The organism is Campylobacter sp. BCW_6463, from assembly GCF_001762785.1.
Classification (GTDB): Bacteria; Campylobacterota; Campylobacteria; order Campylobacterales; family Campylobacteraceae; genus Campylobacter_D; species Campylobacter_D jejuni.
The window spans coordinates 1-57,671 of sequence record NZ_MJXL01000048.1; the positions used below are offsets into that span (position 1 = coordinate 1).

40 protein-coding genes, 2 rRNA genes, 1 other RNA gene and 5 pseudogenes (1 of these 48 running past the window's edge) are annotated in these 57,671 nt (G+C 31.5%); 21 read left to right on the plus strand and 27 right to left on the minus strand.

Annotation, left to right across the window (positions count from 1 at the left end; translation table 11 throughout):
* The first annotated feature begins 3 nt into the window (after positions 1–3).
* The 6 genes from AJ884_RS05060 to ccsA all read left to right on the plus strand — a co-directional run bounded on the left by AJ884_RS05060 (position 4) and on the right by ccsA (position 11,309).
* Positions 4–3,070 (plus strand): 23S ribosomal RNA (locus AJ884_RS05060).
* A gap of 295 nt (positions 3,071–3,365) precedes the next feature.
* Positions 3,366–3,482 (plus strand): 5S ribosomal RNA (rrf, locus tag AJ884_RS05065).
* A gap of 421 nt (positions 3,483–3,903) precedes the next feature.
* Positions 3,904–5,874, plus strand: coding sequence for a cytochrome c3 family protein (locus AJ884_RS05070; RefSeq protein WP_070286476.1), 1,971 nt, complete (start codon positions 3,904–3,906; stop codon positions 5,872–5,874).
* 40 nt (positions 5,875–5,914) lie between these two features.
* Positions 5,915–7,984: a rhodanese-like domain-containing protein gene (locus AJ884_RS05075; RefSeq protein ID WP_083267225.1), complete on the plus strand. Its 2,070-nt coding sequence runs from the start codon at positions 5,915–5,917 to the stop codon at positions 7,982–7,984.
* Between the two features lie 42 nt (positions 7,985–8,026).
* Positions 8,027–8,611, plus strand: a complete 585-nt coding sequence (locus AJ884_RS05080; protein WP_070243390.1) for a SoxW family protein — start codon at positions 8,027–8,029, stop codon at positions 8,609–8,611.
* Positions 8,604–11,309 (plus strand): cytochrome c biogenesis protein CcsA, encoded by a 2,706-nt coding sequence (ccsA, locus tag AJ884_RS05085; protein WP_070286478.1) that lies wholly within the window; start codon positions 8,604–8,606, stop codon positions 11,307–11,309. The genes AJ884_RS05080 and ccsA overlap by 8 nt, the downstream gene beginning before the upstream one ends.
* Before the next feature lie 34 nt (positions 11,310–11,343).
* On the opposite strand, the pseudogene ggt reads toward ccsA, so the two are convergent.
* Positions 11,344–13,012, minus strand: a pseudogene (gene ggt / locus AJ884_RS05090) (gamma-glutamyltransferase).
* A gap of 229 nt (positions 13,013–13,241) precedes the next feature.
* On the opposite strand from ggt, the pseudogene AJ884_RS05095 reads away from it, so the two are divergent.
* The 3 genes and pseudogenes from AJ884_RS05095 to AJ884_RS05105 all read left to right on the plus strand — a co-directional run bounded on the left by AJ884_RS05095 (position 13,242) and on the right by AJ884_RS05105 (position 21,044).
* Positions 13,242–17,007, plus strand: a pseudogene (locus AJ884_RS05095) (class I SAM-dependent DNA methyltransferase).
* Between the two features lies 1 nt (position 17,008).
* Positions 17,009–19,470: pseudogene (locus tag AJ884_RS05100) on the plus strand (pentapeptide repeat-containing protein).
* A 32-nt stretch (positions 19,471–19,502) separates the two neighbouring features.
* Positions 19,503–21,044, plus strand: coding sequence for a pentapeptide repeat-containing protein (locus tag AJ884_RS05105; protein WP_070276096.1), 1,542 nt, complete (start codon positions 19,503–19,505; stop codon positions 21,042–21,044).
* Between the two features lie 28 nt (positions 21,045–21,072).
* On the opposite strand, the gene AJ884_RS05110 is transcribed toward AJ884_RS05105, so the two are convergent.
* Entirely contained in the window at positions 21,073–21,774 is a 702-nt protein-coding gene (locus AJ884_RS05110) for an SIMPL domain-containing protein (RefSeq protein ID WP_002868973.1), read from the minus strand.
* Positions 21,761–22,966, minus strand: coding sequence for a multidrug effflux MFS transporter (locus AJ884_RS05115; RefSeq protein ID WP_070286479.1), 1,206 nt, complete (start codon positions 22,964–22,966; stop codon positions 21,761–21,763). Before AJ884_RS05115 ends, AJ884_RS05110 begins: the two co-directional genes overlap by 14 nt.
* A gap of 104 nt (positions 22,967–23,070) precedes the next feature.
* On the opposite strand from AJ884_RS05115, the gene AJ884_RS05120 reads away from it, so the two are divergent.
* Positions 23,071–24,420, plus strand: a complete 1,350-nt coding sequence (locus AJ884_RS05120) for a DUF2130 domain-containing protein (RefSeq protein WP_070276098.1) — start codon at positions 23,071–23,073, stop codon at positions 24,418–24,420.
* 23 nt (positions 24,421–24,443) lie between these two features.
* On the opposite strand, the gene AJ884_RS05125 is transcribed toward AJ884_RS05120, so the two are convergent.
* From AJ884_RS05125 to typA, 3 genes are all read right to left on the minus strand, one after another.
* Positions 24,444–25,487: a c-type cytochrome gene (locus AJ884_RS05125; RefSeq protein ID WP_070286480.1), complete on the minus strand. Its 1,044-nt coding sequence runs from the start codon at positions 25,485–25,487 to the stop codon at positions 24,444–24,446.
* Between the two features lie 178 nt (positions 25,488–25,665).
* Positions 25,666–26,313 carry a poly(A) polymerase gene (locus AJ884_RS05130; protein ID WP_070286481.1) on the minus strand — a complete coding sequence of 216 codons (648 nt, stop codon included), beginning with the start codon at positions 26,311–26,313 and terminating at the stop codon, positions 25,666–25,668.
* Positions 26,313–28,121, minus strand: a complete 1,809-nt coding sequence (gene typA, locus AJ884_RS05135; protein WP_070276100.1) for a translational GTPase TypA — start codon at positions 28,119–28,121, stop codon at positions 26,313–26,315. The genes AJ884_RS05130 and typA overlap by 1 nt, the downstream gene beginning before the upstream one ends.
* 134 nt (positions 28,122–28,255) lie before the next feature.
* Here typA and AJ884_RS05140 point away from each other — a divergent pair, with 134 nt between their 5' ends.
* Genes AJ884_RS05140 through AJ884_RS05155 form a run of 4 tightly spaced genes read left to right on the plus strand, consistent with a single transcriptional unit; the run spans position 28,256 to position 33,006 of the window.
* Complete coding sequence (locus AJ884_RS05140) at positions 28,256–28,579, plus strand: hypothetical protein (protein ID WP_002782892.1); 324 nt, start codon at positions 28,256–28,258, stop codon at positions 28,577–28,579.
* A gap of 16 nt (positions 28,580–28,595) precedes the next feature.
* Positions 28,596–30,428 carry a flagellar hook-length control protein FliK gene (locus AJ884_RS05145; protein WP_074470022.1) on the plus strand — a complete coding sequence of 611 codons (1,833 nt, stop codon included), beginning with the start codon at positions 28,596–28,598 and terminating at the stop codon, positions 30,426–30,428.
* 58 nt (positions 30,429–30,486) lie between these two features.
* Positions 30,487–31,365 carry a flagellar basal body rod modification protein gene (locus AJ884_RS05150; protein WP_096738025.1) on the plus strand — a complete coding sequence of 293 codons (879 nt, stop codon included), beginning with the start codon at positions 30,487–30,489 and terminating at the stop codon, positions 31,363–31,365.
* Between the two features lie 3 nt (positions 31,366–31,368).
* Complete coding sequence (locus AJ884_RS05155; protein WP_070286482.1) at positions 31,369–33,006, plus strand: flagellar hook-basal body complex protein; 1,638 nt, start codon at positions 31,369–31,371, stop codon at positions 33,004–33,006.
* Positions 33,007–33,009: 3 nt separating this feature from the next.
* Here AJ884_RS05155 and AJ884_RS05160 read toward each other — a convergent pair whose 3' ends face one another.
* Both AJ884_RS05160 and AJ884_RS05165 read right to left on the minus strand, forming a co-directional pair.
* A complete protein-coding gene (locus tag AJ884_RS05160) occupies positions 33,010–34,881 on the minus strand; it encodes a flagellar assembly protein A (RefSeq protein ID WP_070277809.1) in 1,872 nt (623 codons plus the stop codon).
* A gap of 2 nt (positions 34,882–34,883) precedes the next feature.
* Positions 34,884–35,561 (minus strand): hemerythrin family protein, encoded by a 678-nt coding sequence (locus tag AJ884_RS05165; RefSeq protein WP_002860894.1) that lies wholly within the window; start codon positions 35,559–35,561, stop codon positions 34,884–34,886.
* 192 nt (positions 35,562–35,753) lie between these two features.
* On the opposite strand from AJ884_RS05165, the gene ffs reads away from it, so the two are divergent.
* Together ffs and AJ884_RS05175 are read left to right on the plus strand one after the other, a co-directional pair.
* Positions 35,754–35,851: signal recognition particle sRNA small type (gene ffs / locus AJ884_RS05170), an RNA gene on the plus strand.
* 189 nt (positions 35,852–36,040) lie between these two features.
* On the plus strand, positions 36,041–37,849 hold the full coding sequence (locus AJ884_RS05175; protein ID WP_070286483.1) for a DASS family sodium-coupled anion symporter: 1,809 nt from the start codon (positions 36,041–36,043) through the stop codon (positions 37,847–37,849).
* A 27-nt stretch (positions 37,850–37,876) separates the two neighbouring features.
* Here AJ884_RS05175 and mnmA read toward each other — a convergent pair whose 3' ends face one another.
* From mnmA to aroQ, 10 genes are all read right to left on the minus strand, one after another.
* Positions 37,877–38,893: a tRNA 2-thiouridine(34) synthase MnmA gene (mnmA, locus tag AJ884_RS05180; protein ID WP_002860896.1), complete on the minus strand. Its 1,017-nt coding sequence runs from the start codon at positions 38,891–38,893 to the stop codon at positions 37,877–37,879.
* On the minus strand, positions 38,893–39,498 hold the full coding sequence (locus tag AJ884_RS05185; protein ID WP_044779358.1) for a TIGR00730 family Rossman fold protein: 606 nt from the start codon (positions 39,496–39,498) through the stop codon (positions 38,893–38,895). The genes mnmA and AJ884_RS05185 overlap by 1 nt, the downstream gene beginning before the upstream one ends.
* 68 nt (positions 39,499–39,566) lie before the next feature.
* Positions 39,567–40,409: a flagellar motor switch protein FliY gene (gene fliY, locus AJ884_RS05190; RefSeq protein ID WP_070210676.1), complete on the minus strand. Its 843-nt coding sequence runs from the start codon at positions 40,407–40,409 to the stop codon at positions 39,567–39,569.
* On the minus strand, positions 40,406–41,485 hold the full coding sequence (gene fliM, locus AJ884_RS05195; RefSeq protein WP_002851710.1) for a flagellar motor switch protein FliM: 1,080 nt from the start codon (positions 41,483–41,485) through the stop codon (positions 40,406–40,408). The genes fliY and fliM overlap by 4 nt, the downstream gene beginning before the upstream one ends.
* Positions 41,485–42,177: an RNA polymerase sigma factor FliA gene (locus AJ884_RS05200; RefSeq protein ID WP_032603269.1), complete on the minus strand. Its 693-nt coding sequence runs from the start codon at positions 42,175–42,177 to the stop codon at positions 41,485–41,487. Before AJ884_RS05200 ends, fliM begins: the two co-directional genes overlap by 1 nt.
* Positions 42,158–42,514, minus strand: a complete 357-nt coding sequence (locus tag AJ884_RS05205; RefSeq protein WP_002854547.1) for a hypothetical protein — start codon at positions 42,512–42,514, stop codon at positions 42,158–42,160. Before AJ884_RS05205 ends, AJ884_RS05200 begins: the two co-directional genes overlap by 20 nt.
* A gap of 18 nt (positions 42,515–42,532) precedes the next feature.
* Positions 42,533–43,399, minus strand: coding sequence for a flagella biosynthesis ATPase FlhG (flhG, locus tag AJ884_RS05210; RefSeq protein WP_002854691.1), 867 nt, complete (start codon positions 43,397–43,399; stop codon positions 42,533–42,535).
* Positions 43,392–44,846, minus strand: a complete 1,455-nt coding sequence (gene flhF, locus AJ884_RS05215) for a flagellar biosynthesis protein FlhF (protein ID WP_044779360.1) — start codon at positions 44,844–44,846, stop codon at positions 43,392–43,394. The genes flhG and flhF overlap by 8 nt, the downstream gene beginning before the upstream one ends.
* A 10-nt stretch (positions 44,847–44,856) precedes the next feature.
* Positions 44,857–45,330, minus strand: a complete 474-nt coding sequence (gene folK / locus AJ884_RS05220; RefSeq protein WP_002851803.1) for a 2-amino-4-hydroxy-6-hydroxymethyldihydropteridine diphosphokinase — start codon at positions 45,328–45,330, stop codon at positions 44,857–44,859.
* Positions 45,331–45,332: 2 nt separating this feature from the next.
* Complete coding sequence (gene aroQ / locus AJ884_RS05225) at positions 45,333–45,812, minus strand: type II 3-dehydroquinate dehydratase (protein ID WP_070233984.1); 480 nt, start codon at positions 45,810–45,812, stop codon at positions 45,333–45,335.
* 90 nt (positions 45,813–45,902) lie between these two features.
* On the opposite strand from aroQ, the gene AJ884_RS05230 reads away from it, so the two are divergent.
* The 3 genes from AJ884_RS05230 (at position 45,903) to AJ884_RS05240 (ending at position 49,126) form a co-directional block, all read left to right on the plus strand.
* Positions 45,903–47,132, plus strand: a complete 1,230-nt coding sequence (locus tag AJ884_RS05230; RefSeq protein ID WP_070233982.1) for a metal-dependent hydrolase — start codon at positions 45,903–45,905, stop codon at positions 47,130–47,132.
* Complete coding sequence (gene sppA / locus AJ884_RS05235) at positions 47,120–48,016, plus strand: signal peptide peptidase SppA (protein ID WP_070233980.1); 897 nt, start codon at positions 47,120–47,122, stop codon at positions 48,014–48,016. Before AJ884_RS05230 ends, sppA begins: the two co-directional genes overlap by 13 nt.
* Before the next feature lie 78 nt (positions 48,017–48,094).
* On the plus strand, positions 48,095–49,126 hold the full coding sequence (locus AJ884_RS05240; protein ID WP_002933934.1) for a Cj0069 family protein: 1,032 nt from the start codon (positions 48,095–48,097) through the stop codon (positions 49,124–49,126).
* Between the two features lie 431 nt (positions 49,127–49,557).
* Here AJ884_RS05240 and AJ884_RS10110 read toward each other — a convergent pair whose 3' ends face one another.
* The 9 genes and pseudogenes from AJ884_RS10110 to AJ884_RS05290 all read right to left on the minus strand — a co-directional run bounded on the left by AJ884_RS10110 (position 49,558) and on the right by AJ884_RS05290 (position 56,302).
* Positions 49,558–49,704 carry a hypothetical protein gene (locus tag AJ884_RS10110; protein WP_193551652.1) on the minus strand — a complete coding sequence of 49 codons (147 nt, stop codon included), beginning with the start codon at positions 49,702–49,704 and terminating at the stop codon, positions 49,558–49,560.
* Entirely contained in the window at positions 49,692–49,946 is a 255-nt protein-coding gene (locus AJ884_RS09935; protein WP_070286484.1) for a bacteriohemerythrin, read from the minus strand. Before AJ884_RS09935 ends, AJ884_RS10110 begins: the two co-directional genes overlap by 13 nt.
* Before the next feature lie 167 nt (positions 49,947–50,113).
* A complete protein-coding gene (locus AJ884_RS05260; RefSeq protein ID WP_070233976.1) occupies positions 50,114–50,770 on the minus strand; it encodes a lactate utilization protein C in 657 nt (218 codons plus the stop codon).
* A complete protein-coding gene (locus AJ884_RS05265) occupies positions 50,763–52,202 on the minus strand; it encodes a LutB/LldF family L-lactate oxidation iron-sulfur protein (RefSeq protein ID WP_070233974.1) in 1,440 nt (479 codons plus the stop codon). The genes AJ884_RS05260 and AJ884_RS05265 overlap by 8 nt, the downstream gene beginning before the upstream one ends.
* Entirely contained in the window at positions 52,199–52,939 is a 741-nt protein-coding gene (locus AJ884_RS05270; protein ID WP_074470023.1) for a (Fe-S)-binding protein, read from the minus strand. The genes AJ884_RS05265 and AJ884_RS05270 overlap by 4 nt, the downstream gene beginning before the upstream one ends.
* A 120-nt stretch (positions 52,940–53,059) precedes the next feature.
* Positions 53,060–54,742, minus strand: a complete 1,683-nt coding sequence (locus AJ884_RS05275) for an L-lactate permease (protein ID WP_070233972.1) — start codon at positions 54,740–54,742, stop codon at positions 53,060–53,062.
* 171 nt (positions 54,743–54,913) lie between these two features.
* Positions 54,914–55,479 (minus strand): annotated as a pseudogene (locus tag AJ884_RS05280) (cytolethal distending toxin subunit A/C).
* Between the two features lie 10 nt (positions 55,480–55,489).
* A pseudogene (locus tag AJ884_RS10030) lies at positions 55,490–56,097 on the minus strand (endonuclease/exonuclease/phosphatase family protein); the annotation flags it as partial.
* Positions 56,098–56,113: 16 nt separating this feature from the next.
* Positions 56,114–56,302: a hypothetical protein gene (locus AJ884_RS05290; RefSeq protein WP_002932941.1), complete on the minus strand. Its 189-nt coding sequence runs from the start codon at positions 56,300–56,302 to the stop codon at positions 56,114–56,116.
* Positions 56,303–56,461: 159 nt separating this feature from the next.
* On the opposite strand from AJ884_RS05290, the gene AJ884_RS05295 reads away from it, so the two are divergent.
* Both AJ884_RS05295 and AJ884_RS05300 read left to right on the plus strand, forming a co-directional pair.
* On the plus strand, positions 56,462–56,695 hold the full coding sequence (locus AJ884_RS05295; protein ID WP_002860921.1) for a DUF4492 domain-containing protein: 234 nt from the start codon (positions 56,462–56,464) through the stop codon (positions 56,693–56,695).
* Positions 56,696–57,671: the 5' portion of a cytochrome ubiquinol oxidase subunit I gene (locus tag AJ884_RS05300; RefSeq protein WP_070233969.1), read on the plus strand. It continues 587 nt past the right edge of the window; the window shows 976 of its 1,563 coding nt (coding positions 1–976); its start codon is at positions 56,696–56,698; its stop codon lies off the right edge, out of view. It begins immediately after the preceding gene.

The following is a 57,671-nucleotide window of genomic DNA, read 5'->3' on the forward strand; positions in this document are numbered from 1 at the left end:
AAAAGGTAAGCTACTAAGAGCGAATGGTGGATGCCTTGACTGGTAAAGGCGATGAAGGACGTACTAGACTGCGATAAGCTACGGGGAGCTGTCAAGAAGCTTTGATCCGTAGATTTCCGAATGGGGCAACCCAATGTATAGAGATATACATTACCTATATAGGAGCGAACGAGGGGAATTGAAACATCTTAGTACCCTCAGGAAAAGAAATCAATAGAGATTGCGTCAGTAGCGGCGAGCGAAAGCGCAAGAGGGCAAACCCAGTGCTTGCACTGGGGGTTGTAGGACTGCAATGTGCAAGAGCTGAGTTTAGCAGAACATTCTGGAAAGTATAGCCATAGAGGGTGATAGTCCCGTATGCGAAAAACAAAGCTTAGCTAGCAGTATCCTGAGTAGGGCGGGACACGAGGAATCCTGTCTGAATCCGGGTCGACCACGATCCAACCCTAAATACTAATACCAGATCGATAGTGCACAAGTACCGTGAGGGAAAGGTGAAAAGAACTGAGGTGATCAGAGTGAAATAGAACCTGAAACCATTTGCTTACAATCATTCAGAGCACTATGTAGCAATACAGTGTGATGGACTGCCTTTTGCATAATGAGCCTGCGAGTTGTGGTGTCTGGCAAGGTTAAGCAAACGCGAAGCCGTAGCGAAAGCGAGTCTGAATAGGGCGCTTAGTCAGATGCTGCAGACCCGAAACGAAGTGATCTATCCATGAGCAAGTTGAAGCTAGTGTAAGAACTAGTGGAGGACTGAACCCATAGGCGTTGAAAAGCCCCGGGATGACTTGTGGATAGGGGTGAAAGGCCAATCAAACTTCGTGATAGCTGGTTCTCTCCGAAATATATTTAGGTATAGCGTTGTGTCGTAATATAAGGGGGTAGAGCACTGAATGGGCTAGGGCATACACCAATGTACCAAACCCTATCAAACTCCGAATACCTTATATGTAATCACAGCAGTCAGGCGGCGAGTGATAAAATCCGTCGTCAAGAGGGAAACAACCCAGACTACCAGCTAAGGTCCCTAAATCTTACTTAAGTGGAAAACGATGTGAAGTTACTTAAACAACCAGGAGGTTGGCTTAGAAGCAGCCATCCTTTAAAGAAAGCGTAATAGCTCACTGGTCTAGTGATTTTGCGCGGAAAATATAACGGGGCTAAAGTAAGTACCGAAGCTGTAGACTTGCACACAACTTAGATTATTTAAGTTGAGAATATAAAAAACTAAGTTATATGTTTTAGTTATATTTTTACTGATTTTTATAGAGTAAAGATAGAAATAAAGCTTAGTAAAATCAGTAAAAATATTCTTGGTTTAAAGTTTAAGTAGTTTAAGTAGTTTAAGTTGTGTGCAAGTGGTAGGAGAGCGTTCTATTTGCGTCGAAGGTATACCGGTAAGGAGTGCTGGAGCGAATAGAAGTGAGCATGCAGGCATGAGTAGCGATAATTAATGTGAGAATCATTAACGCCGTAAACCCAAGGTTTCCTACGCGATGCTCGTCATCGTAGGGTTAGTCGGGTCCTAAGTCGAGTCCGAAAGGGGTAGACGATGGCAAATTGGTTAATATTCCAATACCAACATTAGTGTGCGATGGAAGGACGCTTAGGGCTAAGGGGGCTAGCGGATGGAAGTGCTAGTCTAAGGTCGTAGGAGCTTATACAGGCAAATCCGTATAAGAACACTCCGAGAACTGAAAGGCTTTTTGAAATCTTCGGATGGATAGAAGAACCCCTGATGCCGTCGAGCCAAGAAAAGTTTCTAAGTTTAGCTAATGTTGCCCGTACCGTAAACCGACACAGGTGGGTGGGATGAGTATTCTAAGGCGCGTGGAAGAACTCTCTTTAAGGAACTCTGCAAAATAGCACCGTATCTTCGGTATAAGGTGTGGTTAGCTTCGTACTAGGATTTACTTCGAAAGCGAAGAAACTTACAACAAAGAGTCCCTCCCGACTGTTTACCAAAAACACAGCACTCTGCTAACTCGTAAGAGGATGTATAGGGTGTGACGCCTGCCCGGTGCTCGAAGGTTAATTGATGGGGTTAGCATTAGCGAAGCTCTTGATCGAAGCCCGAGTAAACGGCGGCCGTAACTATAACGGTCCTAAGGTAGCGAAATTCCTTGTCGGTTAAATACCGACCTGCATGAATGGCGTAACGAGATGGGAGCTGTCTCAAAGAGGGATCCAGTGAAATTGTAGTGGAGGTGAAAATTCCTCCTACCCGCGGCAAGACGGAAAGACCCCGTGGACCTTTACTACAGCTTGACACTGCTACTTGGATAAGAATGTGCAGGATAGGTGGGAGGCTTTGAGTATATGACGCCAGTTGTATATGAGCCGTTGTTGAGATACCACTCTTTCTTATTTGGGTAGCTAACCAGCTTGAGTTATCCTCAAGTGGGACAATGTCTGGTGGGTAGTTTGACTGGGGCGGTCGCCTCCCAAATAATAACGGAGGCTTACAAAGGTTGGCTCAGAACGGTTGGAAATCGTTCGTAGAGTATAAAGGTATAAGCCAGCTTAACTGCAAGACATACAAGTCAAGCAGAGACGAAAGTCGGTCTTAGTGATCCGGTGGTTCTGTGTGGAAGGGCCATCGCTCAAAGGATAAAAGGTACCCCGGGGATAACAGGCTGATCTCCCCCAAGAGCTCACATCGACGGGGAGGTTTGGCACCTCGATGTCGGCTCATCGCATCCTGGGGCTGGAGCAGGTCCCAAGGGTATGGCTGTTCGCCATTTAAAGCGGTACGCGAGCTGGGTTCAGAACGTCGTGAGACAGTTCGGTCCCTATCTGCCGTGGGCGTAAGAAGATTGAAGAGATTTGACCCTAGTACGAGAGGACCGGGTTGAACAAACCACTGGTGTAGCTGTTGTTCTGCCAAGAGCATCGCAGCGTAGCTAAGTTTGGAAAGGATAAACGCTGAAAGCATCTAAGCGTGAAGCCAACTCTAAGATGAATCTTCTCTAAGCTCTCTAGAAGACTACTAGTTTGATAGGCTGGGTGTGTAATGGATGAAAGTCCTTTAGCTGACCAGTACTAATAGAGCGTTTGGCTTATCTTTAATAAAGCATCACTTCCTTGTTAAGGTTTTTATAAAGCTTTGAATGTTTTATATGAAATATTTATATAAACATTATGTTTTTAAGCTAATAAAATCTTTCAAGTAAAGTTTATATTAGAACTTGCTCTTAACATTGTTTTTTAAGTATTCTATATAAAAACTTATCAAAGATAAAAGATAAGTAAAGAAGAAAGAAAAACAAAAGAAGAAAGAGAATAAAGAAAAAAGTAAAGAAATAAAAAGATTAAGCTTTATTTTTTAAATTCAATCTTTCAAAGAATATTTAAATAACAATGTCCGTGATTATACAGATGTGGAAACGCCTTGCTCCATCCCGAACCAAGAAGCTAAGCACATCGTGGGTGATGATACTACGCCTTACTGGCAGGGGGAAAGTAGCTCATTGCGGACTTGTTAAATGTCTTCATTGCTTACTTTATATATAAATCCTATGTTTATTTTTATTGTTGTTTTAGATGGTGCTTAGAATCGTGTTTAAAAAAGAGTTTGTTGCTGGTTAAGGTTTTTAAGAGAATAGGGTGTTTTTAGGAGTTTGGAAGGTTTAGTATATTTGTATGGATTGTAAAAATTTAGTTCTTTTAAAAAAGTTGTTTGCGTGATCGGCTACTTGGTTTATTGATAGAATTTTAAATAAAAAATAGAAATTAATATATAAATTCACGATGAAATTGTTAATTTTATTAATTATTAAGTTTAATTAACATAAACTTTATATATAAAAGTTAATATAATTTAAATAAGATAATTTATATCTTAAACTATTTATTTCATAATTATATTATCTTAAAAATTTTATTTATAAGGTGTATCTTATGAAAAAGCTTATTTCTAAGGGAAAGGTTTTAACCCTATTACTTGGGGTGGGATTTGCTTTAAATGTGAGTAGTGCAGAAAATTCAAATGTTCTTATTCAAGGAGAAGCTGCACAAGATGGCGATACTAAACCAAGAACGCTTGAGGGTTATGTGCACCAAGAAGATGCGTTTTTTAAATATCTTAAAGAACATCATCCTATGTTTAAATATGAAAAAGAAGGTCGTATAGTAGGTAAATATGCTATTAGTGATAGGGAAGAAGAATATGTAGAATTTTCTAATGGTCCTACTTTTGCACAGCAAAACAATCTAGCTCATACTTCAGTGACTTATCGTTTAGGAATGGAATCTTTTTTAGATTTTCCAAATAAATTTGTAGGTCCAAAAAAATGTGGTGAATGTCATCCTGCTCAATATAAAGCTTGGGAAAGATCACGTCATGCAAAAACCGTTCGTTTTCCTGATGAGTTTGAAGAAGTAGGAAATGATTTAAAAAAACCTATGTATAACTCACAATCTACTATTTTACCAGATGGAATTTATCCTGATGATGTCTATGCTGTAATTGGAACACCTAGAACAAAATATGGTTTTATTGATAGATGGTTGGTTCGTGGAACTTATCATGTTGAAGATGGAAATCTTAGTAATATGACAGGAAAAATTGTAGCTGGCGGCAATCAATTCTCAAGGCTTTGGAGTGAGTTTTTAACACCTGAAATGACCAAAAAAATAGCAGAATTTTCTCCAGGTTTCCCTACTACTATGGAACAATTTGGAGGTAATGGCTCTCAAGTTTGGGGAACAAATTCTTATGCAGCACAATATCGTAAAAATATGCTTTTTCAGCCTGCAAGTTCTTATTGTGAAACCTGTCATAGTTTTAAATTTGATTTTAAAAGCAAAGAAGAATTTTATAAAGCTTTAGGAAATACTCAAGAGCTTAGAAAACATACAATTTCAAAAGGTATTTCTTGTGAAGAATGTCATGGTGCAGGTGCTCATCTTTATGGTGCTAGAGGTGCAGGTATGCCATCAAACTGCGAAAGATGTCATCAAAGATTTTCTTATAATGAAGAAGATGCTAAGAAAAATCCTAGAAAACCATTTAATGCCTTCTTCAAATCTAGCTGTCCAGCTTGTGGAACTGAAGGTGCGCAAATGTATAGTTCAGCTCACTATGATAAGGGTATGAGATGTTCTACTTGCCACGATCCTCATGAGGTTACTTTCAATGATTGGAAAGATGGATATACTAAAGTAGGGCTTAAAAAAACTTGTGCAGATTGTCATGACACACAAGCTAGCTTCTTTAAACAAGGAGGAATTCATTCAAAAGATAATTGTACAGCTTGTCACATGCCAAATATGATGAGTTGTGAAAACTTTGGAGCAGTTCAAAATCCCGATAAAGGTGGATTTGATAATGTTAGAGCTTCTCACATTTGGAAAATAAAAGTTGATAAAACTGCTAAAACTCTTAATCCGCCAGAAGGTAAAGAAAGATCTCCAAAAACTCCAGGATGGACCATCGCTAGAGATGATGATGGAAGATTTTTCCTTGATTTAATGTGGGCTTGTGGACGTACAAGTTTTAGTGATCCAAATTTAATGGGGCCAGGTGCAAGTGGATGTCACAGTGCGGTTCAATCAAATTTACCTAAAAAACTTCATTTTACAGATCAAGAGACTATCTATGACATTGTTGTAGGTTGGCAAAAACCTGTAAAAGATGGATATGAAAATATTCTTAAAGGCGTGAAAGAAATTGATAAAGCTATGGCTGAAAATCCTAAACTTTCTGTAGAGAAAAAATCTCGTGTTATTACTTTGGCAAATCAAGCAAGGGCTATTGCAGAAAAATTGCAAAAAGATGGTTCTTGGGGTGTGCATGGTCCTGTTTACTCCAAAAAAATAGTAGATGAGGCTTTGGTTTATATACAAGAAGCTAAAAATATTTTAAAATAAAATTTTCGCCCATTTTTTGGGCGAGTTTAAGGAGTAAATTTTGAAACAAAGTTTAATAAAATTTATATTGCTTGCTGTTTTTTGTTTTTCAACCCCTTTTTTACTTGCCGACGGAAAAATTCAAATAGGTATAGTTGAAGGTGTAACTCCTATCAGCATGAAAGATGCTGAAAAACTTTTAGGGCAAAAAAATGTATATTTTGTGGATGTTAATTCCAAGGAAGAAAGAGAAGTTGCAGGTAATATACCTAATGCTGTTTTAGTTGATGCGCAAAATTGGCAAAATTTATTACCTGATGATTTTAATACAACTTTAATTTTTTATGGGTCGAATCGTTTTACTTTTGATGCTTCTAATATTGCAAATTTAAGCCAAAAATTAGGCTATACCCATGTTTATGTTATGTTAGATGGTATAGAATCTTGGGTGCTTTCTGGAAGAAAAGTTCAAAAAGAACAAATAGAAAAATGGCAAAACGCTAAAAATTTAGATGATTTTAAAGATAGTATTCATTCAAGAATGTATTTTGGAGATGTTCCAAGTTGTAGGGATTGCCACGGAAAAGGCGAAGATAAAAAATCTATTCGCTACAATAATGCTGCAAATTTAGATCTTATCAATAAAAACTGTGCAAGTTGTCATAAAGATGTAGATAAAGAATTTAAACACAGCATTCATCAAAATATCAGCCAAATACAACTTGATAAAGATGGAAAAAAGAAAAAAATTCCAACTTGTACCACTTGTCATGATATCCACAACAACGATCCGTTAATGAATGCAATGACCTTAAAACAAAGAAGTGATTTTAAATGCGGTGAATGTCATCAAGATAAACAAGATCGCTATCATGATACTTTCCATGGTAAGGCTATGGTATTAAATAGTCCTGGTAGTGCTCCAAAAATCGCAGCCTGTTATGATTGTCACGGCAAACACAATATTTTAAAAGTTGAAGATTTAAACTCAACCCTATCGTCTTTAAATCGTGTTCAAACTTGTGCACAGTGTCATCCAAATTCTAATGAAAATTTTGCCAATTTTATTGCACATGCTGATCATAGTGATGGAGAAAACTATCCTTTACTTCACGGTGCTTATATCTTTATGACCGCTTTAGTGATAGGAGTTTTTGTATTCTTTGGTTTGCATACTTTACTTTGGAGTATAAGACTGATTTTAGCAAGATTTTCACATCCTATAGAATGGAAAAAAGCAAAAGAAAATGCACACAATGACAAGGTTTTAATCAAACGTTTTTCAACTTTCCATAAAATTCAGCATTTCTTTATGGCGGCAAGTTTCTTAGGACTTGCTTTCTCAGGTTTGCCACAAAAATTTTATACCGCTCCTTGGGCACAAACCATGATAGATCTTATGGGCGGACCAATCGGTGCAACCATAGTACATCATATTAGTGCTATTGTTATGTTTATAGTCTTTTTCTCTCATATTGGAGAAATCATACTTGTAAACTGGAAAAGAAGAGATTTAGTACGTGATCCACAAACAGGAAAACTTGATAAAATGAAAATTTTAAAAGCCCTTTTTGGACCTGATTCTTTAATGCCAAATTGGCAGGACTTTAAAGATATGAAAGCACATTTTAAATGGTTCTTTGGCATGGGTGAAAGACCACAATTTGACCGCTGGACTTATTGGGAAAAATTTGACTATCTAGCAGTATTTTGGGGTATGTTTGTTATAGGACTTTCAGGATTGGTTTTATGGTTCCCTACTTTCTTTAGTACCTTTTTACCAGGTTGGATGATCAATCTTTGTTCTTTAGTGCATTCTGATGAAGCTTTACTTGCAACAGGATTTATCTTTGCAATCCACTTCTTCAATACTCATTTTAGAGCAGATCGCTTCCCTATGGATATGGTAATTTTCTCAGGAACCCAAAGTGAAGCCGAGATTAAACAAGAAAGAAATGCGTATTATCAACGCCTAAAAGAAAGCGGAAGGCTTGAAAGTTTATATGAGAAAAACTCTAAATTTAATTCTTATAAAAGCATTGCTAAATTAGCAGGTTATTTGATGCTGATTACGGGAATGATCTTTTTATTCTTGATGATTTATGCTTTTATAGTGGATTTATTAAAATAATAATTGCCTAGGTTTTCTAGGCAATTTAAATGAAAGGATTTGATGTTAAAAAAACTGATTTTAGGATTTATAATATTGTTATTTTGTGCTTGTAATGATGAAAAAATAGATGAAAATATTCTTTCCAAAGGAACAAAAACTACAGAACAATACAAACAAGATACAAACAATCTTGATCTCAACTCTTACAAAGAAATCGCAGAATTTTTTAAAGACAATCAAAATATTGTTTTTTCTGACAAACCTGTGCTAATTATTTTTAGTGCAAATAATTGTGTTTATTGCGATAAATTAAAACACGAAATTCAAAACAACAAAGAAGTTCAAAATATCTTAAAAAACACGTATAATTCTTACTATATCAATACAAGTTATCATAAAATTCATAATTACGACAATAAAAAAACAAGCACAGAAGAACTTTCAAGAGAATTCAATATAGACGCTACGCCTACTTTGGTATTTTTTACTCCTAAACATAAAACTTTACTGATTTATCCTGGTTTTATGAGTGCTAAACGCCTTGTTTTGACTATGGAAATTTTAAAAGATGAAAAAAATCAAAAGCTTAATGAAGATGAGCTTTTTAAAACACTTTTTCTAGCATACAAGGAAAAAAATGTTTAAGAAAATCTTTTTTTCCTTTTGGATGAGTCTTATTTTGCTTTTTATCTATGCTCTTTCTTGTGCAGTAGCGACTTTTGTCGAAAATGATTTTGGTGCAAATACTGCTAAAGCCTTAGTTTATAATGCTTTATGGTTTGATATCTTACACTTTTTGCTTTTAATCAATCTTATAGGTATTATTTTTATACATAAACTTTTGCAAAGAAAAAAATACGCTTCCTTGCTCTTGCATAGTGCTTTTATAGTAATTTTACTTGGCGCTGCAATCACGCGTTATTTTGGCGTAGAAGGAGGTATGCACATTAGAGAAGGGCAAAGTTCTGATATCATTGTGACAAGAGATGAATTTATAGCCTTAATGCTTTATAATGATGAAGGTAAGGTTATAGAATATCAATCCTTTGGGGTGGCTTTTAATCCTTTACTCCATAATAGTTTTGAGAAAAAAGTTTCCATGCAACAAAATAAAACTATAAATTTAAAACTACTTGATTATGAAAAAGCCCCTAATGCAATGAGCAATCCTATCATCAAAATGCAAATTTCTTTTAATAATGAAAGCAAAGAAATTTTACTCACTCCAAATTACAACAATGAAAATGTTTTACCTTTTAGACTAGGAGGTGAAATTTTTGCACTCAACTGGGGTCCTGAAGAGATCAAATTGCCTTTTTCTTTGGCTTTAAAAGATTTTATCCTAGATCGCTACGCAGGTTCTATGAGTCCTTCTTCTTATGCTTCAGATATCGAAGTGATCGATCAAGATAAAAGTTTTGAGTATAAAATTTTTATGAATAATGTTTTAGATTATGGCGGATATAGATTTTTTCAAAGTTCTTATGATCAAGACGAACAAGGCACCATACTTTCAGTCAATAAAAATCCTGGAAAAATTCCAACCTATATAGGCTATACTTTGCTGACTTTAGGTTTTTTATGGATTTTATTTGCTAAAAACTCAAGATTTCAAAAATTATCAAACTATCTTAAAAATCAAAAAAATCTTTTATTAATTCTTTTTTGTCTTTTTGCTTTTAACATAAAAAGTTTTGCCGATGAAAATACCTTAAAGCTTATACAAAATATCAAAGAAAATTCTGCAAAACATTCTATGCTTTTTGGAAGCTTACTTGTGCAAGACTTTGATGGCAGGATAAAACCTATCGATACTTTAGCGATGAATTACATTCATAAGATTACCAAAAAAAATGATTTTTTAGGTTTAAACTATAATCAAATTTTTCTTGGTATGATGATGTATCCACAACATTTTAGACAAATAAAAATGATTAGCGTAAAAACTGCAAAGCTAAAAGAAATTTTAGGTGTAGATAAAAATGAAAAATATCTTGCTTATGATGATGTTTTTGATGGAGATTTTTACAAACTTTCAAACTATATAGAAGAAGTAAATCGCAAAAAACCTACTCTAAGAGATCAGTTTGATAAAGATATTTTAGCTCTTGATGAAAAAATCAACACTGCTTTTTATATCTATAGCGGAGAAATTTTTAGAATATTTCCTGATCCAAGCCAAAAAACCTATACTTGGTATTCTCCTGCTACACCTATGCCTTTTGATTTAAAGGATATAGAAAATATACAAAGCTTATTGGCAAAATATTTTTTTGATTTTGAACAAGCTTTTAGTACCAAAGATTTTTCTAAAGCCGATGAAAGTTTAGAAAGACTTAAAAATTTCCAAAATTTTTATAGATCAAATCTTATCCCTACACCTACTCAAATTTCTTTAGAGCTTTTTTTAAATCATTATAATATTTTTGACAATCTCACCCCTATTTATCTTTTACTAGGTAGTATGCTTTTTATCTTATTAGTCTATGAAATTTTAAGCCTTAAAAAAGCTCCAAAAATGCTTAAAAATGCCATTTTTATTCTCATTGCTTTAAGTGTTTTAGCTCATGCTTTAGCTTTAATCTTTCGTTGGTATGTAGGAGATCACGCTCCTTGGAGTAATGCTTATGAAAGTATGGTTTATATAGCTTTTGCTTGTGCTTTTGCGGGACTTGTTTTTTGTAAAAGATCTTCTTTAGCGCTTTGTACTGCAAGTATTATGGCTGGAATTTCTCTTTTTGTAGCACATCTTGGTTTTATGGATCCACAAATTACAAATCTTGTGCCCGTTTTAAAATCCTATTGGCTTAATATCCATGTTTCTATCATCACTGCAAGCTATGGATTTTTAGGACTTTGCTTTTTACTTGGAGTATTTAGCTTGATTTTATTTATGTTAAGAAATCCAAAAAAAGCTCAAATAGATCAAAGTATTTTAAACTTACATTGTATCAACGAAATGGCGATGATAATAGGACTTGCTTTACTCACTATAGGAAATTTCTTAGGTGGAGTTTGGGCAAATGAAAGCTGGGGAAGATACTGGGGCTGGGATTCTAAAGAAACTTGGGCTTTAATTTCTATTATTGTTTATACTATGATTTTACATCTTAGATTTATCTCAAAATTTAACAATCCTTACGCCTTTGCAAGTGCGAGTGTTATAGGATTTTATTCTATTTTGATGACTTATTTTGGGGTAAATTTCTATCTTTCAGGATTGCATTCTTATGCAGCAGGAGATCCTGTGCCTGTGCCTAAATTTTTATATTTTTTCATTGCTTTTACAGTGATTTTAATTTTAGGAGCATTTTTTAAAAGAAGACTTAAAAATCCTGTATAAATTTACCCTTGAAATTTCAAGGGTAAATAAGAAGTTAGAATTCTTTTCTTGTATCCATGGAGCCTAGTTTTTCCAGTTTTTGGATCGACCATGATAGCATTTACATCACCCATATAAGGTTCTTTGGTGATTTTATAGCCCATTTTTTCAAGATTGTTTTGCACATCTTTGATGATTCCAAAAGGCTCTGTTCTGATTTCATCAGGTAGCCACTGCATGTGAAATCTTGGAGATTCTACCGCTGTTGATATATCCATTTTATGATCGATCACATTTGAAATCACTTGTAAAACTGTCGTGATGATTCTAGAACCACCTGGACTACCTACTACCATAAATACTTTTCCATCTTTTAGTATGATAGTTGGACTCATAGAGCTTAAAGGTCTTTTTTTAGGTTCTATAGCATTAGCTTCTCCGCCTACAAGTCCGTATAAATTTGGCACGCCTGGTTTGATTGAAAAATCATCCATTTCATCATTGAGTAAAAACCCTGCCCCTTCAACCGCAGCGCCCGAACCATAACTCGCATTGATAGTATAGGTAATGCTTACAGCATTGCCTTTGCTATCTAGTACAGAATAATGAGTGGTATTATGTCCTTCGTGAATTTGCCCTAAACCAGGTTTTACTTTTGAGCTTGGCAAAGCCTTATCTTTTGGAATTTTTGTATAAATTTCTTTGGCGTATTCTTTGCTTGTAAGTTTATCAAGTGGGATTTTTACAAAATCAGGATCGCCCATGTATTCTGATCTATCCGCATAAGCTTGACGCATAGCTTCAGCCATTATGTGTAAAGTTTTAGAGCTTGCAAAGCCTAAATTTTCTATATTGGCATTTTCCATGATATTTAGAATTTCGATAATATGAGCACCCCCACTGCTAGGTGGCGACATGGAAATGATATCATAACCCCTATAAGTGCCTTCTACAGGTTTTCTCCAAATAGCTTGGTATTGTGCTAGATCTTCTTTAGTGATAATGCCTTTGTTTTTAGCCATATCCGTTGCTATTAAATCAGCGATTTTTCCCTTATAAAAAGCATCAGGACCTTCCTTTGCGATAAGTTTTAAAGTTTTTGCTAGATCTTTTTGGACAAATAAATCCCCGCTTTTATAAGTGCTGCCATCTTTTTTAAGGAAATATTTGCTTGAACTAGGAAATTCTTTAAACATATCTTTAGCTTCTAGCATGGTTTGTTCTTGTCTATCATTGATGAGATAACCTTTTTCAGCTAGTTTTATAGCAGGAGCCATCAAGTCTTTTAGTTTCATAGTGCCGTAGCGATCAAGTATAGCACTCATACCTTTAACCGTTCCTGGTACTCCAGCAGCTAGATAACCTATAGTTGAAGCATCTTTTATAACTTCTCCTTTGCTATCAAGATACATATCTCTGCTTGCTTTTAAAGGTGCCATTTCTCTAAAATCAAGCGTGGTATTTTCTCCATTGGCTAGATGAATGACTGCAAAGCCACCACCACCTATGTTTCCTGCTGCAGGATGCACTACAGCCAAAGCATAACCTACAGCTACAGCTGCATCTATGGCATTTCCGCCTTTGTCAAGAACTTCTTTGCCTATTTTATTGGCTAGCTCGTGACTTGATAAAACAAGTCCTGTGCCCGTTCTATCTTGTATAGGTGGATTAGCTGCACCAAAACTTAGCGTGATTGAAATCGCAAATATAGCTAAATAACGCATTTTACTCCTTTTTAATGATATATAGAATTATTGTAATAAAACTAGGGGTATTGATAAATTTAAAAAATGATATATTTTTATAAAAATATTTAAAATTTTAAAATTTTGTATCAAATATTCTCATTTTATATAATTATTTTTTTATAAAATTACAAAAAGTAACTTTTAAATTTTATACCAAACTTGAGATTTTTTTGCTAAAATATTTAAAATTTATTGAAAGTGCAATATGAAATTTGAAGCTATAAATGAAAAAGAATTTTTAAATCCCTACCACCGCAAAAAGCCTATCTTAGAAACAGAACTAAACGAATTTATCAAAACTTTAAAAGACTATAAAATAAATTTAGAAAACAATCTCAAAAACAACGAAGATTCCCTTGTGGCAAACGCTCTTAGCAAATTTTTTGAAAATTTATCTTTTCAATGCGAAGTCAAAAGCATACACAAAGGCAACAGCGGTATAGACTTAGCCTTAAAAAAAGATGGCCTTACTCAAGTCATCATCGAAGCAAAATTGCCTAATTCTAGAGAATTTTTTAGCCCAAGCAAACCTAATTGCAAGGCTTTACATGAGTGCATTTTATACTATCTTCGCGAAAGAAAAGCGCTAAATTCATCGCTTAAGCACATCATCATCACGGATTTTTATAGCTTTTTTATCTTTAAGGCGGATTTGTTTGAAGAGCTTTTTAACAAAAGCAAGTATTTTAAAGAAGCTTTTGAAAATTTTGAAAGCAAAAACTCGCTTTTTAAAGGCAATACCGATGAAATTTATCAAGAATTTGAAAAGATTTTAAATGGCGATAGCACTTTAAAAGGGCTTTTTGTGAATTTAAAACCTATCTTAGAGCAAGATAAATTAAGCTTTAGTAAGCTTAAGCCTTTGTTCAAAATTTTTAGCAAGGATTGTTTGCTAAGTGAGTTTAACCCCAACGATGCAAATTCACTCAACAACGCTTTTTACAAAGAACTTTTATACATCTTAGGGCTTTATGAGAGCAAACAAAACTCAAAACTCATCATCGCAAAAAGTGAAGAAAGCAAAGAAGAGCAAGGCACTTTCTACACCGCTATAAACTCTAAGCTTAAAGAAGAAAATTTTGAAACCATCTTAAAACTTTTGATCTTATGGCTTAATCGCATTTTGTTTTTAAAGCTTATAGAGTCAAATTTGGTGCGTTTTAATGATGATAAAAATTTGAAATTTTTAAATTTCAAAAAAATCCCTGATTTTGACAAGCTTAGCGAACTTTTCTTTGAAGTCTTAGCCAAAGAAAAAAGCACGAGAAAGAAAAGTGAATTTGCTTATCTGCCTTATCTAAATTCTTCTTTGTTTGAAAAACAAAGCATAGAAAACACACTTGAAATTTCAAGCTTAAGTAATGACTTAAAGCTTTTTTACTATAAAAACACCGTGCTAAAAGATGATAAATGCAAGGCTAAAAAAGGACAAGTGGGGCTTTTGGAATACTTGTTTGAATTTTTAGATAGCTTTGATTTTGGTAGCGATGATGAGCAAAGCGAAATTTTAAGCCAAAAAGAACTCATAAGTTCAAGCGTTTTAGGAAATGTGTTTGAAAAACTCAATGGCTACAAAGAAGGGAGCTTTTACACGCCAAGCTTTATCACTTCTTATATGTGTAAAGAAAGTATCACAAAAGTTGTGATTGATAAATTCAATGCTCAATTTGATCTTGATGCTAAAAATATAAACGAACTAAGAAAGTCTTTAAGAAAAGAAGACAAAAAAGCACAAAAAGAGCTTTTAAACTCTATAAAAATTTGCGATCCTGCAGTGGGAAGTGGGCATTTTTTGGTTTCTGCTTTAAATATTATGTTGAGCATTTATGATGAGCTAAATCTTTTTGATGAAGAGTTTTACCTAGAAGTACAAAACGATGAAATTCTCATCACGGGTAGAAAAGGCGAGTTTATAGAGTATAAACGCCCAAGTACGCCTAAAGATAAAGCCCATCTTATCCAGCAAGAACTTTTTCATACCAAAAAAGACATCATAGAAAACAACCTTTTTGGAGTCGATATCAACCCTAACTCATGCGAGATCACCAAACTAAGGCTTTGGATAGAGCTTTTAAAACACAGTTTTTATCAAAGCTTTGATGATGAGAATTATCATGATCTTAAAACATTGCCAAACATCGATATAAACATAAAATGCGGAAATTCTTTGGTATCTTACTTTGAAACAGGCAAAAGCCTAAACCACTATCCTAACATCAAAGAACGTATGGGCAAATACAAACGCACAGTAAAAGACTATAAAGAAGGCTTTTACACAGATAAAAGCCACATCAGCCAAGAGATAAAAAATCTCCAAGAAAGCTTTAAAAATTTTTGCTTGAAAGATAAATTTAACAAAGAGATCAAGCAGCTCACAAATGGGGCAAACGAGTATTCTAAAAAATACGGCGATTTTTTAGCCGATGAACATCACGATGAAAAATTTAAAAGCTTTTTTTCTAAAAATATGTTTGAATTCAGTTTTGATGAAAAAGTAGCAAGAAAAGAATTTAAAAAGCTTTTAGAGCTTTATGAGCGTATTTTCGAACTAGAAAAATCACATCCTTTTGAATGGCGTTTTGAATTCCCTGAAATTTTGGACGATGAAGGAAATTTCAAAGGCTTTGATCTCATCATCGGCAATCCGCCTTATATAAGACAAGAAGAGCTTAAAGAGCTAAAACCTCATCTAGCTAAAAACTATAAAGTTTATAAAGGCACGAGTGATATTTATACTTATTTTTATGAGCTAGGATTTAATGTTTTAAAAGATAGGGGGGGGGGTATTGAGCTATATCACTTCTAACAAATACACGCGTGCAGGATATGGGGAAGCTTTGCGTGAATTTTTGCTTAAAAATGTTAAGTTTTTAGAATATACTGATTTAAACGGCATAAAAGTTTTTGATAGTGCTACGGTGGATACTTCCATACTTTGTTTTGAAAAATTAAAAAGCAAAGATAATAAATTCAAATACCTTTCTTTAAACAATGAAATTTTAAAAACTTGTGCCTATAACATCGGCTTATATAAGGACTTTGCAGAATTTTCGCAAAATTCTTTAAGCAAAGAAAGCTTCACTTTTAGCGATGAGAATACTAGTGCTTTAAAGGCTAAGATAGAACGCATAGGAACTCCGCTTAAAGAATGGTATGGGCTTAATATCAACTATGGGATAAAAACAGGCTATAACGAAGCCTTTATCATCACTACTGAAAAAAGAAATGAAATTTTAGCAAATTGCAAAGATGAAGCTGAAAAAGAACGCACCGCCAAACTCATACGCAAAATGCTACGCGGACGCGATATAAAAAGATATAGCTATGAATGGGCGGGGCTTTGGATAATAGTTTTTGAATTTGGAAGTTATAAAATTTTAGAAAAAGATTATCCCGCCATATATAATCATTTAAAACAATATAAGAAAAAACTTCAAGCTAGAGGACAATGCACCAATAAACCTGTGACAGATCAAAAGCAGTATTTGGGGCAACATCATTGGCTTGAGCTAGACAATAATCCAAACAAAGATTATTTATTACAATTTGAAAAAGAAAAGATAGGTTGGCAAAGAGTAACACAAGAGCCGAGTTTTATTTTAGAAAAAGAATGCATTTTGTTAGACTCTATGGCTTTTATGGTGGCAAATTCTAAAAATGAACTCAAATATCTTTTAGGGTTTCTAAATTCTAGTTTGATATTTTATTATTTTAAAAATATAGGGCATTTGTATTCTGACAAAGGCTTTTTATTATCAAATCAATATGTAGAAAAGTTTCCTATCCCCAAAATAAATTCCAAAAATGAAAAATTAGCAAACGAGCTTATAAATTTAGTCGATGAAATTTTAAAAGCCAAAGAACAAGACAAAAACGCAAATACCCAAGAACTAGAAAATAAAATCAATTCTTTGGTTTATAAACTCTATAACTTAACCGAAGAAGAAATAAAAATAATTGAAGGAAGATAGCATGAAATATAAATGGATAGTTAAAAATACTTATATTGACTTCAAGCTTAATAATTTATATATGCTAATTAACCCTTCAGATAAAATCTATCTTGAAGAAGATGTGTGTTATTATCTTGAAATTTACATAAAATATAGAATTTTTAACAATTGTATTTTAGTTTGTGATATGTTGGATAATTGGTGGAAATTGATTTCTTCAACTCTTCATTTAGATAAAAGTCATATAAAATATAACTATCTTTCAAATACATTTATTGTAAGTGATTTTGAGCTTGGAATTAAACTAGAATCTAATTTGCTAACAAAATTTAATTTTGAATTTTATAATGGATTGATTCTCAATCAATTATCAATTACCAATGGACTATCCCTTAAAAGAGAAAACTATAATAAATCTTTGAAATTTTCAAATTGTAAATTTAATAAAGAGTTTTGTATCGCTAGAATTAATATTAGCAAACAAATTGTTTTTGAAAATATATACTTTCTCGAAAATGTCTTTATTGAATGGGTAAATTTTAATGAAAATTCATGCCTAAAGTTTTTTAAATGCAATTTTAAAAAGCAATGTAATTTTAAATATAATATTTTTTGCAATGAAATTGATTTTTTGGATATTTACACTAATGAATTAATTTTAGAACAAAATATATTTAATAAATTTTTATATATCCAAAATTCCACCATTAATAATATTAATTTGTGGAAAAATAAATTTAAAAATAGATGTTATTTTATGGATTCTGTTTTTGGAAACAAAAACAATGAAAATATTAAATTAAATTTTTCAAATGCTCATTTTGAAGATAATGCTTATTTTAATAATTCTGAATTTTATAGTTATGCTGATTTTCACGAGTGTGAATTTGATGATATAGCTTGTTTTTATGGAGTGAAGTTTTATAAAACTCCGAATTTTAGCGCTTGTTATTTTAAAGAACCAAAAGCTGTAAATTTAATCAATGTCGATATAGATAAGCTAGATTTTAAATCAGTGGAGAAATATATAGAAGATAATTATAAAGATGAAAGTTACAAAAACGAAACCAAAGGAATACAAGATGAAAAAGAGATTTTTAAAATTCAAAATGAATATAGATTAAGATATGCTAAAAATTTAAAAGATTCTTTAGGGTTATAAAAGATGTTTTAATCACTCAAAATAATACCTTAGAAGCTCAAGAATGGCATAAATTAGAACTTTATGCGAAAGAGAGAGAATTGTTATTTGAAGTAGAAAGTTGTTATAAAGAGAAGAATAAGCCGTTTATTGCTGCTAAATCAGAAGATAAAAATTCTATTAATCTTACTTTTAGTGTATTGTTGTTATGGATTTACAGGGTTACAAGTCTTCATCACACAAATTTGCCTAGAATTATTAATTTTACTAGTTTAAATATTGTTGCGTTTGGTGGTTTGGTTTGGTTGATTCCTTGCTTAAGTTATCGCATTGATAAACAAAACATTTTGTGGTTTTTTGGAGTGTTGATTCTTTCTATTTTGGTTATGGTAATTGTGTATCTAGCATTAAAAAAACACAAGTTAAAAAGTATAAGATTAATCTTATTTACTTTTTTAGCATTTCTAATGGCTTTATTTTTAATACAATCCATAACTTTATTGCATTCATTTAGTGATGTTGTATTTGTATTGTTTTTTTATTGTTTGCTAGTGATTGCTTTGATTTGTTTGTATCCTTATATAAACTTAAAATCTTTTATATCTTATTGTTTTAATTGGCTTATTTATTTCTTTTTGGTTATGATTGTTGTTTTAAAACCACAACTTATAAATCCTTTTACAGGTGTACTTTCATCAGATAAGCTTTATGAAAGTCAATTTGAAAAAAGTTTAAATGATTTAAATGCCAGTGTTATTATAAATCTAGCAAGCATATTGCAGAATGATTTTAATCTCCATTTAAAAGATCAAAATATTTCTTTTGCAGAGTTAAATTCAGCTAAAGCTTTGATAATAGCAAATAAAGAAAAATTAAAAGAAATTTTGAAAGTATATGATGATAAATATGAAAGTGATTATAAAAATGTTTTAAATGAGTTAGAAAATAACACATCAAATTTAAAAAATATTATAGAAGAGATAGACAATAAAAACAACAATAGCGTTGTATCTGTTCAACTCAATCAAATTTTAAAATTAAATTTTATTCAAGGAATAGATATTTTATGTATCATAAAAAGATTTTTTTCTATATCTGAAAAACTATCACCTGAGCAAATGGCTCTTTTTGAACAAAAAGATAGTCAGGATAGGTTAAAAAGTGTTTTGGCTCTTTTGAAATTTAAATCAAGTTTTGAAGGGATTTTGGAAGTGATAAATCAAGATGAAATTATCCAAAACGCCATAAAATCCACTAGTGTTTTATATAGCATTATACTTTTGCTTTGTATATTCTCACTCCAAAAAACCGCACGAAAAAATTCCATAGTGCCAAGTTAAAATGATGTAATAAAAAAAATGAAAGGTTAAAAATGACAAATACACAAATCAATGACAAGATTTTAGAACTAGCTAATTATTTAAAAATAGACAATAAATGTGTTGCCCATAATGCTAGATTACAATCCATACAAATCAATGGTGCTGTTATAAAGAATTTTAGTTTTAAATTATTTAATGAGTATAAATTATCATTTTTCAATTGCAAATTTTTATGTGAAATAAACGAAGCTCCTGGTTTTTTCGAGATAGAAAATCCAGTTTATATCTATGGTTGTACTTTTGAAGAAAATGTTATTTCATATAATATCAAATTTAAAAGCAATGTGGTTATAGCTTATTGTCGTTTTAATAAAAATTTTTATTTTGAGGCAAATACATTTTGTAATTCGTCTAATTTTGAAAGAAATTTTTATAATTATGCTAGTTTCAAAAAAAGCCATTTTGAAAAAAATGTAACTTTTTATAATTCTACTTTTAAAGGTTTAGATTTTTCACAAGCAATTTTCAATGAAAATTTAAATATAGTTAATACAAAATTAAATTTTACTTTTTCTAATTTAGAAGAAAAAATTGAACAAGAATATGAAGAGTTTAATAAAAATAAAAAAGAAGAAGATCAAAAATCCTTAGATAAATTTGCAAATGATTTTAGAGATTCTTTTAGGACTTTTAAAAGTGCTTTGATAAAAGATAACAATGCCTTAGATGCTTCAAATTTTCATAAATACGAGCTTTATTGTAAAGAGATAGAGCTAAAACAAAATTGGGATAAAAAAGGTGAGAATGTAAAAAATACGACAGATTTAGAAAAAAATGTTTCGAGAATTCGGGATTTTGTGGATTTTTTACTTTTAGGATTTTATAGAAAGCTTTGTGATCATCATACAGACTTTTTAAAGGTTTTTAATAATCTTATATTATTAATTGCTTTGTATGCTTTGTTTGTTTTTGGTTTTACTTGGCTTCACGATGATAAACTAGAAGATACAAGAGCGATTTTAACTTTATTTGGATTTTTTGATAAATTTAGGCTTTATTTTGATATCATAAGTGCTATTTTTGTAGTTTTTGGATGTGGTTTTTTTGTTTGTAAATTAGATTCATATGAAAAGAAAAACAATGTTTCAAAAAAACAAAACATAAATTTTATATATATCATTGGTGATTTTTTGAATTTGATTAAAAGCTTATTGTTCGCATCCTTTATCCCTTGTGTTTTTTATGTGTTATTTTCATTATTTGGATTTTTTTTAAATTTAGGTAAAGACTTTGGATATTCATTACTTATAAATACTTTGTTTGTTAGTTTATATATTTGTTTAGTTTATACCAAATCTTTGTTTTTTGGTAGATATGTGGTGCTTATCTTTTCATATATAGTATTTATTATAATGCTCATAAAACAACCTAATGTAATTCACCCTTTAATAGGAAAAATCGCAAACGAATCTGATAAATTTTTTAATTACCCAAGCTTAATAGTGCTAAACATACTATATACCATACTTTTAGCTTTAGTCCTTTTCTCACTCCAAAAAACCGCACGAAAAAATTCCATAGTGCCAAGCTAAGCCTTAAAGCTTAGCTTGAATTTTATCATCAATCTTTTAAGTAGTATTCTATAGTAGAAACCACTCTTATGGTTTTGATGTAAGGGGTATTTTTATCCCTGTTGCTGATGCTAAATTGCCCTTGAGAAGCCTTTTTTATCTTGCCTAGATGGCTGTTTGAATCTTGTGCGAATTTTATCGCTGCATTTCTAGCATTGAGCGTTGCTTCTTCTATCATTTGAGGTTTTATATCATTTAGCTTGGTGTAAAGGTATTCTATGTCATAATTATCGATTTTCGTTACTATGCCAAATTTTGCAAGACTTGAAATGTTTTCTAGTATGCTTTTTCCAAGCTTTACATTTTGCGTGTAGATGAGTAAATTCGCAGTGCCTATGTATCGGTATGTAGCTTGAGTGTCGTTGCCATAAGGATCGCTTAAACGATCTATGATATTTGGCGAGTTGTAGCTGATCTCATCTTCTTTTACGCCTTGTTCTTTTAAAAATTTGATGATATTTTCTTTATCTTGTTCTAGTTCTTCGTATAAATTTGTAAGATTATTGTTTGATCTTGTGAATTTTATAGGAAGTATCAAAGTATCTGCTTCGACTTCTTTTTGGCTTAAACCTTTTACACTTACACTTCTTTCAAGAGTTTTAAAATCACTTAAAGCCTTGTTAAATCCAAAAGCTAGAATCAAACTTGCCAAAACTATGGCTAAAGCCATAAAGATATTATTTGTTTTCATTTTTTCTCCTAGTTAAAAAATACACTCCATTAGCAACCAACACACAAGCACACATTACAAAAGCAAGGATTATCGGCGTATTTGCGTTAATAGCCCCAACCACGAAGGAGATAAAACCTGCAAAACCAAATTGCACCGTTCCAAGCACCGCAGAAGCAGTTCCGCTATGTTCTTTAAACCTTGCCATAGCCAAAGTCGTGGTATTGGGTGCGATGAAGCCAAGCATAGCGATACTTGTAAAAATACTAAGTTCAAAAAGCAGGAAATTTGGATGAAAAAAGGCATTTACAAGTAAAATCACAGTCGATATAAACATTATCATCAAAGCTTTTGCCAAAATTTTTTCGCTTTCGTATTTTAAAACCAATCTCGCATTTATATTTGCACAGATGACAAAACCTAAAGCATTTGCCCCAAAAAGCAAGGCAAATTTTTGCTCACTTAAGCCAAAAAACTGCGTAAAAACAAAGCTTGATCCTGTGATATAAGCAAACATCGCCGCCAAAGCAAAAGAAGCACATAGTATATAAACCAAAAAGCGTTTATCGCTTAAAACAAATTTGTAGCTTTTCATCGCTTCATGATGGGAAAATTTTTTGTTTTTAAGATGAGGTGCGGACTCTTTTAAGCCAAAAAGTATCATCAAAAAAAGCAAAATTCCCAAAGCAAACAAAGTCGCAAAAATACTATGCCATGAAAAATACTCTAGCAAAATTCCCCCAAAAGTTGGCGAAAGCATAGGAGCAAGAGAACTAAAAACCATCATCAAAGCAAAAATTCCTGCAGCTTCTTTGATCTCAAACAAGTCATTGACAATAGCCCTTGCGATAACCACACCTGCACATCCCCCAAGTGCTTCAAAAAATCTCAAAGCGATAAAAGCATAAATATCATCGATAATCACACAAAACAAACTCGAAATGATGAAGAAAAATATCCCCACCAAAGCTGGAATTTTACGCCCAAAAATATCACTTAAAGGCCCATATATAAGCTGTCCTAAAGCAAAAGCGATAAAAAAACTTGCGATACTAAGTTGGGTTAAAAAAGAATTAGTTTGAAAACTTTGCTCCACATGAGAAAGTGCAGGCAAATACATATCTGTAGAAAGTGGTGCTATGCTTGACATCAAAGCAAGGATAATGATAAGTTTAAATTTGGCAAAGCCGTGAATTTTGGTGTGTTTTTGCATTTGTAATCCTAATTATTCTAAAAGAATGATTTTAACAAGTCAATCTTAGAATAATCTTTGTTTTTCTATGTTAAATTTAGAGAAAAATTCTAAGGAAATTTTTTATGCAAAATTTAAACCAAAATGAACAAATCAAATGCCCAAGTTGTGGAAGTTTTATCGATATCAGCACTGCTTTATATGCTCAAATTTTAGATAAAGCTAAGCAAGAAATGCTAAAACAAAAAAAAGAATTTGATGATGAGGTAAATGCTAAAAGAGCTGAATACACCAAAGCTTTAAATGATTTAAAAGCTCAAAAGATAGAACAAGAAAAACTCATAAGCGAGCAAGTAAGCCAAAAGCTTCTTTTAGAAAAGCAAAAATTTGAACAAGAACTTCTCACACAAAAGCAAAATTTCCAAAAAGAATTCAGCGAGAAATTTAACAAAGAGCATGAAAATGAAATGAAAATCATGCAAGAAGAACTCGAGAAAAAAAGCAAAGAACTTAGCGAGTTTTTAAGCATAAAGGCTGAAAATGAAAGACTAAAAAGAGAGCAAAAAGAAAATGAAGAAAGATTGAAATTTCAAGCCAAAGAAGAGGCCTTTAAAGAATTTAAAGAACAAGAAAGCAAAAATTTGGAATTTGAAAGAGAAAAAATGCGTCTTGAATTTCAAAAAAGCACTCAAGAGCAAGATCTTAAATACAAAGAACTAGAAACGAATTTTAAAAGCGTAGCCCAAAAGCTAGAAGACGCACAACGCAGGATAGAACAAGGCTCACAGCAACTCCAAGGCGAAGCAGCTGAACTACTCATAGAAGAATACATACAAAGTGAGTATTTAAGTGATGAAGTAAAAGAAGTGCCAAAGGGCGTAAATGGAGCTGATTGTCTGCATATAGTAAAGGATAATTTTGGAAATATTTGTGGAAGTATTTTGTATGAGAGCAAACGCACTAAAGAATTTAATAAAGAATGGCTGGATAAGCTTAAACTAGATAGCATAGCTGCAAAAAGTGATATAGCGGTTTTGATCACAAAAACTATGCCAAAAGATAAAGAAAAAACGCATTTTAAAGAAGGAATTTTGATATGTACTTTTAATGAATTCAAAGGTGTTTTAGCAGTGCTTAGAGAAAGCATTATAAACGCTTACAAACTCAAAAATGCCTTGCAAAACAAAGATGAAAAAAATCACATTTTATACGAATACTTAAATTCTAAGGAATTTAACACGCAAATCACTTTTATACTCAAAACTTACCAAAATATGAAAGAAGAGTTAGAAGCTGAAAAAAGGGCTTTACAAAATATATGGAAAAAAAGAGAAAGAGCTATAGAAAATCTAAGTTTTAATTCCACTGCCATAGTGAGTTCTTTAAATGCGATATTTAGCGACTTACAAGGTGGAAATTTGATAGGCGAAGAAGGGATTAAAAGTCTTGAAAATTTAGCCAAAGATGAGGATTAATTTTGGGCTAAGCCCAAAATTAATCATTCTCCTGGGAAGTGATTTGGATTTTTCCAAGGTCCGTATTTTACTTTTATGTATTCTTTAGGGTCTAAATTTTGTTGTGGTGAGGCAAAATACTCAGGTTTTAATGATGGGGATTTGCTATAAGCTGTATCAAGTCCTGCACGATTTTCTGTAGTGGTTATAGGCATTCTTACAAAACCTGTATTGACATAAGCTGCTATATCTAGTGCATCTTCATCACTTAATATAGGATTATCTGCACTCGCACCAAAAGGCATGGCTGATTTTAAAAATCTTGCTAAAAATGGTATCATAGCCATGTGTCCACCATCAGGATAGATAAGTAAAGATGGATATAAATGTCCGCTACCTTGTTCGTAATTATCATTTTTTACTCCAAGTCCTCTTTCGCCATGACAAGAAACGCAATTTTCTTCAAAGAGTTTTTTTCCACGCACAGGGTCAGCTGGGCGATTTGGAAAATTCATCTTAGCAAAAAAATCTCCTTCAAGCTTTACGCCGTCTTTGATACCATAGGCTTCTTTTAGCCATTTAAAATAAGCTAAAATTGCTTTCATTTCTTTAGAATCATTAGGAAATCTATGAGAGTCAGTTCCGCCCATTCCGCGAATTCTATCTTCAACGGAGATGATTTTCATCGTTTCTATGTCAAGTCTTGGATAATTGTTTAGGACATTTAAAAATGGAATAACATATTTTTTTGTCCCTGGTAAACCATTGCCGTCATTGTCCATGTGACAGGAAATACAGTTTACTTCGTTGCTTGTCTTTTTTAGCTTGCTATAGGGTCCTAGAGTGCTTTCTGTCTTGCTTAAAAGCTTTATACCATAACGGATTAAATCCCCTTGTTTGCCTTTTGGAACATCATTGATGCTTAAATTTTTATTTGGCCATTCTTGCACAGGTCTTTTGGAAAGTTCCTTAAAATACTCTACTCCTTCCTTGTCGCTTAATTCTTCTCCTACTTTGTAGTCACTCACGCTTTTAGCACTAAGACTCAAACTAAGACATAAACCAAGCAATAAAATGTGTTTTTTCATGATTTTCCTCCTTTTTATTTGCAGTTCAAATTGATTTTAGTATATTTTTTCTTAAATATTAAGCATAATAAGAATAATTTAAATAAAATTAAATTTTTAAAGTGTTACTAAAAGTAATATATTTTTAAAGTATATAATTAATATTTATTAAAATTTTATGATATTAACTTTATGTTAATTATTTAAATAGTTTATTTTTTATAGAGTTTAGATTTTCTTCTAGATTTTTGAAATTGTTTTCTAAATCTTTTTTTATATCTATAAAGAAAGGATTGCTTAAAGTAGTGATAAGATAATGATTTTCTTTAGAAAAGATATGATTTAAAGTGAAGTTTTTATCTTTAAGTTTGATATAAATTTGTTCTTCATTTTTAAAGCTAGGATTTTTGTTTGCACTTAAAATTTCGAGTAAAATTCCGCAAAAAAAGCGTTTGTTTTCGTCTAAAAACTGAATATCATAAATTTTAAAATCCTTAAATTCAAAGCAATTTTGACTTTTAAATTCTTTCAAATCCTTTGTAAGTTCTAGTTTTAAAAAGTCTTTTTGGCTTAAACTTTGCTTTTTAAATTTCGCCCCAAAACGACGCAAAAATAAATTTAAAGCATTAATTTGCAATTCTTTTTGTGCGAGTTTTAGTTTTTTGGCTGTAAAACGAAAGAAAAAAATACCTACAAAAACAGCTAAAATTACTGCAATTAAGGCATCTCTTATAAAAACAAAGGCTAAAAAGCCTACAAGCAAGGCTTCGATAATGCTTAGGAATTTTAAGATCCCTAAGCGTTTAAGTATATAAAGTCTATTATTTTCTAAGCTTTTTAAATCCATTAAGATTTTGCTTTTTCCATTCTTTTTCTTTGAGTTGGATCAAGATAGCGTTTGCGAACACGCACATTTACAGGCGTAACTTCTACAAGTTCATCTTCTTCTATCCACTCTAAAGCTCTTTCAAGGCTTAATTTTCTAGGTGGTACAAGCTTGATTGCATCATCGCTTCCGCTTGCTCTTACATTGGTAAGATTCTTTCCTTTGATAGGATTAACATCTAAATCATTTGGACGAGAGTGCTCACCTATAATCATACCGGTATAAACTTTAGTTTGAGGTTCTATGAAAAGCACTCCACGCTCTTGAAGGTTAAACAAAGAATACCCTAAAGCTACGCCATTTTCCATAGAAATTAACGCTCCATTGTTACGCTTTTCAACCGCACCACTAAAAGGACGGAATTCTAAAAAACTATGATTCATCACGCCTTCGCCTTTAGTATCGGTTAAAAACTGGCTTCTAAAACCTATAAGTCCGCGTGCTGGAATTTCAAACTCAAGTCTTGTTTGTCCATCGCCTGTTGGTGCCATAGTTTTCATTTCAGCTTTTCTTTTGCCAAGTTTTTCTATTACCGCACCGCTAAATTCCTCAGGTACATCGATAACTAAATGTTCAAAAGGTTCTGTTTTAATCCCATCTTCAACCTTTACGATAACTTCAGGTCTTCCCATACAAAACTCAAAACCTTCACGACGCATATTTTCAGCTAAAATAGTGATTTGAAGTTCGCCCCTACCGCTTACTTTAAATTTGCCTTCGCCTGTGCTTTCGTATTTCATAGCGATATTAGTTTTCATTTCAGCTTCTAAGCGTTCAGCGATTTTATTTGAAGTTACATGTTTTCCTTCAGTTCCTGCTAATGGGCCATCATTTACAGAAAATACTATACTTAAAGTCGGCTCTTCAATGTGTAAAGGATCAAGTGGCATAGGATTGTTTGGATCTACAACGCTATCACCCACATCTAAAGCTTCAAAACCTGCTATAGCTACGATATCTCCACTTCCTGCTTCTTCAATATCCATTTTTTCTAAGCCCATAAAGCCAATGAGTTTTGAAATTCTACCATTTACTTTGGTGCCATCAGCTTTTGCAAGCATTACGCTTTGGTTTTTCTTCACAACCCCATTGAAAATTCTAGCAATGCCTATTTTACCTACGAAATTATCATACCCTAAAGTGAAAACTTGAAGTTGTAAAGGATTGTCATTTGTGCCACTTGGTGCTGGAACGCGTTCAAGTATGGTTTTAAAAAGTGGCTCCATATTATCACTTTCATCGTTTAGATCAAGCTTAGCATAACCATTTTTTGCTGCAGCATAAACTATGGCAAAGTCGAGTTGCTCATCGTTTGCATCTAGGGCTACAAAAAGATCAAAAATTTCATTGATCACTCTTTCAGGATCAGCAGCTGGTTTGTCGATTTTGTTGATTACAACTATAGGTTTAAGCCCTAAAGATAAAGCTTTTTTAACAACGAATTTAGTTTGTGGCATAACACCTTCTTGAGCATCTACTAAAAGCAAAACTCCATCAATCATTTTTAAAACGCGTTCTACTTCTCCGCCAAAATCAGCATGCCCTGGAGTATCTATGATGTTGATTTTTGTGCCTTTGTAATTGATCGCTGTGTTTTTTGAAAGTATGGTAATACCGCGTTCTTTTTCTATATCGTTGCTATCCATAACGCGTTCTGAAATTTGTTCTCTTTCGCTAAAGGTGCCTGATTGTTTTAACAATTCATCTACCATAGTGGTTTTACCATGGTCAACGTGAGCTATAACTGCTATATTTCTAATGTTTTCCAAATTTTCTTCTCCAAAGCTAAATTTTTAAAAGCTTAGATTATACAAAAATTTAACTTAAACTACAAAGTATCAAAACTTGGAACACTTCTTGCTTCAAAAACTTATGAAATTAAAATTTTAAAAAGGAAGTTAAAATGTCAAAACCATTAAATGAAGAGATTTTTGTTGAATTTAAAAGCGATTTAGCTGAGAGAAAAAATGAAGTTTTGCTTCAAGTTTTAGAACTTTTAGAAACTTTTAGATCAGATGAAAACGAAAAAATGGCAAGAATTTCAAGCGAGCTTACAGAAATTTTAGAAAATGAAGAAAATTTAGAGAAAATTTTAAATGCTAAAAATTTAGAAGAGCTTTTAAATATCTTAACTGCTTTAAATGAAGATAAGATGATTAAAGTATATGAAGATTCTTATTTGAAAGAAAAATTTCCTAATGTAATGGTAGATAAATTTTTAAAATAATTTTTTTGAAGGAAAAGTGATGTCAAATTTAGCTCCGCAAAATGATGTTTTAAATCTTACGCCGAGTAAAACTTCTACTACTAGTAGTTCTTTTAGCAAAACCAGTAAAAATAAGGAACATGAAAGTAGCGATAGCAAAAATTCAACTAAAGATGATACGGAGAGTTTTTTAAATTCTTTGCTTAATTCTATCGATGAAACCAATGAATTTTTACCTGATCATATGAAGATCAGTCAAAAAGAAGTTGTTAATGAAGCGATGAACAGACTTCAAAAAGGAGCTTTTGATGAGAGTGATAAGATAAGCATTTTCGAATCTGCTTCTTTTATGCAAATTCTTTCTTTGTTGGATAAGCTAAAAACAGATACAGCAGATGTTAAACTGGCAAATCTTTCTACTCAACTTTCAAGTCTTATCAAAACAGAGGCCAATTTTAATGCTTTAAAAGGCGCATCAAATCTTAGTGAGCTTTTGGACATAGCTAAAGATCTGGGCTTAAATGTAAAAAATATTAAAGTAGATCGTCTTCTTGATCTTAAAGCAACTTTTCCAAATTTAGATAAGGCTGATTTTTTTAAAGGTGCTGTGGATAATGTTTTTAAAGAAATCATCAATAATAAAATTTCCAATATGAGTAAAAATTTAAATCACAATTTACAAAATACAACTCATACTACAAGCACTCATTCTACGCAAAAAACAAATTCTAAAGATAGCGGTTCTTTGCTTTCTCAAACTTTAAAAAATTTAGATTCCATGCTTTCATCCAAAGAAAGCAAACACGAAAAAAATGATAAAGTTAAATCAAAAATAGAAGAAGATACCACAGATGCTAAAAATACTTTAAAAAATATCAAAAATGATGAGTTTACAAAAAATTTAACAGAAGAGTTGAATATAAAAGATAAAAAAAACCAAGATAATTTAAATAAAGATAACACAAAAGATGAAAAAGAATTAAACAACCTAAATAAAGAAAGCAAAGACTTAAACAAAGATTTTAATAAAGAGTTAAATAAAAATCAAGAAAAAAACAATTTAAATCAAGAGAATATACAAGATCAAAATAAAAATTTAAAGAGCAATAATCAAAATTTAAATCTTGATAAAAATTTAAATAAAGAAATTGTCAAAGATGCTCAGAATTTAGTTTCAAATTTAACACACAAAGATTTTAGTTTAAATAAAGAGCCTAAAAACAACAACAAAGAAAATAAAGATATAAAACAGAATTTCTTTGATCAAAAATTAAATTTTGAAAATTTAAATAAAACTCAAGCAGTTCAAAACAAAGAGAATAATGCTAATTTTAACAACAATACCAATAAAGAAACTTTTACTCAAGAGCAAACAAAAACGCACAGTGAAAATGTAGATAAAAATAATTTAGATGACTTAAATTCTTTAGTCAAAGATTTAAGTAAAGTAACACAAAACAATGCTCGCAATATCACGCCTAAAGAGACTTTGCAGTATTTTTCACAAGATTTAAAAGAGGCTGTAGATCAATATAAAGCGCCTATCACTAAACTTAGTATCACTCTAAATCCTAATAATCTTGGAGAAGTGGAAGTAACTTTGATACAAAGAGGTAATAACCTTCATATCAATTTCAACTCCAATACCAATGCAATGAATTTGTTTATCCAAAATCAAGTCGAGTTTAAAAATTCTCTTGTAAATATGGGATTTACTGGACTTGAAATGAATTTTAGTGATCAAGGTAAAAGAGAGCAAAATCAAAATCAAGGAAAAAATCGTAGTGGATATGGTTTTAAAGATGCTTTAGATGGAAAAAATGAAAGTGAAAAAGTCAATCTAGAGCTTGTTTTAGCGAAGTATTTCTAAGTTGGAACACTTATTGCTTTTAATTAAAAAAGACTGAATGTAAAAAAAGGATTTTATCATGGCGACAACAAATTGGAATAGCAATCTTAACTGGACAAATACTGCTAATACTAACCAAACAAGCAACAAGGATACGAAAGTGGATAATTCATCTAGTAGCAATAGCTCTGGTGTGGTTAGTAATCCAAATGCTACCTTAGATAAAGATGCGTTTTTAAAACTTCTTTTGATAGAGCTTCAACATCAAGATCCAACAGATCCTATGGATAGTGATAAAATGCTTACACAAACCTCACAGCTTAGTGCACTTGAAATGCAACAAAATACCAATACAACTATGCAAAAAATGGTTGAAACTATGGAAAAACTTTCCAATTCTTTTAGCACGAGCATGAGTACTGCAGCAGTGGGAGCTATAGGAAAAATGGCTACGGTAAATGAAAACAAAGTCAAATTAACAGGCGCAGATGAGGTTATTGCACTAAAAATGTATTTGCCTGAAGATTCGGATGATAAAGGAATCACCTTAGAGGTTTATGATAAAAATAATAAGTTGGTATTTAGTGAAAAAAGTAATGAGGGAAAAGAAGTATCAAAAGGTTTATTTACATTAGAGTGGCCTGGTAGAAATAATGATGGTGTTTATGCTGGGGATGGAGAGTATAGTGTTAAAGTGGTTTATAATAATAAAAACGGGGAAAAGATCACTGCAAATTATGGAACTTATCCTATAGAGGGTATTAAATTTGTTGATGGGGTTGCTTATGCAAAAATGGGTGGTCAATATGTAAGTTTTGATGATATTGGTGAAATTAGTGATTATAAACTTGGTTCATCTTCAACTTCCGTTGGAGATAGTTCAGGTGGAGACTCAAGTGATGGAGATTCTTCTAATTCTGGATCTACGGAAGAAGGCGACAAAGAGGAAAAGGCATAAGCCATGATGAATTCATTTTATAATGGAATTTCTGGAGTTAAAACAAATAGTTTTGGTATTGATATTTATGCAAATAATATAGCTAATGTCAATACTACAGGTTTTAAGTATTCTGATGCTCAATTTAAAGATATTTTTTATAGCACCATAACTACTCAATCAACTAATCCTGCTCAAGGTGGATATGGCTCAGGATCAGCTTCTTCTAATGTGGTTTTTGAACAAGGTTCTCTTGTGGCAAGCGATAGCGAATTTGATGTGGCTTTACAAGGAAAAGGATTTTTTGGGGTTTTGGGGGCGGATGGTAATGCTTACTATACTAGAAATGGATCGTTTAAAAGAGATGCAAATGGATATTTGGTAGATTCTTATGGAAATTTTGTTTTAGGAACAATGAACCCTGCTTTCACCGGTATTAACTATAGCGATAGGGTTGCGGGGCTTATGGGGGATTATCTTAACACAGGAACTCCGGTAAATAATGGTTTTACCGTAAATTCAAATAATTCTTTCAGTATAGGCACAACTGCTTCTCAAGGGGCTATTAAAGTACCTGTGAATATGTATTTACCTCCTCAAGTAACTCAAAATGTAAAATGGAGTGGAAGTTTAAATACTAACACAACAACAGAAGTGGTCAAAGTAGATCTTGATCCTGGTAAATTTAACATTACAAAAACCGAAGATGGAAAATATGTAGTTAGCGGTAGTGTTAGCAAAGAAGATGTGTTTAGTGCTAAAGTGGGTGATAGGATCATTTTAAATTTCACTGACGATAATGGCGTAAAAAAAAGCTTTGAAGCAACTTTAGATGAAAATCTTAATTTTAAAAGCAATGAGCTTGATTTAAAGGGTTTGGATGAAAATAGCATCAAGCTTGATACAGCTCAAATTTCAACAGAACAACAAAAAGCCAATAAAGATATTTTAGAATCCCCTATTTATAATGCAGATGGAAGTAAAAGTACTTTAAGGGTTGCGCTTGAAAGGGTTTTGCCGCAAGAAGGCGATAATATACAATATAAAGCCATTGCCCAAATTTATGATTCTAATGGCAATGCCGTAGGCAATCCAACTGAAGGAAATATGGTTTTTGATAAAAATGGTGCTTTGCTTCAAAACAATATTACAAGCATTGCAAACCCAAATGGCGGAACAATTAATATTGATTTAGGCTCTCCTTATGATGCTAATAAACCTGGTTCGGGTTATAGTGGGATTTATATTAAAGAAGGCGTTGAAAAAAATGTAGTTACACAGCAAGATGGTGTAGCCGAAGGATTTTTTAAACAATATGATATATCTGATGATGGAAGTATTGTAGCGCAATTTAGCAATGGTAAAAATGCTATAGTTGGAAAGTTTGCTTTATATAATTTTATCAATGAGCAAGGATTGGCTGCTATGGGCGATAATATCTTTGCTGCAACAGCTAATAGTGGTGAAGCAAGTTTTATTATGAAAAATGGACAGATTGTTAATACAGCCAAATTTAAAGGCGGATTCTTAGAACAATCTAATGTTGATTTAAGCGTAGAGCTTTCAAATCTTATAGTAACTCAAAAAGCCTTTGATGCAAGCTCAAAAAGCATTACCACAAGCGATCAAATGATACAAAAGGCTATTAATATGAAAAGATAATTTTTAGGAATTATCTTTTTCTAGTTTTTCAAAAATAATTTTAATTTCTTCTATATCGCTTTCACTATAATCATGACTTGATTTAATATAGCTTGCTTGTTGCCCTTTTTCAAGGTATAAAACTTTTTCATAATCTTTTAAATTTATTTGATGCTTTAGTTCAAGCTCGGTGTTTGTTTTAGGATAAAATTTTAAAAAATTATCCTCTCCAATATTTTCGGCTTTTATGTATATTTTTACATTATAAACCATTTCATCTAAAAAATTTAGCTTTGCGTCAATATGATATTTTAATTTTATAAGTTTTTTATACAAGACACTAAGATGATTATATTTTTTTATGATATCACGATAAAGATTTGAAAATTTCATATCTATAGCATTAAGTTTTTCAGTTTTTTGAAGTTTGATAATCTTGATTTGATTTTTGATTAGATAATCATAGTAATTTTGCATTTGACTTATGATATTATCAAGTTTACTCTTTGTTTTAAGGCTTAAATTTGTAAGATTTTCAGTTTCTGAGTTTGATTTATTGTTAATAAAATCTAGTGGAGAAATTACAATATTATTTTTAAATTTTATATTATTTGTTATGATTAGATTTTTTTTGGGATATAAGATATTATCTGCTAATAAATTGCAAATATAAATATTTTCTGCTTCTATTTTTCCGCCCATGCAGTTTTCAACAAATACATTTTTGGCTATAACTATCCCGTTTTCTAAATTTTTTATATACACAGTATCAGCTTGCAAAGTTCCTTTGTGTGTTGTAATAAAAATATCTTGTGCAAAAATTTCGCTTTTTGCATGAGTTAGGCCTTTGATGCTGATATTTCTTCCATAAAGTTTTGTCGCTCCAATGCTTCCATTTACTTTTATGTCTGAAGCTTGAACATTTACAATACCTGATTTAACAGCATCATCATTTATATCGAAATTAGTGATTTCTAAGTTTATATTTTCATCAGTATTTGTTTTGATTGAACCGGTTGTTTTAAGTCCTACTTGTGATAATTTTAAATTATTTGTAACGCTATATCCTGATCGGTCTTTATTTAAAAATCCATAATTTGCACTAAAATATTTAATTCTATCTTCTAGTTCTTCTGTATAAATGCTTTCATCTTTTATGATAAAAGGATTATCAAAAAAAGCTATTGGATTTAAATGAAGGATTTCTCCTCTTAAATTTCGTCCTTCTTTTCCAAGAATTCTATAAATGTATTCAAAAAGTAGCTCATTTTTTTCAATAGGTTTACAGTAGTTTCCTTCATCATAGTTAATATTTTCGTCAAAACATTCTTCGTTAACATCTCTATGATAAATAATTTCATCACTTTTATGTTCAATCTTATCTACACCTTTGGCAATTTCAAGCTCTATTTCTTTAATAGATGGACTTTTTTGTATTGATAAGATAAAATCATCAATCTTGTCAAATAAATTTTTATCAAGTCTTAAGATTAAAAATTTTTGTTTGATCATTACTTTATAAATATTTTGTAAAATGTCAAATTTTAAATTTGGATAGTATTTAAAATTATCCAAAAAATTAATATTGACCTTAAGATAAGTTAAACTAGGATTAGATTTAAGCTTAACCATGAAACAGTTTTTTTGTGTTTTTGGATAAATTTCTATAAGAAATTTTTGCACCATGGTATTGTAATTTTTTACAAAAAAATCATCCGCATAAAATAAGTCAAAATCCTTTCTTTCATAAGTTTTTGTTTTTGCTGGTTTTATATTAGAACACAGAAGTTTAAAATCTATAATTCTAAAATCAAGAATTTGATCTGTGCTGGCTTGTTCATATTTTAAACTTTCAAAAGGATTAAAAGTTTCTAAAGTTTTTATTTCATAGCTCATCATTACACTCCTATGTTTTCGAGGATATGATTTAACATTTCATAATTTTGATTTAAATCAATATGATCTAAATGCACTAAAATTTGTCCACATTTTTCACATTTTAAAGTATTTTCTTTGCTAACAAGTTCTTCGTGTATGGTTTGTGGAACTGCATGAGTACGCAAATAACAGTTGCAAATATAATCATAGGTTTTTTCAGTCTTTAAATCTTGCCTAATTGATTTTAATTTTATGTATTGCTCTAGATTATAATGAATCTCTTGAAGATGTAGAGCTTTTTTTGTGAAGTTAGCTATCCATAAATCTTCAATAGCAAAATGATCTAAAATCCAATCTTTGGTCAATGTTGAAAGTTCAAATGACATTTTAACAATATCATTTGAGTGTTCTAAAAGTTCTTTAGTCTTTTTTAATAATATTTGATGAGATTTTCTATGTTCTTCAATTAAAGGAAAATCAATGCTTTCCATAAATTTTTCTTCATCTTTGAAATGAATTTTTACATATTGGAATAACTTTGTAAGAATTTGTTTTAAATCATTTTTGTGTTGCACATCATTATCTTGAATTTTTAAAGCTAAATCGTTTGCAATTTCAGCAATTTCAAAAATTAGTTCGTGTTGTTTATCTAATTGTATGTTTTTAATGCTAAAATCTTTACTCCATTTGATTTCCATGATTTTTCCTTAAAAATTTTATATAATATATCTATATAAATCGTATTTCCTTGAAAAAAACAATAATTTTGCAAATTAAATTTAAAAATTTATACAAAATATAACCAATTTGTTACATATTTATACATTTTTATATTTAGTTTTTATAGCTCAACACTTTTTAAGTATATTATGATATAATTTCTTTGCCTTTTCTTAGACCTGTGCAATGCTATTTTTAAGCACCGCTTCAGGGTGGGAACACAGCAGAGCACTTGATTTTAGTATGTGCCGCAGTTATCTGGGGAAGGGTTTTCTTCATTTAAAATTCCCTATTTATTTTTCAATTAGACTAGCTTCTTTATAAAGTAAAAATTATGTATATTTGTAACAATAAATTAAAAATTTATTTAAAAATTATAATTTTAAGATTTATTAAAATATTAGTTAACTAGAATTTAAGCATTGCAAATTACATTACCAATATCAAAGGATAAACAATGGATAGAAAGAAAATTCCCTTGTTGGTGCTGTGTATTTTAATTGCAGCTGTGTTTTGGCTTATACCTACTCCTGTAGGTTTGGAAGATAATTCTTGGCATTTTCTTGGGCTTTTTATTGCTGTGATTATGGCAGTGATTTTACAAGTAATGCCTTTGGGGGCTGTTTGTATGATAGCTATTGCCATAATAGCTCTTAGTGGCATTACCACTACCCAAAGTTCTGTGCGTGCTACACATATAAAAACTCTTGAGGGAATTGTTTTAAGAGATAATTCTAATATCTATAAAACAACTATGGATGAGGCAGTTGAAGCCTCTATTTTGCAGGCTTTAATCAATGCTAATATAAGTAGAAATTTAAAAGCAAAAGTTGATGAAATTTTAAAATCAAGCACAGATGTAAATTACCAGATTGAAAATCTAAGTAAAATTTACACCAAGGCTACTTCAAAAACTTCTACGCAACAACTTATTGATGAGACTAAAATTTCAGCTTTAAATACTTTAACACTTGATTTTTTATCTCAAAAGAGTATAGATGAAAAAGTAAATACTGCTATATCAAATTTAAAATCTAAAACAGGTATAAAAGATGCTTTAAGTGGTTTTTCAAATTCTCTTATTTGGCTTATAGTGATTTCTATTATTGTGGCTCGTGGAGTTATTAAAACAGGACTTGGAGAGCGTTTAGCTTATCATTTTATCAGTATTTTTGGTAAAAAAACCTTAGGTATTGCTTATTCTATAGCTTTTTGTGAAACCATTTTAGCTCCAGTTACTCCTTCAAATACTGCAAGAGCAGGGGCTATCATAAATCCTATAGTTCAAGCTATTGCAAGAAGTTTTAAATCCACTCCTGAAGATGGAACGCAAAATAAAATAGGCACTTATCTTTCTTTGGTAAATTATCAAGCCAACCCTATTTCATCAGCTATGTTTATTACAGCTACAGCTCCAAATCCTTTGGTGGTTGATCTTATAGCACAAGCTACAAATTTAGAAGTGCATTTAACTTGGGGGCAATGGGCTTTAGGAATGTTTTTACCTGGTATAGCTGCTATGCTTTTGATGCCTTTGGTGCTTTATTTTCTCTCTCCACCAGAAATTAAATCCACGCCTAATGCTTCCACTTTTGCTAAAGATAAATTGAAAGAACTTGGAAAAATGAAAAATAGTGAAAAAATAATGCTCAGTGTTTTTGTCTCGCTTTTACTTTTATGGGCTGGAACTTTGGGCTTGTTTTTTGGAATTTCTCTTGATGCGACTAGCGTGGCTTTGCTTGGGTTGTCTTTGGTGTTAATTAGTGGAGTTTTAACTTTTGGGGAAGTTTTGGCTGAAAAAGCTGCTTGGAATACTTTAGTATGGTTTTCAGCTCTTGTAATGATGGCAACTTTGCTTGGCAAACTTGGTGTTACTCAGTTTTTAGCTGAAGTTTTAGGTGAATTTGCTTCTGCTATGGGACTTGGGGAAATTTCTATTATGATATTTTTAAGCCTTGCTTTTTTATATACGCACTATTTCTTTGCTTCTACTACAGCTCATATATCAGCAATGTTTTTTGTTTTTTATAGCGCAGGGCTTGCCTTAGGAGCACCACCACTTCTTTATGCTTTTATTATGATAGCTTCAGGTAATGTTATGATGGCATTAACTCACTATGCAACAGGAACAGCTCCTGTTATTTTTGGAACAGGCTATGTAACTCTTAAAAAATGGTGGAGTATAGGTTTTGTGATTTCCATAGTTGATATAGTGGTGATGATAGCTGTTGGACTTATTTGGTGGAAAATTTTAGGATTTTATTAATAATTTCTAGGAATTAATTCCTAGAAATTATTCTATAAAACCGCTTGCTATGACTTTATCATAATCATAAAAGACTGCCATTTGTCCGCTAGCAAGTCCATAAACAGGATTTTTTAGAGTGATTTTTGCACTTTTATCTTCATAAATTTCTACCTTGCAAGGTGTAGATTTTGAGCGATAGCGGATTTTTACTTCGCAATCAAGCTCTTTAGCGTCTATAAAAAGATTGATATTTTTTAGCTTAAATTCACTGATTTTAAGTTCTTCTTTGGTTCCTACGATGATTTGATTTTGCTTAGGATTGATTTTTAAAACAAAATGTGGCTCATGTGCCCCACGCACTTCAAAGCCTCTTCTTTTGCCTATGGTATAGTGCATATAGCCCTCATGTTTGCCTACTACTTTTCCGCTACTATCTAATACTTCTCCAGGAATTTTTGTATCCATAAACTGATCTAAAACTTGCACATAAGTATCTTCAACAAAGCAAATTTCAGAACTTTCCTTTTGAGTGGCAAAAGATTTTAAAACCTCTATAGTGGAAGCAAATTTTTTCACATCTTCTTTTTTCATTTCGCCTAGCGGAAAAATAAGATATTTTAAAGCTTCTTTATCTGCACTAGCTAAAAAATAGCTTTGATCCTTGCTTTCATCTACTGCGGTTTTTATTAAGTTGTTTTCAAGTCTTGCATAATGCCCTGTGGCAAGTTTTTCACAACCTAAACTTTTAGCAAATTCTAAAAGTTTTCCAAGTTTGATAAAACGGTTACATAAAGCGCAAGGATTTGGTGTTTTACCCTCTTTATAAGTATCTACAAAAGGCATATAAACTTTGTTTTTAAAATCTTCTTGTAAGTCTAAAATATGATAAGGAATTTGTAAAAAATTTGCAACTTTTTCTACTTTTTTGATATTTTCTTCGTGGTAATTTGGTTTGCCATGAAGCTTCATATAACAACCTATAACTTCATGACCTAAATTTTTAAGTTTATAAGCAGTGACTGTACTATCAACTCCACCGCTCATAGCGACTAGAATTTTCATTAAATTTCCTTTAAAGTATTAATTATAAAATTCAAGTCGTCAGTGATTTTATACTTTAACTCATCTCCTTTAGAAATCACTTCAAGTTTGAGCAAAGAATTTCTGACGAACTCATCAAAACCTCGCCAAAATTCACCCCCAAACAAAATAATAGGAACATCTTTTTTAAATTCTAGTTGTTTTAATGTAAGAATTTCACACAATTCATCAAGTGTTCCAAAGCCGCCTGGGAAGATCACAAAAGCTAGACTCTTTTCAATAAGAGCCATTTTGCGTATGGCTAAGCTCTCAAAAGTAATATTATATTCTACAAAATCATTAAGTTTTTGCTCGTGAGGTAAAAATATATTAAACCCTACAGAACTCATTGAATTTGTATTATTTTTTTGTGAAAAAGCACCTTCGTTGGCTGCACGCATAATACCTCCTCCTCCACCGCTTATCACACAAAAACCATTTTGAGCACATTTTTGTGCCAAAATTTTAGCCTGCTGATAATAAAAATTATCTTCTTTAAGTCTTGCTGAACCAAAAAAAGTAACAGCCTTTTCTAGTTCGGGTATATTTTCAAATTTTTCAACATCTTTTATGATTTTTGTATCCATCAAATACCTTTTTTAGCAAAACTATAAAAAATGATTATAGCTAATTTTTTTAAATTTATAGAGTAATTTTATCTTAATTGCTCTAATCTTTCTTTTTTAGATCCGATTTCTGTGATTTGAACACCAAAGTTACCATCGACAATTACTACTTCACCATAAGCAATTCTTTTATCTCCGATTAAAATTTCAAGCGGATCATTTGCAAGTTGATTAAGCTCTACAACTGAACCTATATCCATAGTTAAAACATCTTTTAAAAGCATTTTTTTATTGCCTATACGCACACGAACAGGTAAGCGTACATCCATGATAAGATTGATATTTTTAAGTTCTTCGCTAAGCATGATTGTTTTTTCTTCAGTATTGTGATTAGAATCAGTGCTTACATTTCCTGTTTCAGCAGGTTTCCCGCTTAGGATGTTATGGAGTGTTTGATCCATGGCTAAAGAAACTTGTTCTTCTAAATCGCCTATTTTTACATCATATAAAAATAATTTTTTAAAATCTTTAAAATCTACGCTTTCAGGCACAAATTCACAAGATTCTATACTAAAATCCATTTTTGGAATGTCTTTTTGGGCTCCTAAGGTTGTAGAAAATGCTGAAACGATGTTTTGGATAGCTTCTTTAGCTGCATCCATTTCATCAGGACCTAGTTTATCGTTTTTGGTGATCTCTTCTTCACCCATCATCCATTCACCAATAGCACTCATTAAAACAGCACCAGCTAAAATTCCTATTTTTCCACCATTTGCTATATCAAATATAGCATACACTAAAGGTGCTTTTAAAGTATCACTTGCATTGACATCAAATTCTTTATATTCGCTAAATTCAGCACTTTTTCCTGTTAAACCTTCAATGGTGCTGATGCATTCATTTGTAAACATTTTTAAAAAATCATTGATCATATTTCTTCATCCTCCTCTTCAGGCTCATCATAAACACTAGCTTTAGCTTTACGTTCTTCTTCGTATTTTTCCAAAATTTCTTTGATTTCATCTTTATCTGTGCGTATGAGTTCTAAAATTTTAATAGATTTTCTAAAACGATGCAATCCAATTTGTGCTAAGAAAACATCTTTTTTATCGATGCTTACTATAGCTTTATCATCTGCTTCTCTATCAAGCCTTAAAATATCGCCTTGTTTAAGTTCTAAAAATTCATGAACATTAATTAAGGTTTTTCCTAAAATTGCCTCATATACCACTTCAGCACGACCGATTAAAGTTTTAAGTTCTTTGTTACGTGATTTTTTGGCTGAGGTTTCACCCATCATAATATCGCGGTTTGCCAAACGGCTTAATATACTTTCTAAATGCACTACAGGATAGCAGATATTTACCATTCCGCTTGAATTTCCTATGATGATTTCCATTACCACCATGATAACAATCTCATTTTGAGATACGATTTGTACAACATTTGGACTTGATTCTTTAGCTTCAATACTAGGATAAATTTCAGTTACAGTAGCCCAGCTTTCTTTAAGTCTTTGCATAATGATACGCAAAATAGAATCAAGCAAATTAAGCTCAATATCCGTAAGCTCACGCGAAGCTTCATAGCTATCACCTTGACCACCTAAAAGCCTGTCTATCATAGGAAAAGCTATGCTTGGATTGATTTCTAAAACACAGTTTCCATCTAAGGGTTTGATAGAAAAAACGTTAAAGCTTGTTGGACTTGGTAAAGACATTAAAAATTCTCCATAAGTCATTTGATCGACTGAATGAAGTTTAGTTTCAACAATACTTCTCATCATCGATGAAATTTGAGAGGCTAAATTTCTTGCTAATTTATCATGTATGCCTTTGATTGTCCTAAGTTGTTCTTTTGAAACTCTGTTGGGACGCTTAAAATCATATACAACGATATTTCTTTCATCTTTTTCATCTTTTGAATTTGAGGCTATGGGTGTGTCGGTGTTATCATCGACAACTTCAAGCAGGGCATCAATTTCTTCTTGGGAAAGTATCTCAGCCATTACACTAGCCTTTCTCTAAGTTTTTTAAGGAGTTTTTTGTGAATTTGTGAAATTCTGCTTTCACTGATTTGTAAAATTTCACTGATTTCTTTTAGGCTTAATTCTTCATAATAATAAAGCTGAATAATTAACTGATCGCGCTCTTTAAGATCATCTAGCACTTTGTGAATTTTTTCTAAAAGTTCTTCTTTTTCAATTTTTTCTAAAGTATTGTCTTCGTTATAAAGTTCGATTTGCTCATCGATGGGCAGGGTATAGCTAATAGCATGAGCTGTTCTTACCTCTTTGATTTTTTCTACATCTAAATCAAGTTTTTTGGCTAGATACTCATCATCAGGTTCGCATTCATTCTCAAGGAAATATTCATCCATGATTGCATCAATATCTTTAATAATTTTGCGATTATTGCGACTCATTACATCAAGACTTCTAAGATAATCAAGCATAGAGCCATTAACTCTTTTTCTTGCAAAACCCCAGAAGTTATCATTTTGTTCTTTATCGTAACGGCGTGAAAGCTTTATCATTTCTTCAACGCCTATGCTAATAAGATCATTAACATCTATGCTTGAAGGCAAGCGTTCTTTTAGTCTAAAAGCCATAGCACGTAGGGCTGGCATGTAAGAAAGCACAAGCTCATCTTGCTCTTTCTTTAGCATTTGTGCATAAGCTTTAGGCGGCTCTTTTAGCATTTCTTCGTCTTTCTTTGGATTCATTTTTCTTTAGCTCTTCTCTTTCTTCATTGAGCTTTTCTAAAATTATATCCATTTTCTTTTCACGAATAACTAAATCGTTGATAATATTATTGCTAGTTTTTTCATAATCGTGTTTATTAAAGATTCTGCCACTAATTTTCTTTACATCTATAAAATTCATAATAGCAATATGAACAAAAACATAAAACATAAAAGTAATAAAACAAGTAAAAATCAGTATATCAAAGGCTTCATCTATACTAATAATGCTAAATGCAAGTCCTATAAAAAATCCACAAACAGTGAAAAATGCTACGTAATTTTCTGGCCTCATAATCTCTTCTCTTTATTGCTAAAATCTTTCAATAATTTTTCTAAAAAAACTTGAAAAACTACGATTTGAAACATTATCAAGCACTTTCCGTTCCAATCTATATAAAAGCTTGGAAGCTAGGGCTTTAAGCTCATCACTTGAGGCTGTGTTTTCATCGCTAAATAAAGTTCTTTTTTTAATACTACCACTTACATCTTTAGAAGCGCTTAAATGACCTAAGAATTCTAAATTTAAAGGATTTTTAATGTTTGCATCTGCAACTTTTTTAATATTTTCAAAAACTTTTAAAGCTTCATTTTCATTTTTTACAACATTAAAGAGCATTAGTAAATTTTCTTTTGTCTTAGAAGTTGTTTTTATGGTTGCATACGCATCAGTGATTGCTGCAGGATCAGGAACAGTTACTACTATAACTTCATCAGCCATTTCTAAAAAATTTAAAATATTTCCACCAATACCCGCGCCTGTGTCGATAATAAGAAAATCAAGCTCATCTAAAATACTTGCTTGATTTAAAAATCTCTCGTAAATATTTTTATCATTATATTTTAAAATCTCATCTCCACTTTCGCCTGGGATGAGCCATAAATTTGGCTTAACTTCTATTAAAATATCTTCCAAGGAGCATTCTCCACGTAAAACATGCAAGAGATTTTTTTGTATGCGTACATTTAAAATGACATCCAAATTTGCCAAGCCAATATCAGCATCAAAAAGCCCAACTTTATAGCCATTATTTGCTAAAACATTGGCTAGATTTGCGCTAATCGTACTTTTTCCAACGCCACCTTTTCCACTTGTAATAGCTATAAAATGAGTGTTTTGGGATTTTTTGGTTCCATTTTGACTCATGAGATTGCGAAGTTTATTTGCTTGGTTATTCATTATTTTTTCCTTTATTAAACCCTTCTAAAATACAATGAACTAGAAAATCACTATTGGCTACTTCTAAATCATCTGGCACTTCTTGTCCTGTAGAGAAAAAGCTTAGAGGAATATTCGTTTCATAAATAAGAGAGAAGATATTTCCAAAAACCTTTGTTTCATCAAATTTAGTAATAATCAAAGTATCAATATTTAAGAATGAAAAATTTTTATAAATTTCCATTAAATCTTCATGTTTGGTGTTTGCAGAAACCACTAAATTTACATCAATTTCTGCATTTGAGTGCATTAAAAATTCTTTAGTTTTAGAAAGTTTACTTTGATCGTATTGTGAATTTCCTATAGTATCAACCAAAATTACTTCGCAATTATTTAAGCTTTTTATCGCTTCATCTAAATCCTTTGGTTCTATGCTATCAATAATAGGAAGTTTCATCATTTTTGCATACTGAAAAAGTTGCTCAACCGCACCGATTCTATAAGTATCAAGCGTAATAATACCTGTTTTATAACGCTTATCTCCATAAGCATAGCGAAAAGCTAACTTAGCTAAGGTTGTTGTTTTTCCGACTCCTGTTGGGCCTACTAGCATCATGATTTTTTGTTTTTTTATATCGCTTTCAACACGACAAGGCAAGATATTTCTTAAAAGTGAGTGAAAATATCTTTGAACCGCATCTTTGTTGGTTTTCATAGCAGCTGGCATATTTTCTATAGTTGCCTTCATAATCGCTTCTAGATGATTTTCAAGCATTCCACTTTCTTTGGCTTGTTTATAAATACTTGCAAATTCAGGAGGTATCATAAGATTTTTTCTAGCTTCGGCTTTATCGTCCCACATCATATCTGCAAGAAGATCTATTTTATCGTTAAGCTTGTTGATTTGTTTTTCAAATTGCTTTTCAAAATTTTCTATTTTTTTATTATAATTTAGATTAGGGGTGTAATTTTCTAAAGGTGTGTTTGTGACTTTAGAAATTTCATTACTAACTTCACTTAGCTTTTCTTTAAAATCATCAAAGTCTAGAGTCTTATTTTGATGAGGGTTGATTTTGTTTTGTGGAAAATCTTGATAGGTTTTTTTAGTTAAGTCATTGTTTTTTACAGTGTTTAAATTTCTATTTAAGCGAGTATTTGAGAAATCCAAGACTACATCTTCATCTTCTTGAGGGATTTGAGATCTAATTTTTTCTTCTGCAAGAGAGGTAGAAGATGGTTTTGGCGAGCTTTTTTTTGCAGGTAAAGATTTCCCTTGTTTTTTTAAGTGTTCTTCATAGTCGCTTTCTTCTATGGCTACCATAACCTCATAAAGTGCATTGCGATTTAAGGTTTTAGGACGAATTTGTTTATTTGTTATAATTAAAGCTTTATCTCCGTAATCTTCTTTTACTTTGGGTATAATTTGTTCTGTATCTTCAACAGTAAAAGTATGTATAAGTTGTCCCATATTATATTCCTTATATCATGCCTAAAGGCAAAATTACACTCACTCTTTCTTTAGCCCCTTTATGAGGCACCTCACACCACTTATCACGCTTGACTTTTTGTGAAAAGTATAAAAGATCTAAATCAAGCGTTCTAGGAGCGTTTTTGAAAGTTCTCTTGCGTTTAAATTTTACTTCATAATAAAGTAAAACTTTCAAAAGTGCTCGTGCATGCAAATTAGTTTGTATCAACATAACAGCATTGGTAAAATCTTTTTGCTCTTTAAAACCAAAGGCTTCATTTATCAACATAGGAGATGTGGATAAAATTTTAAATCTTTTATCATCCATCATTACTCGAAAAAGCATATCAAATCTTTTTTTTTCAGGTTCTATATTGCTTCCTAAGCCTATAAGGGCTAAATATTTAAAAGATCGTATATTTTGACTAAAAAAAGGAAAAAAACGACTTTTTTCAAAGTGTTTTACTCCTTGAATTTTTAGCATTATTATTTATTTGTTTGTTGTGCTTGTTGCATTGCGTGCAAATTTTTTATTTGTTCGCAAATTTGAATTACGCCCATTAAAGCCAAGTGATAGCCAAAAGGACCAAAACCAACAATAGTTCCAGAGCATACAGGCGCTATAAGACTTTTTTGGCGAAATTCTTCTCTGCGATAAACATTGCTAATATGCACTTCAATTGTAGGCAAAGCTACTGCTGCAATAGCATCTCGAATAGCTATTGAAGTATGAGTATAGCCTGCTGCATTGATAATAATTCCATCAACTGTTCCAAGGCATTCTTGAATTTTGTCTACGATTTCACCTTCAAAATTACTTTGGAAAAAGTCAAGTTCTACATTGCTTTGAGCGGCAGCTATTTTCATTTGCTCATGAATTTGCTCCATTTTCATAGCGCCATAAATTCCCACTTCTCTTACGCCAAGCATATTAACATTTGGGCCTTGGATAATCATTATTTTCATGGATTTAACCTTAAAAATTTATTTTTAACCTTATATTATAACATTTTAAAAATAAATTTTTGCTACAATGTAATTTTTGAAAGGAAAATCGTGTTTATAGCTGCTGCAAGATATCTTTTTTTATGTGATGAAGATTTTACGATACTAGAAAATCAAGCCTTTGTTTTTGAAGATAAAATTTTAGAATTAGGTAAATTGGATAATTTAAGAAAAAAATATCCTAAGGCTAAAATCATCAAAACACCTAAAAATTCGGTTATTTTACCTACTTTTATAAATCCTCACACACACTTAGAATTTAGTGCAAATTCAACAACTTTGCATTTTGGAGAATTTTTAACTTGGCTTAAAAGTGTTATAAATTCTCGTTCCATGTTAAATGCGCAGGCCAAAGAAGAATTAATATTTCAAAGCATTAAAAAAATGCAAAAAAGCGGTATAGGCACTATAGGTGAAATTTCAAGTTTTGGGAGTGATTTAGATCCTTGTTTAAAGGCTAGTCAAAAGGGTATGCGTATAGTATTTTTTAATGAAATTTTGGGTACAAATGAAAATCAAGTTGAAGATAAAAAACAAGAATTTTTAAAAAGATTTGAAAATTCTTTGAAATTTAAAAATGATTTTTTTATTCCAGCAATTTCGATTCATTCTCCTTATTCAACTCATCCTAGTTTGGCTTATTTTGCTCTTGATTTAGCTAAAAAGCAAAATTTACTAGTTAGTACGCATTTTTTAGAAAGTAAGACTGAAAATATCTGGCTTAGAGAGTCTAAAGGGGGTTTTAAAAAATGGCTTGAAAATTTTACACTTCATCCTAAGCCTCTTTATACACCAAAGGATTTTGCTAAACTCTTTAAAGGAGTAAGGACTCTTTTTACACATTGTGTTTATCTAAAAGAATACGAATGGTTAGATAAAAATTTACATTCTATTACACATTGCGCATTTTCAAATCGCCTTTTAAGTCAAAAAAGCTTAGATTTAAAAATGGCTTTAAAAAGTGGATTAAATATCCATTTAGGAACCGATGGACTTAGCTCAAATATTTCATTATCCTTACTTGATGAAATGCGCGCGAATTTACTTATACATAAGAATTTTGATTTATTAGAGTTAGCCTCTAAGCTTTTGCAAATGGTAACACTTTATCCCGCAAAGGCTTTAAATTTAAATTTAGGAGAGCTTAAAAAAGGTAAAATTGCTGATTTTAGCGTATTTGAGCTAGGAGAATGTGATAAAAAGCAAGCTCCTTTGCAGTTTATTTTAAATGCTAAGGAAGTGGATAAATTATTTATAAAAGGAAAAGAATGCAAATTTTAAAATCATTTTTTAAGGCTTTAGGATGCGGTATAAAATTTATCAATACTTATTTTAAAACCTTTGTTTTACTGTTGATTGTTATATGGATTTTAATGCCTAGTGCAAATTCAAGCTCCAATCTTGCAAATTTAGAACGCATTGATTTAAAGGGTGAAATTTTTGACAGCTCTGCAGTTTTGGAAAAAATTATCAACGCTAAAAATGATAGCAATATCAAAGGAGTGCTTTTTGTTATAGACTCTCCTGGTGGAGCTTTTGCTCCTAGTATGGAACTAGCTCTAGCTATAAAGGATTTAAAAATTAAAAAGCCTGTGCTTGTTTATGCAAGCGGAACTATGGCAAGTGGAAGTTATTTAGCAGGAGTTGGAGCCAATAAAATTTTAGCCAATCCGGCAAGTTTTATAGGCTCTATTGGTGTGATTATGCAAGGAGCTGATTTAAGTGGATTGGCTAATAAACTCGGTATTAAAGAACAAACTATTCAAGCGGGTGAATTTAAAAGTGCTGGAACTTTTGCAAGAGCTTGGAATGAGAATGAAAGAAATTTTTTACAGGGTTTAATTGATCAAAGTTATGATCTTTTTACGGGTTTTGTTGCTAAGGAAAGAGCATTAGATCTTAACAAAAAAGATCAATGGGCAAATGCAAGAGTGTTTTTAGCTGCCAAGGCTAAAGAGCTTGGTCTTATAGATGAGCTTAGTAATTATGAAAGTGCTAAAAAGGAGCTTGAAAAACTTATTAATGTTTCAAATCCTGTTTGGAAAGAAGAAGATAAGATTGATAAATTTCTTAACCGCCTAGAAGGACAAGTATCAAGCTTGATAAGTAAAAGCTTAATCGAAACCGCTTATAAGACTAATAGCAGTTTTATAAACGCTAGATAAAATATATAAATATTTTTATTTAATTTTTGTAATATTTTTATGCAATAATTATTTATATTTTAGATAAGGAGTAAAATAATGAAAAAAAATATTGTTTTTTTTGAAGTTAAAGGTGGGAGTGATAAAGGTGAAGATGGTTATAGAAAAGATACTATACCTATGGTAAATGCCTTAAAAGCTAAGGGTTGGAATGCTGAGGTGATTTTTTTTGAAGTGAGTAAAAAAGATGAAATTTACAAATATGTGAAAGAAAATTTTGATGGTTATGTTTCTCGCATCAATCCTGGCAATCTTAAAGAAGAAAATGAGTATTTTGATATGTTAAGAAAACTTTGTGCTGATAAGCTTGTAGGTATGCCTCATCCTGATGCTATGATAGGTTATGGTGCTAAAGATGCACTTACAAAATTAGCAGATACTGATCTTGTTCCAAGCGATACTTATGCTTACTATGATATTAAGACTTTTAAAGAAAATTTTCCAAAAAGTTTGGCTAAAGGTGAAAGGGTTTTAAAGCAAAATCGTGGCTCTACAGGAGAGGGAATTTGGCGTGTGAGTGTAGAGGGTAGCGTTAGTGGAGATAGTTTGCCTTTAAACACAAAAATCAAGTGTACGGAAGCTAAGGATAATCATGTAGAACATAGAGAGCTTGGGGAATTTATGGATTTTTGTGAGCAATATATCATAGGTGATAATGGTATGCTTGTGGATATGACTTTTTTACCGCGCATTAAAGAAGGTGAAATCAGACTTTTAATGCTTTATAACACTCCTGTAAATGTAGTACATAAAAAACCAGCCGAAGATGCCGATGCTTTTTCTGCTACGCTTTTTAGTGGGGCAAAATATCGTTATGATAAGCCAGAAGATTGGAAAACTTTGGTGGATATGTTTTTAGGCGAGCTTCCTAAGGTAAGGGAAAGATTAGGCAATTACGACTTACCATTGATTTGGACGGCTGATTTTATTTTAGATACTGATGAAAAGGGCAATGATAAATATGTTTTAGGCGAGATTAATTGTTCTTGTGTAGGCTTTACTTCTCATTTAGAGCTTGCTGATGAAGTGGCTTCAAATATTATTAATATTGTAAGTAAAACTAAGGCTTAGTTTTTAAGTTTAATGTCCATTTTATTATTGAAAAATGGACATTCTTTTTCTATTGTTTTTAAGTTTGAGCTATATTCTATTGGGAAAAAATTTTCACAAAATGAGCATTTTGTATCTTTGGTTAGTATAGGATAGGAATAGTCAAATTTATCCAAAATAAAATATTTTATTTTTTATCCATTAAATTTCCTTCTTTGACTAACTTATACTTTATTTATTATTTTAACGCATAAATAGTTAATTAGAAATTTTCTGAATATTTTTTATAAAACTGTATGGCTTCTTTACATTTTTTACATTTAAATTTTACACCCTTAAGTTGAATTTTTGATGAATTCCAAAAGGTACATCATACATTTGTCCTACGCATTCGCATGTATAAAGATAAACTGCATTTTCATCATCTTTTTCTTCTTTGACTTCTTCAAAGCTTACTTTCCATCATCTTCAGAATCTAAAGAAGAACTTCTATATTGTTCAACTTTCATATCTTCATAGAGTATATGTTCTAAAAGCCATTTTTTAGAAACTGTGTAAAGATTCTCTTTTAAATCATTGATGGTTTTTATGTTTTGCATAAGATAAGACATATCATGAATGATATTTTATGCATGTATTGTTCTTCATTGTTAAAATGTTCTTTCATGTAGTTAAAAAGTTCTATTAAAATTTCTTTGAGTTCTTCTCGTTTTACAAATTTATAAACAGCACTTTCAACCTTGTCTGCAAGTTCAAAAAGTTTTTGGTGTTGAATGTCAATCATTGTGTCATGAATACTGTATTTTTCATTCCAAGTTGAAATTAGTTTATCCAAAAGCACCTTCTTTAATTTTTGTATTTAAAATTAATTTCATATATTCGAGTGAAATATTATATTTTATTAAAATATTATTAATTGAAAATTATTTATTTTATTTATATTTGTATAATATAAAAAATATATATAATTAATATTAAAAATTAAGACTTACTGATTCTAGTATAGAATCAGTAAATAATAATATGTGCAATTTGTGGCCCATGAACACCAAAAACAGTGACAAGTTCTATATCTGCTGTTCTTGAAGGCCCTGCTATAAATAAGATATTAGTAGGTAAGATTTCATTTTCTTTTTTTACCAAATTTAAAGCCTCGCTAAGACTCTTAACAACATTTTCTTTTTTAAGTAGCACTATACAAAGTTTAGGTGCAAGGCTTAGCATTCTAGGTTGAGTTTTGCTTGAAGGTACAAGTGCAACTCCGTGAGAGCTTACCCCTGCTCTTGCATGAATGATGGAAAAATCACTATGAAAAACCTCAGATCTTAAATTTTCGATTTCTTTATCAAAGCAAATCTTTTTTTCTGCTTTGATTTGTTCTAAATTTAAATTTAAATCCAGCCCATAAATCATACTTTTAAAGCCATATTTTGCGATAATTTCATTGATTTTTTCTTCTAAGGTATCTTTAGTGGCATTTTCAACAATGTATTTATTAACACTCATTTTTTGCTTCATTTCTGCAAGCATATCTTGGGTGGTTTGGATATGTTCTACAGGATCTATACTTTCAATGCGTGTGAACGTTGTTTCTTTGTAAGCTTTTTTAAGATGTTCTAAAATACTTGCTTTACTTTTGCTTGAAATTTCATCGATTTTACTCATAGCTTACTCCTTCTAGTTTTTGCACTTCTTTATAAAGATCCATTTTAATTTGAGGTAATTCTTTAAAAGCGTACCATTTTTTAATCACAGGCAAAACGCTTGCGAAATTTTGTACCGTCCAGTTAAAATAATGTGCTTTTGAAAGTGAAAAACGCCATTTATTACCATTGGTTGCGATATTTTTAAATTGTTTAAAAGCAAAGGCTTCTAAGGCATTGTGATGAACATTATTTGCTCCTAAAGGTGGATTTTTACCTTGTCCTATTTTATCACATCTTAATTTGCGAATAAGATCAGCCAAAGGAATTTGCACTGGACAAACTTCAGAACAACGCCCACAAAGTGAACAGAAATTTAAAATATCTCCTGTATGATCTATACCAAAAATATTAGGACTGATTACTTCTCCTATAGGTCCTGGATAAGTGGTTTGATAGGCATGTCCACCGATTTGATCATAAACAGGGCAAAAATTCATACAAGCCCCACATCGAATACAACGCAAAGCCTCATAATAATCCTCATGAGCTAACATTTTAGAGCGATGGTGATCAAATAAAATCACATGCACTTCTTTAGGACCATCTAAATCCCCATTTTTTCTAGGGCCTGTAATGATATTATTATAAGTTGGTATAAATTGTCCTGTGGCTGAAGGAGTGAGTAAAGAAACCATAGTAGCCGCATCTTCAAAGCTTTCCATGACTTTTTCTATGCCGCAAAGTGCGATATGAATATCAGGTGCTGTAGTGCACATTCTACCGTTTCCTTCATTTTCTATAAGCCAAAAAGCTCCTTCTCTTGACATGGCAAAATTGACCCCACTAAGTCCAAGTTTTAAGCCTTCAAAATCTTTTCTTAAATGCTCTCTAGCTACCGCATTTAAACTTTCAGGTTCATTGTTTTCTAAATTCGCTCCTAATTTTTCTTTGAAAATTTCTCCGATTTCATGGCGGTTTCTATGTATAGCAGGTACAACTATATGTAAAGGAGGCTCTTCATTAAGCTGTAAAATAAGCTCTCCAAGATCGGTTTCTATAGCTTTTAAACCTTTTTTTTCTAGGTAGTGATTTAGGCCTATTTCTTCGCTTGCCATAGATTTACCTTTTAAAAGCTTGGTAATATTTTTTTCTTTCATGATTTCATAGACGATTTCACAGACATCTTCATCACTACTTGCCCAATGCACTTTAATGCCATTTTTTGTAGCATTTTTTTCAAATTCTAAAAGCCTTTCTTCTAAACTCATTAAGGCATTGTTTTTAGCTTGTTTAGCTTTAGCTCTTAAACCCTGCCAGTCTTTAAATCTAGCATCAATAACATTGAGTCTATTTTTTTGTAAAGTATGCATGGCAGTCATTAAATTTTCTTGCATTTGCTTGTCATTGAGTTTAATTTGAACGATTTGTTCGTGAGGAATTTTTTGACTCATAGTCTTTCTCCTTCCAAGCGTTTAAGTAAAAAGTCATATAAATGTATGCCTTTTATATCTAAACCCATTCTTTTCATTGTGCCATCTATGTTTAAAAGACAACCTCCATCGCCACTGATGAGATATTTTGCACCGCTATTTTGTATATCTTTAATTTTACTTCTTACCATAGCATTTGAAATTTCAGGCTCTTTTACTGAAAAAGTTCCGCCAAAACCACAACATTCTTCCTCGTATTGAAGTTCTACTAATTCTACATTTTTTAGTTTTTTGATAAGATTTTTACTCGCTTGTATGCTTTTTTGCACTCTTAAAGCATGGCAATTAGAATGCCAAGTTACTTTTATAGGTGCACCTTTATCTTCATAATCTACTTTTAAAACTTCATCAAGGTATTGTGAAAGTTCTATGACTCTAGAGCTAAAATCTTTGACTTTAGAAAATTCAGGTTTGTTTTTAAAAAGTTCTTTATAGTCATGACTCATCATACCCGCACAAGATCCGCTTGGCACAACGATGGGGTAATCTTTATCAAATAAATCCACATTATATAAAGCAATCTCACGACTTTCATCGAAATAACCTGAGTTAAAAGAAGGTTGAGCGCAACAGGTTTGATTTTTTTTAAAAATCACTTCAATACCTTCACGCCTTAAAAGTTTTATTGCATTTAAAACGCTTTGTTGCATAGCAGCACTTCCTAAGCATGTGGCGTAAAAATACACCTTTTTCATGATCTCTCCTTTTGGGATAATTTAGGATAAATATTCTAATCCTATAAAAATAAAAGCAAAGTAAATTTTCCAACAAATATTCTAAAAACGAATATTTGTTGAAGCAAAACTTAAATTTTTTAATTATTTCACTATAACTTCAGGGATGATTTCTTGTAAGAAAAAAGCTATAATGCAAGTCCAAATTCCTATTAAAATAATAAAAGCTACAGAATATTTTAATGTGAATTTGAAAAGATCAGATTCTTTTCCTACAAGCCCAACTGCTGCGCAAGCTATAGCAATGCTTTGTGGACTGATCATCTTTCCAACGACCCCACCTACTGAATTAGCTGCTAAAAATAAAGCTTCACTAACACCTAGTTTTTGAGCACTTACTTGTTGCAAGGTTCCAAAAAGTAAATTAGCACTTGTATCAGAGCCTGTTAAAAATACCCCTATCCAGCCAATGATTGGTGAAAAGAAAGAAAAAGCATCACCTGTATGTGCAAAAGCAAGTCCTAAAGTAGTGCTCATACCACTATTTTTAGAAATAAAAGCAAAAGCCACAACTAAACCTATGGTGATACAAGGTATAGCCATTTCTTTTAAAGTAGCCCAAAAGCATTCTGCTGCATCTTCAGCTTTGATTTTTAAAATAGCTATACTTAAAAAAGCTGCAAGCAAAATCGCTGTTCCTGCTTGAGCTACGGTTTTTCCATTGATTAAATCTATACCTAAAGCCAAAGATAAAGGCTTAGCTTCTCCTATGCCTGTGATAGAAGGGCTTAAAATTCCAGTTGTGATATTGCTAAATTGTAAAGTAATGCTTGTATAGCTTAAAATTCCATCCTTATCAAAGAGAGCTTTAAACCAAGGTTGTGTCCAAATGATAATACAAACAATGAGTAAAATAAAAGGCGACCAAGCTTTTAAAATTTGATTAAAGCTTAGAGTGTTATCTTGAGTGAAATTGCTTTCATTATCAAATCTAAAAATATTTTTTGGTTTCCAAAATTTTAAAAATACAGTTGTAACCGCTAAAGAAACTACAGCTGAGATAATATCAGGTAATTCTGCTCCTAAGTGATTTGAGCTTAAAAATTGAGTAGTTGTAAAACTTAGTGCCGCAACTAAAATAGCTGGAAAAGTTTCTTTAACGCCTTTAAATCCATCCATTAAAAAAACTATGAAAAAAGGTATAGTAAGACTTAAAGGAACTAGCATTCTACCTACCATGGCAGAAACTGAATGCTGTTCTATGCCGACAAGATTTGCCATAGCAATAATAGGAATTCCCACCGCACCAAAAGCAACAGGAGCGGTATTTGCGATAAGACAAAGTCCTGCAGCTTGCAAAGGACGCAAACCAAGTCCTACTAAAAGTGCAGCAGTTATAGCCACAGGGCCACCAAAACCTATAGCACCCTCTAAAAATGAACCAAAACAAAAACCTATTAAAATCACTTGAATTCTATGATCTGGAGTAATACTCATCACGCTTTTTTTAATGATTTCAAAAGAACCCGACTTGATAGAAAGTTTGTAAAGAAAGATTGCCGCAATGATAATCCAAGCTATAGGCCACATACCATTTGTAAAGCCTTGAATAAAACTTGCGCCCACTAAATTCCAAGGCATTTTATAGGCAAATAAAGCTACCAAAGTAGCAAGTATAACAGTTAAAAAACCTGCTTGATAACCTTTAAGTTTTAAAACAACCAAACAAACTAAAAAACATAGTATAGGTAAAAATGCCACTAAAGCACTTAGCCAAATGTTTGAAAAAGGGTCGTAAACTTGTTGCCATGTTAAAATTTGCTCCAATTTTTCCTCCTTGATAATTATTTATGTATAAATTTATTGTAACAAAAAATTAAATTAAAATAAAAAAATTATAGAGTAAAGTAAATTACATTGTGTTATTATTGATTATTTTGTGTATTTTTGTAATATCATAAATATTAAATAAATATAAAAATAGAATAAGAAAAAATCTTATTCTAAAGGGGTAGAAGCTGTTAAAGGTGGAGTTATAATCATTAGTTCGTTTACTTCATAAAAAATTAGGATCTAAGGTGCAAGGGGCTATTCTAAAGCGTTTTTGTGTAGGAATATTTGGATTAAAAAGTTACCATACATTCATCAGATTCCAAAACTAAAGAACAAATTTGCACAGCTGAAGTTGTTGTTGGCATTATAGAAAATACAGTTTCTAGTTTACTATCTTTTAGATTATCTTGACAAGATTTTGCTCCAAAGGTTCCATCTTCTAGGATGGTCAAACAAAGATCGCTTTCTTTTGGATTTGTAAATTGCACATAACCAAAAGGAAGTTCATTAGCTAATTTATCTTTTTGTTTTAACTCATTGCTTAAAACAATTTCTTTAATATTCCAATTTTGATCAATAGGATCTTTTGAGATATCTCTAAAGGCACTTAAAAAAATTCCCGTTTCTAAATTTCTTATAGAAACCATTTTGGTAAAATCTTTCAAATCTCCAGTAGGAGTTGCAAAGGCTAAAGTTATAAACATAAAAAATAAAGCAACAATTTTTTTCATATTAAATGTCCTAAAATTTTCTAAAATTAACTGGAAAATGATCTTAAACTTGCAAGCATCAAAATCACAGCTAAAAGTGGTGGAGTATAGGCTTGTTGTCTGTTTAAATTTCCTGTAATTGCATAATCAATAGTCCCTCCGTTTGCTTGAGTTGCACTAGTTGGAAAAACCACTCTAATTTTATTTGCTAATCCTCTATCCACTGTATTTGTTATAGTAGAAGGATCACGGTTAAAATCCCCTGCTATCATCCAGTTAACTTGAGGTATATTTACAAAATGTGTATTTATGGGCTGTGATAATTGCTCCTACATCTGTTCCTTCATTGGCTAAAACATAGATATTGAAAAAAGCATCACTTCCATCGCGAATTCCTATAATGGGTCTTGAAACTATAGCTAAATTTACACGATTAGCTCCTACATCAACGCGAGAATAATAAATAAAAACCCTATCAGGTCTTGAAAGAGTCCTCAAATTCTACTCATATTCATCAATAGGCGTTCCATCTTGTTGCACATGGCGTCCTGTTGGAGTGGCTATTCTTAGTAAAGTTCCTATTTCTTGTATCATTAAGATATCTAAGGGGTTTGCTCCACTTGCAAGTTGTCTTATTGCATTATTGTTGATGCTACTAGTTAAAGGTGGGGTAAATAGGAGTAATAAGTACTAAATCAGCATTGCTAATTAAACTTGGAATTTCTTGATTAGTAGGAAAAATAGGTTCAAGTCCTAGTTTTAAAGAAAAAGAATTAGTATCTTCAAATTCTCCAAATGAACGCCCCAAAGGATTTACATTTTCAAAATTTAGAAGAACATGCATTAAAGAAAAAAATCATAAAAAAAATAAAAACTTTAATTTTTTGCATTAAAAACCTTGATTATGTATTTAAATTTTTTAAGAAAATAATAACATAATTTTCATTATAATTTTCCGCTTCTTAAAATGTTTTATTTTGTTGTTTTTAAAGGTAGAATTTACATGCATCTTAAACACTTATATTTTAGTATTTCTCAAATTTTTAATTTTTACAAAGAAGGTTTTAAAAATTTAACTCTTGGAAAGACCCTTTGGAAAATTATCTTTATCAAACTTTTTGTTATGTTTGTGATTTTAAAACTTTTTGTTTTTGATGTAAATTTTAATTCTATTTTTAAAAGCGACAAAGAAAAAAGCACTTTTGTACTCAAAAATCTTACACTCGAAGGAAAATAAATGAACGAACTTAATAGCGTTGATTGGTCAAGAGCGCAGTTTGCTTTAACTGCACTTTATCATTTTTTGTTTGTGCCTTTAACCTTAGGCTTATCTTTTATCATTGCTATCATGGAGACTATCTATGTAAAAACTAAAAATGAAAGATGGAAAAAAATCACCAAATTTTGGCTTTCATTATTTGCTATAAATTTTGCTATCGGTGTAGCTACAGGTATTATAATGGAATTTGAATTTGGAACAAACTGGGCAAATTATAGCTGGTTTGTGGGAGATATTTTTGGTGCACCTTTGGCGATTGAAGGTATTATGGCATTTTTTTTAGAGGCTACTTTTTTTGCAGTTATGTTTTTTGGCTGGGATAAAGTAAGTAAGGGTTTTCACTTACTTTCAACTTGGTGTGTGGCTATAGGAAGTAATCTTTCTGCTTTTTGGATTTTAGTGGCAAATGGTTGGATGCAATATCCTGTAGGAATGAGCTTTAACCCTGATACAGCAAGAAATGAAATGCAAAGCTTTTTTGAAGTAGCACTTTCTCCTGTGGCTATTTCAAAATTTTTACATACCATAGGCAGTGGTTATGTGATTTCAGCTTTATTTGTAATAGGAATTTCAGCTTGGTTTATGTTAAAGGGACGCCATATTATCGAGGCTAAAAAAAGCTTAGTTGTAGGAGCTAGTTTTGGTTTGGTTTGTTCAATCTTTTTGTTTTTCAGCGGAGATGAAAGTGCTTACCGTGTAACTCAAACTCAACCTATGAAACTTGCAGCTATGGAAGGGGTTTATCAAGGTGAACATCGTGCAGGACTTGTACCTTTTGGAATCTTAAACCCTAAAAAAACCATAGATAATAACGAAAGTGTGTTTTTATTTGACATTACTATACCTTACGCTCTTTCTATATTAGGAAACCGTGATCCAAATTCTTTTGTACCAGGAATTGAAGATTTAATCTATGGAAATGAAAGCAAAGGTA

Excerpts from the sequence above, each read along its gene's own strand:
- AJ884_RS05070 (WP_070286476.1), top strand. The coding sequence starts at position 3,904 with ATGAAAAAGCTTATTTCTAAGGGAAAGGTTTTAACCCTATTACTTGGG.
- AJ884_RS05080 (WP_070243390.1), top strand. The coding sequence starts at position 8,027 with ATGTTAAAAAAACTGATTTTAGGATTTATAATATTGTTATTTTGTGCT.
- ccsA (WP_070286478.1), top strand. The coding sequence starts at position 8,604 with ATGTTTAAGAAAATCTTTTTTTCCTTTTGGATGAGTCTTATTTTGCTT.
- AJ884_RS05105 (WP_070276096.1), top strand. The coding sequence starts at position 19,503 with ATGACAAATACACAAATCAATGACAAGATTTTAGAACTAGCTAATTAT.
- AJ884_RS05110 (WP_002868973.1), bottom strand. The coding sequence starts at position 21,774 with ATGAAAACAAATAATATCTTTATGGCTTTAGCCATAGTTTTGGCAAGT.
- AJ884_RS05115 (WP_070286479.1), bottom strand. The coding sequence starts at position 22,966 with ATGCAAAAACACACCAAAATTCACGGCTTTGCCAAATTTAAACTTATC.
- AJ884_RS05120 (WP_070276098.1), top strand. The coding sequence starts at position 23,071 with ATGCAAAATTTAAACCAAAATGAACAAATCAAATGCCCAAGTTGTGGA.
- AJ884_RS05125 (WP_070286480.1), bottom strand. The coding sequence starts at position 25,487 with ATGAAAAAACACATTTTATTGCTTGGTTTATGTCTTAGTTTGAGTCTT.
- AJ884_RS05130 (WP_070286481.1), bottom strand. The coding sequence starts at position 26,313 with ATGGATTTAAAAAGCTTAGAAAATAATAGACTTTATATACTTAAACGC.
- AJ884_RS05140 (WP_002782892.1), top strand. The coding sequence starts at position 28,256 with ATGTCAAAACCATTAAATGAAGAGATTTTTGTTGAATTTAAAAGCGAT.
- AJ884_RS05150 (WP_096738025.1), top strand. The coding sequence starts at position 30,487 with ATGGCGACAACAAATTGGAATAGCAATCTTAACTGGACAAATACTGCT.
- AJ884_RS05155 (WP_070286482.1), top strand. The coding sequence starts at position 31,369 with ATGATGAATTCATTTTATAATGGAATTTCTGGAGTTAAAACAAATAGT.
- AJ884_RS05160 (WP_070277809.1), bottom strand. The coding sequence starts at position 34,881 with ATGAGCTATGAAATAAAAACTTTAGAAACTTTTAATCCTTTTGAAAGT.
- AJ884_RS05165 (WP_002860894.1), bottom strand. The coding sequence starts at position 35,561 with ATGGAAATCAAATGGAGTAAAGATTTTAGCATTAAAAACATACAATTA.
- AJ884_RS05175 (WP_070286483.1), top strand. The coding sequence starts at position 36,041 with ATGGATAGAAAGAAAATTCCCTTGTTGGTGCTGTGTATTTTAATTGCA.
- mnmA (WP_002860896.1), bottom strand. The coding sequence starts at position 38,893 with ATGAAAATTCTAGTCGCTATGAGCGGTGGAGTTGATAGTACAGTCACT.
- AJ884_RS05185 (WP_044779358.1), bottom strand. The coding sequence starts at position 39,498 with ATGGATACAAAAATCATAAAAGATGTTGAAAAATTTGAAAATATACCC.
- fliY (WP_070210676.1), bottom strand. The coding sequence starts at position 40,409 with ATGATCAATGATTTTTTAAAAATGTTTACAAATGAATGCATCAGCACC.
- fliM (WP_002851710.1), bottom strand. The coding sequence starts at position 41,485 with ATGGCTGAGATACTTTCCCAAGAAGAAATTGATGCCCTGCTTGAAGTT.
- AJ884_RS05200 (WP_032603269.1), bottom strand. The coding sequence starts at position 42,177 with ATGCTAAAAGAGCCGCCTAAAGCTTATGCACAAATGCTAAAGAAAGAG.
- AJ884_RS05205 (WP_002854547.1), bottom strand. The coding sequence starts at position 42,514 with ATGAGGCCAGAAAATTACGTAGCATTTTTCACTGTTTGTGGATTTTTT.
- flhG (WP_002854691.1), bottom strand. The coding sequence starts at position 43,399 with ATGAATAACCAAGCAAATAAACTTCGCAATCTCATGAGTCAAAATGGA.
- flhF (WP_044779360.1), bottom strand. The coding sequence starts at position 44,846 with ATGGGACAACTTATACATACTTTTACTGTTGAAGATACAGAACAAATT.
- folK (WP_002851803.1), bottom strand. The coding sequence starts at position 45,330 with ATGCTAAAAATTCAAGGAGTAAAACACTTTGAAAAAAGTCGTTTTTTT.
- aroQ (WP_070233984.1), bottom strand. The coding sequence starts at position 45,812 with ATGAAAATAATGATTATCCAAGGCCCAAATGTTAATATGCTTGGCGTA.
- sppA (WP_070233980.1), top strand. The coding sequence starts at position 47,120 with ATGCAAATTTTAAAATCATTTTTTAAGGCTTTAGGATGCGGTATAAAA.
- AJ884_RS05240 (WP_002933934.1), top strand. The coding sequence starts at position 48,095 with ATGAAAAAAAATATTGTTTTTTTTGAAGTTAAAGGTGGGAGTGATAAA.
- AJ884_RS10110 (WP_193551652.1), bottom strand. The coding sequence starts at position 49,704 with ATGCAAAACATAAAAACCATCAATGATTTAAAAGAGAATCTTTACACA.
- AJ884_RS05260 (WP_070233976.1), bottom strand. The coding sequence starts at position 50,770 with ATGAGTAAAATCGATGAAATTTCAAGCAAAAGTAAAGCAAGTATTTTA.
- AJ884_RS05265 (WP_070233974.1), bottom strand. The coding sequence starts at position 52,202 with ATGAGTCAAAAAATTCCTCACGAACAAATCGTTCAAATTAAACTCAAT.
- AJ884_RS05290 (WP_002932941.1), bottom strand. The coding sequence starts at position 56,302 with ATGCATGTTCTTCTAAATTTTGAAAATGTAAATCCTTTGGGGCGTTCA.
- AJ884_RS05295 (WP_002860921.1), top strand. The coding sequence starts at position 56,462 with ATGCATCTTAAACACTTATATTTTAGTATTTCTCAAATTTTTAATTTT.